The following is a 56,857-nucleotide window of genomic DNA, read 5'->3' as shown; positions in this document are numbered from 1 at the left end:
AAAGTCGATTATCAATTCTCCCCCAACGCTTCGCACCCGAGGAGGATCGTAGCGGTCCGCACCGTCACATGAAGGGCGATTGGCGCGTTCAGCGGCTGCGTATGGGACTCGAACCCGCGGTGACGGCGATGCTGCCCGATCTGCCCTTGAGATGCCCCTGTTCCCCGCAGCTCCCCGCCTGATCGGGCACGGCTGGCGGCACGCGGGGCACACCCGCCGGCGGCCCGAACCGAAACCTCACGCAGGTCACGACCTCCTGGGAACGCGTGGTGTTCCGCATGTTGCGGTTGGCAGTACCGTGCCCACGCGGGCGGGGCGGGCGCGCGCCCTTGCCTTGGTGGAGCTGAGGCAGTGTGACCGAGCCAGGCATGCGGGACCGCGGCGCCTGCCATCAGGAGTGGTTGCCATTCGAGCTGCCTCGCGGGGGAGGCAACAACAGGTCACGCTCCGGGTGGCTTTCGCCGGTGACGTTGCCCTGGACGCCGAGATCCTGGCGGGCGGCGTCGTGGAACTCATTGATAGCGCCGAAGACGGCGCGGTTGCGGGCGCGCCACTCGTCAAGGGTGCCGTGTACCTTGCCGCCGGCCTGCCAGTCGACTTCGAGGGCTGCCGCGTTGAGCCGGTGGGCAGCCTCTACGACCTCGTCGCCGCCGAGGAGCATGATGCGCTCGAAGGCACGGCCGCGCTGCCAGTTGGCCTCCGCCAGCTCCGCGGTGAGCTCGTGCTCGCCCTTGGCGCTCGCGTGGATGCCTTCCTTGTGCTCGTAGAGGTGGACGGCGAGGAAGACGCACGACCTGATCTTGTCGATGTAGCCCTCGTACGCGTGGAGCTTCTTCTCGTCCCACCGGGTCAGCAGCTCGTGTTGCTTCCGGCGCCGCTCCATCGCATGGTTAGTAAGGTGCGTCGTCAGCGCACCCACGAGGACGGCTGCGATCGTCACAATCTGTTCGGCCGCGGCCAAGTCTCCCCCAAGACATGAAGTTCTCTTGATGTCTTGAGGATTCTAGGAGTTGGGCGGGTGCTCGGCCCTGCCAACGGCTGATTTGCTGCATGTCCCGTTGGTGCGCTCTACGCGTGAGCAGGCTGAAACATCAGGGGGGCTGTACCCAGGCGCATTTGGGAGCGTCTGCCGCCGGGTTGGTACGTGACACTGTGACAGCTGTGACGCCTGCTCCTCCGTGTTTCAGCTGGTCCCCTTGGTAGATGTGGTACCGCTGCGTACGGAAGTCCACCGTTTGGCCAGTTGCGAGGGCGGCTGTCAGTCTGCGGCGAGAGCACCTGGGTCTTCGCGATTTTGATGTCGCTGGTATACGAGAGCGCTCAGATCAGATGATTGCTTTGGATCTCTGGCCCGTGCCAGGCGAGTAATGACCATGCAGATCACATGAGCCCGTCTGTACGAGGGCTGCGGCGCTGGCTCAGTCATGTGTTGTGCCGTCAGGCCTTTGACGTCGGTAGAGCGCGATGTCGTTTTGGAAGCCGACGACGAGGTCGCCGGTGGTGGTGAGGGCCGCGCAGCGAGGGGCACTGAGTGCGACCACTGCCGTAGTCGTGCCCGTGCGCAGATCCCACACCCGCACCGTCCCGTCGTCGCCAGCAGTGACAGCGGTGGGAACACCGTCGAGCATGGTGCACGCCACCGCGGAGACCACGCTGGTATGACCGGTGAGGGGGTTGCCGATCGCCTGGCCGGTGTGCAGATCCCACACCCGCACCGTCCTATCCCAGCTGGCAGTGACGGCGACGGGGACGCCGTCGAGCATGGTGCACGCCACCGCGGAGACCACGCTGGTGTGGCCGGTGAGGGGGTTGCCGATCGCCTGGCCGGTGTGCAGATCCCACACCCGCACCGTCCTATCCGCGCTGCCGGTGACGGCGACGGGGTCGCCGTCGAGCATGGTGCACGCCACCGCGGTCACAGCGATGGTGTGGCCGGTCAGGGGGTTGCCGATCGCCTGGCCGGTGCGCAGATCCCACACCCGCACCGTCCTATCCACGCTACCGGTGACGGCAACGGGGACGCCGTCGAGCATGGTGCACGCCACCGCGGTCACGGTTTCGGTGTGGCCGGTCAGGGGGTTGTCGATCGCCTGGCCGGTGCGCAGATCCCACACCCGCACCGTCCTATCCTCGCTGCCGGTGACGGCGACGGGGACGCCGTCGAGCATGGTGCACGCCACCGCGGTCACGGTCCCGGTGTGGCCGGTGAGAGGGTGGCCGATCGCCTGACCGGTGCGCAGATCCCACACCCGCACCGTCGTATCCCAGCTGACGGTGACGGCGGCGGGGATGCCGTCGAGCGTGGTGTACGCCACTGCGTTCAGCTCGCTGGTGTGGCCGGTGAGGGGGTTGCCGATCGCCTGACCGGTGCACAGATCCCACACCCGCGCTGTCTTGTCGTCGCTGCCGGTGACGGCGACGGGGACGCCGTCGAGCATGGTGTACGCCACTGCGTTCAGCTCGCTGGTGTGGCCGGTGAGGGGGTTGCCGATCGCCTGGCCTGTGCGCAGATCCCACACCCGCGCTGTCTTGTCGTCGCTGCCGGTGACGGCGACGGGGACGCCGTCGAGCATGGTGCACGCCACCGCAGTCATGGGGCCGGTGTGGCCAGTGAGAGGGCGGCCGATCGCCCGGCCGGTGCGCAGATCCCACAGCCGAGCCGTGTCGTCGTTGCCGACGGTGACGGCAACGGGGACATTGTCGAGCGTGGTGCACGCCACCGCGATTACCCGGCTGGTGTGGCCGGTGAGGGGGTTGCCGATCATCTGGCCTGTGCGCAGATCCCACACCCGCACCGTGTCGTCGTCCCCGCCAGCGGTGACGGCGGCGGGGATGCCGTCGAGCGTGGTGCACGCCACCGCGGTCACCGTGCTGGTGTGGCCGGTGAGGGGGTTGCCGATCACCTGGCCTGTGCGCAGATCCCACACCCGCACCGTCTCATCCGCGCTGCCGGTGACGGCGGCGGGGATGCCGTCGAGCGTGGTGCACGCCACCGCGGTCACGGTTTCGGTGTGGCCGGTGAGGGGGTTGCCGATCACCTGGCCTGTGCGCAGATCCCACACCCGCACCGTCTCATCCGCGCTGCCGGTGACGGCGGCGGGGATGCCGTCGAGCGTGGTGCACGCCACCGCGGTCACGGTTTCGGTGTGGCCGGTGAGGGGGTTGCCGATCACCTGGCCTGTGCGCAGATCCCACACCCGCACCGTCTCATCCGCGCTGCCGGTGACGGCGATGGGGATGCCGTCGAGCGTGGTGCACGCCACCGCGTTCACCTTGCCGGTGTGGCCGGTGAGGGTGTCGTGCAGGGCGGGGTTGAAGGTGCTGTTGGTGGCCCAGACCGGTGTCCAGTGGTCGGGCGGGATGTGTCGGGTGAGGCCCCGGTGGAGGTCGGGGTGGGTGGCGCGGGCGGCGTCGAGGGCGAGGATCTGGCGTCGTTGTGCCGGGGCCGCCGTGTCGTGGAGATACAGGCTGGTGCGGTAGACGGCGGCGGTCAGCCGTGCGGACTGGCTGTGTGCATGGTGGAGGTCGGGAGTGAGGCCGCGCGGTGCGGCATGGACGAGGTATTCGCTGTGGGTGAGGGCGTGGTCGAGGAGTCCGGCCTGGGCGGCGTGGTGGGCGAGGTGGTTCAGGGCGTAGGGGTGGGCGCGGGCCCAGTCGCGAGTGGCGTCGGCGCTGTAGGGGACGTGGTCGGTGAGAACGCGGGTGTAGGCGGCGTGCACGGTCTTGGGGGCAATGCCGTCGCGCAGGAACTCGGCCATCGCCTCGTGGTAAAGCCGGTAGGCGGAGCGGCCGTTCTCGGTGGCCTCCACGACGTAGGACCCGGCCTTGTCGCGCAGCCACAGGATGTCGTCGTCGGTGTAGGGGTGTCCGGCGATCTCGGCGGCGAGGGGGGCCCAGATGTCTTCCCAGGGAAGGCCCTGTCCCTGGGAGTGCGCAAGGGGACGCAGGAGGTCGGTAGCGCGTCGGGCGTCGGTGCCGAGGCGTCGCTCAAGGTCGTGGCGCATGGCGTCGCTGGCGTGCCGGGGCAGTCCGGCGCGCCAGGCGGGGTCGTATGGGTCGGCGACGGTGCTGGCGGCGGCGAGGGTGCCGGCGGTGATGCGGGCGATGAGGAAGGAGCGGCCTGCGGCGTGGGCGACCGCCTGGGCGACGGGTTGCACGGCATAGGGGTGGTCGCGGTACGGCGAGGCGCGGTGGGCCTGAAGGAGTGTGCGGGCTGCGTAGGCGGTGATGGCCTGGGGGTCGGCGTAGCGGTCGCTGTCGAGGTCGATGACGTGGCTGGCGTCGGCGCCGAGGCGGGGCAGGAGGTACGGGCGGGTGCCGAGCAACAGGCGGATGCGGCCTTGGGCGTGTTCGATGAGCGGGCGCAGGATGGTGATGCACAGGGTGTCGGGGGTGGCGGCCTCGTCGAGGGCGTCGATCAGGATGGTCAGCGGGCGCGGGCGTCGTTGCCGGTCGAGGGCGTCGAGGAGTTCGCCGACCGTGCTGGCCTGGACGCGGGCGGCTGCCGCCAGCGCCTGGAGGACATCGGTGTCGGTGAGGCGCTGGGCGTAGATGGCCACATCGACCGCGTCGGGGTCGAGCAGATCCGGGGGCAGTCCGAGGGCGTGGAGGGGGACAGTCCGGCGGCGTTCGGGATGGGTAAGGGTGGCGATCAGGCCGAGGACTGCAGTCTTACCCGAGCCCGGAGCGGCCGTGACCACCCGGCAGGTCGTCCTGTCGCCTCCGGCCGGGGTGTTCAGCCAGGCGACGAGGTCGCGGAGGACGGTGTGGCGCCCGCTGAACCACCACGCCGGAGCGGGGGCCTGGTCCTCGTGGCCCTGGTAGCTCTGGAACGCCATAGCGCGCATCAGCAGCCGGGTGGTGAACTCGGTCTCCCGCTTTCGGTCCTGTTCGTCGAAGGCAGAGGCCTGCTGCAGGGCCAGGTCGACCTCGTTGAGCCCGGTGTCGTGTCGGGGGTTGGGAAAGAACGCCGGCGGCTCGCCGTCGAGGCCGACCATGGACAGGCCGATGCGCTGGTAGGTAGGCCGGTCGGGGGAGTTGTTGATGTGCCGTACCACGGCGTCCAGGGAGAGTGTGTCCGGGCCGTGCCCGGCAACCGGCAGGCCGGTGACCGCGTCCTCCAGGAGTTGCGGGAACAGGCCACCTACGGCCTGCTGGTGCGGCTGCGCGGAGGAGACGATCACCAGCCCCGACCCGGAGCTCCTGCCCCAGGTCGTGCCCAGGCGTTTCAAGGCTGCCGCGGCCAGCTGGTTGCCACCCTGGCCGGCGTAACAGGCGTCCAGGAGAAGAAGGACACGGCGGATCCGGGTGCCTCGCAGCATCGCCCGCGTCAGCTCCGCCGTCGGCAGCGCGGTGTACGTCAGGTCTGCCGGATCGGTGTCGGAGGTGAGCAGGACGTGTTCGCCACTGTCGTCGAGGACCTCGCCGTGACAGGACAGGTACACCGTCAGCAGGTCGTCCTCACGGCGTTCCGGTGAAGAGCAGAAGGCGCGCAGGGCGTCGGTGAGTTGCTGCTTGGTGGGGTTCAGGGCGACCGGGTCGTGGAGCCGGTAGCCGAGCGGGCCGGTGAACACCTCGACGACCCGCTCGCGCGCCTCCTGAAGGCCGGGCCGGTTCCAGTCATGGTTCTTGGGGTAATCGGCCACTGCTGCGGCGATCAGGAACCGCCGCGGCCCCTCCCCGCCGGTCTGCGGAACGCTCACGCGAGGCCCTCGGCGATCGCCCGCCCACACATGGCATCGGTCAGATACGAGGTCGCGTCGTGCGCGTGAACGCCGTTGTCCACTACCCCTGAGCGCAGCCGCGCACCGAAGACCGGACGCAGGTCCTTCACCAGGGCCACCACGTCTCCCGTACCGGCCAGGTTTGTCCAGACCAGCTCCTCGCCGCCCGGCCAGTGCCCGCGCGCGTCCCTGCCCGACCCGGTCGGGGCGGGCTGGAGCCGGTCGAAGACCAGATTGCGGACGCCCAGGGGCGAGCCGATCGTCACCAGCGCCCGCACACCGTGCCCGGGAAGCGCGCACAGCGCCTCGTACGCCACCACCGACCCCAGCGAGTGCGCCACCACCACCCGCGTCTCCGGACCGATCACCCCCGCCACCCGGCCACGCAACCGCTCACGCATCTCCTGATCCGTCAGATAGGCACGCACCTGCTTCAGGTCCGCGACCATCAACCGCAGCGCCACGTCGGCGAAGAAGCGCGACCCCGACAAGGCCCGCAAACCTGCCTGGACCGACCGCGGAGTCGACACCAGAGTGTCCTGCGCGTCCGGCGGCACCACGTCTGGATCGGTCTCGGCCGCCGCCCGCCACCATGCGGCCAGCAACTCCCGCTCGAAGCCCTCCTCGACGTCCTCCGCCGTGTACGGCAGATCCCCGACCGCGAGCATCTGCCCGGCGGGCCGGAACAGGTCGCCGTAGAACGCCATCGCCAGATCCGCCTCCGGGACCAGGCCTTCGGCGCCTGCCCGACGCAGCCCGTCGCTCAGCGCCGGCCACCAGGCGGCCCGCAGCCTGTTCTCCCCCAGTACCTGCTGCCCCATCCCGTGTACGCACACCACCGGCGCCACAGATTCCACCCCATTCCAGCCAGGAAACAGCCCCAGTGGTCCCCACACCTACCAGCGCCCGCCCTCCTACGGCAGCCGAATCTCTACATCGGTCACCCGCCGCCCCCAGGAGACGCCCGCCGCCCCACGTCGGCACGCCGACAGGTACTGCAATTTCTGACCAACACCGTGCGTGCCCGTAGCCGACTACTGCTGCTGGCTCCCGCCAACAAATGCTCTCCGCCACCACCTACACAGCCAACCGTTAGCTCAAGGATTGATCGGCACCTCGTAGACCAGTTCGCAGAGGGCTGCGGGAAGCACGATGTCAGCCGTCTCGACCGCGCGGCCGTCGTCGGCGAAGTATGTGCGGCGGACATGGGTGACGAGCGAGCCGCGCTGCACGCCGAGGAGCGAGGCTTCCTCGTCGGTCACGTGCCGGGGCTCGGGCTGTTCGGTGAAGTGGCTGACCGTGATGCCGATTTCCGCCATGCGGATCACGACGCCGCGGCCGGCAAGCGGCCCGCCCTCGGGCAGGACGATGATCGTGCCTGCGGTGAGGGCGTAGGGCTCCCAACTGGTAGACAGCTGGATCGGCTTGCCGTCGGCGAAGTACTCGTAGGACGTGCGGACGCAGAGGTCGCCCTCGGTGATGCCGAGGCGAGCTGCGATGTCCGCCGGTGCCGGGACCTTGGCGTCGGTGCGGCTCTCCCAGGTGCCCCGCCGCCCAAGGCTGGTCATGTCGGCCTGGAAGGGTGAACCTCCGCGGTCTTCGCGTGCTCGGGAGCGGACCAGTCGAAGTCGCTGGCGCGGCTCGGCGACGAACGTGCCTGAGCCCGCGCGGCCTTCCAAGGCTCCCTGAAGGATGAGGAGTTCCTGCGCGCGGCGCACGACGTTGTCGCCTACGCCGAGCTCGCGCGCGAGCTGAGCGCGCGAGGGCAGACGGTCGCCCGGTGCCCATTCCCCGCTGGCGATGCGCTCTTGCAGCGCGTCCGCGATGCGCAGGTACGGAGGTTGCTCACCCATATGGAAAATCTAGTCCACTAGGTCTAATCTAGTTAACTAGCTTCGCTCTGAGTGGCCAAGAAGCTACGGAGGGGTGTCCTGTGTTCTCGTGCGATCGGGCACGTGCTGACGGCATCACTGCTGGTCTCTTGGCCCTCGGGCTCGATCCGCAGATGAAGGATCACGGCAATCACGCCTGTATAGAGACGGAGGTGCCGGACTCGACAACGGCCGAGTCGTGGGGAGTTCTCCTGGCGTTGCTGGAGACAGCCGACCAGTTCGGACTTGTCAGCAGCGCCAGCCGCGGCCTGATCGCATGGGCCGCCGTCCGCATGGATGCGCCCGCGACGGACGATGCAGTCGCCGTCGCGGGGCAGTGCCGTCAGCTGTATGGGAGCTGATCAGCGTGTTCGACCTTATCCGCCCTGCCCCGACGTGGACCAGGCGTCAGCTCGTTGCGTGTTCGAGCCGTCGTGCCCCGGCCCCGCCGCCGTACCGCGGCTCCACCGATGACAACCGGAGGTGGTGAGCGCGCCATGGCCGTCCGATACACACGCGTGGCCGAGGACCTCCGGCGCCGAATCGGCTCCGGGGCTCTTGCGGCCGGCAGCAAGCTGCCCTCGGAAAGTGAGCTCGCCGCGACCTACGAAGTCGGCTTGCCGACCCTGCGTCGGGCTCTGGACGAGCTCCAGTCCGAGGGGCTGATCGAGAAGTTTCATGGCAACGGGAACTTCGTTCGCCGTCCGGTCCAGCCCATCACTTACGCCGGCGGGCGCCACCCGCAGGACCCACCAGCAGCTCACTCTCCTGCGCTGCGGATCGAGGTCACCGTGACCGAGGTCAAGGCAGCGGGCGAGCTCCAGTCGTTGCTCCGGGTTCGCGCCAAGACTCCGGTGGTCGAGCGTGTCTACCTCAGCGAGCAGGCTGGTCGCCCGTGCAGTCTGGCGCGCGTTTACGTGCCGCGTGCGCTGGACGCTCCTCTCCCGGAAGCTCCGTGGTCGCCCTGGGGCGACGACGTTCGCGCGCATCTGCTCGCGCGCGGCATCCCGTGCGCGGAGACTGCCGAGCGCGTCACTGCGCGCTTCCCGAGCGCCGAAGAGGCCGACGCGCTTCGCATCGTCGCCCGGATTCCTGTCCTGGCGATCAAGCGCACGTCGATTGATGGCGCCGGTCGGGTGGTGATGGGCGTGTTGCTGGTGCTCCCCAGCGACCGAGCCGAGGCGGTCTTCTCGACCGGCGGGCCAGAGCTGACGGGGGGCGGGAAGTGACGAGGCTCATCGGAACGTCTCAGGCGTGGCTGTCTCGTCACCGGAAGTCCGTTGGCGCCGCCCGGAGTCTGCTTCGGGAGTTTCTGGCCGACGTCGATGACGGCCAACGGTTCATGGGCATCGGAGAGTTGGTCCTATCCGAGCTGGTCACCAATGCCGTGCAACACGCGCGGGTGCCAGGCCGGTTGATCTTCGTCCGATTCGGCATGGAGCCCGGGCTGCTGTGCATCGAGGTTCACGACGCCAGTCGGCGGATCCCGACGATGCGCGCGGCGGGCAATGAGGACGAGTCCGGCCGCGGGCTGCGGTTGGTTGACCAGCTCGCGAAGGAGTGGGGCGTGAGCCCCCGCGAGGGTGGTGTGGGCAAGGCGGTGTGGGCGTTGGTTGCCCCGACGGACGGGGGTGCGCTGTGAGCACTGACCAGAGCGCGCAGCATCAGCGAGAGGCCGAGGAAGGTACGCGGTGATCAGCATGAAAGACGGAGGGGCCAAGACATTCGGCCCGGTCATGGCCTCGATCGACGGCATCATGCCCGAGGCGGAGTTCTTCAGGCTCCCCGACGCGCTTGCGGCGCTGCTCAGGGAGATCGAGCAGCTGACGGTGTGGGCATGGCACCGGGACTTCATTGAGTGCGGTCTCGGTCGGCCGGGTGCGGCGGAGTTCATCGCGGGTCAGGTGCGGCGCAGGGGCAGCTGGACGCTGGCGCTCTACGTCGGCGACCTGTTGGAGCCTGCCGAGCCCCACATGATCAGGATCCGCCCGGCCTATACGGCGGCGCCGAAGTGAACGCGCAGGCCTCTGTCCGGCTCAGCGTACGCGGCTGACGGATTTCGAGCAGGGAGGGGAAGTGCAGCCGCTCCGGGCCGATCGTGCTCGAAGGCCGGCCAGGCCACCCCATCCCTGAGGCGCTGACTACGGCTGAGCCCGGACATCTCCAGGACGGAGAGGTGTCCGGGCTCTTGCCGTTCCGGCCGAGGGACGAAATGCTCAGGCCCCGGCGGGGTACTGCCACGCCAGCCCCGCAAGCAACTCCGCCCTGGCTTCGATGACCGCCATCCGGGCCTCGCGCTCGGCGCTGTCGACGTGGGCGGCCTGGCTGGTCACCTGGCCGGGCCACTTGCGGTAGTGCAGGCCGACCTCCGCCGTGAACCAGCCGCGGCTCACCGCGCTGAGCGCGAGGAGGAGCCCGGTGTCCTCGGAAGCGGGGAGGGCCATCCAGCCGCCGAGGGCAATCAGCAGATCGCGCCGGATGCAGAGGGTCGCTGGGTGGACCTGGGCGCGGTAGTCGTGGGCCTTCCAGTGATCCAGGACGGCGCCGCGTTCGATGGGGCCGGCGGGCGGGTCCTGGTCGAAGCCGACGAACGAGCCGTCTGGGAGCAGGTCAAGGACGCGGGAGGTCGTCCAGCCGATCTCGGGGTTCGAGGTGAGCGCGGCGATATCGCGGGCGAGGGCGCCGGGGGCCAGCATGTCGTCGGCGTCCAGCACCTTCACGTACTCGCCCTCGGCCCGCGCCAGCGCCATGGTCCGGGCCATGCCCGCACCGCCCTGTCGGCCCTGGCGGAAGCTGATCCGGACGTCGTCGGGGACGTAGGGGGCGACCTGGTCGCTCTTGCCGTCTTCCTGGATCAGCCAGAGCCAGTCCCAGCCCTCCGGCAGTTCCTGTTCGCAGAGTGACTTGTAGGCGTCCGGCAGGAACAGCGCGGCCGGCGGGTGGACAGCAGTGACGATGATGATGCGCCGCTGCACGGCCCTCACCACCTTTCCAGTTGAGTGGTGAAGGTCAGCTCCGTACGGTCGCCCGGGAGGGTGACGTCAGCGATGTCCACGACGCGGCCCTCGACGTCGAAGGATGTCTTTCGCAGGACGAGGACGGCGGTGCCGGGCGGCAACTCCAGTTCCTCGGCCTCCTCGGCCGTCGGCGGCCGCGCGGTGACGCGCTCGACGATCCGGTCGACCTCGATGCCGACCGTGTGGAGCTGGTTCTGCGTCCCGCCGGGCCAGGGCTCCTTCGTGGCGTCCAGAAGGTCGGGGTTGCCCGCGATCATGTCGTGGACCAGGTACGAACGGGTGAGATTGAAGGGAGCCGTTTCCGTGCGGTAGCGCGTATGGAAGACGCGCTCCAGCAGAGTCGTTCCTTCTGTCACTCCGAAGGCGGCCGCCCACTCGGCGTCTGCGGGGATCTGCCGGTACTCGGCAGTGAAGACCAGGTCGTCCAGCTCCAGACCTGTGTCGCGCTCGGTCGCGCCGGTCTGCTGACGCTCTGCCAGTGAGCCGCGCGCGCGGTTCTTCTCCCACTGGTGCCGGTCGTTGCTGCGCTGTACAAGCTTGCGTGCCTTGCGGACGAAGGTGCCGCGACCGTGCTGTTTCTCGATCAGCCCTTCGGCCTGGAGGAGGGCCAGGGCCTGGCGGACGGTCGGGAGGCTCTTGCCGTACTGCCCGACGAGGCTCGTCTCCGCCGGCAGCCGGTCCCCGGGCTTCAGTTCGCCTGCCCGGATGAGCTGGCGGAGGTCGTCCGCGATGCGCTCGTACGCCTTCGCCATGGTGATCACCGTCCTGGTCGTCTAGCGGAAACCAGCATACGAGTCCTCAAGAGGACTTGACGAGTTGGGGTGGCGTAGCTCATAGTCATGGGCAACTCCTAAAGAGGACCTGAGGACAGGATCTCTTGAAGAGTTGCGGGCGGCTGGGCACGGCCGGATCCGCTTCCGATCCCGAGGGGGGCCAAATGCAACTCGCAATCGGTGACGTCGTCCGCGACCGGAGCGACATGGCGCTGGGCACGGTGGCCGGTGCCGCCGAACAGGCGGACGGCAGCGTTGTGGTGATCCAGCTCTCCGGCGGGGAACTGCGCCAGGTCCGGCGGTACGACCTGGAGCTGGTGGGCCGCCGACCCGAGTCGGAGTCGGATGGCGGGAGTGTGGCGTCGTGGGGCGTCCGCGGTGTTGCCTTCGCCGTGGCGACGGTCGGCGGCGGAGCCGAGCTGGCCTCTGGCGGCGGCTGGCTGCTGGCCTTTCTGGTTGGCCTCGGCTCCTCCTCTGCCGTCATGACGGCCTTTCAGGCCGTGCAGCGGATGGCCGTCCCACGGCGCATCCACGTCTGAGAAATCCGTCGCCAGCGGTAGCGGTCGACGGATCAAGGAAGCCCGCTGCCCTGGCTCTCTCCATCCCTTCCAGGAGCAGGAGAAGCATGCGCACTTCGTTACACGGTCGACAGGCCGACAGGGTCGAGGAGTTCGAAGAGCAGGCCGACCAGGTGCCGGAAGACGAGCAACTGCCCGAGTTTCTTCATGAGTTGTTCGTCGGTCGGACGGGCGAGTCCGACGCTGAGCGCGCTGTTCGCGTGGACGCTGCTCAGGGCATCCTGGCGGACCTCCGCGAGGACGCGCCTGAGCTGGTCGCGTACGTCGCAGAGCTGCTGCTGGATGCCGCCACGTTCGTGCCACGCAGCGCCGGCTGCCGGTCTTTCCGACCGGGGACGGCCGCATGAGCCGGCCGACCGTCTACAGTTCGCGGGCCGCACGGCAGTTGGACACGGTAGCCGTGGAGCTCGCACGGGCACAGGCCGGGCGGGAGCGGGCCGAGGCCGATGCCGTGGCGCAGAGCGCGCGCATGGCCGCCGAGCGGGAGCGCCAGGCGGCGTTGGCCGAGTTGCGGGCGATCGCGGAGTCCGAGCGCGAGCGGCGCAGGGCGCGGCGGCGCTCCGAGCGGGCACGAAGGTGGGCAGACCGCCGCGAAGCTCTGACCGGCCGTGCGGCGCTGCTGGCCACTCTGGCGGTGATCGTGCTGTTCGTGGTGGTGGCGCTGCCGGCACAGATCAGCTTTCTCGCTCAGCGCTGGTCGCTGCCGATGGCGCTGGCCGGCGGCAGCGCGCTGGAGTCCCTGACGTGGGTCTTCGCACTGCAAGGCCGGGTGCGGGACGCGCGCGGCCTGTCCGCGGCGGTGCACCATGCGGGCGTCTGGGTCGCGGCCCTGGTCGCCGCAGGTGTCAATCTCACCCACGGCGCGCAGATGTGGGGGATCGGCTTCGCGGTCGTGGCCGCGTGCGGTTCGCTCGCCGCGCCGATCACCTGGCACATGTACTTGCACTCGCAGCGGGAGGGCGTCAGCGACCCGCGCCAGGCACGGCGCGACCGCCGGCGACGGCGCCATCACCGCAAGGTGGCGCAGACTGCGAGGTGGCTGGCCAGCGCGCTGCCTTCGGAGCTGGCGTCGGACGAGTTGTGGGCGCTGGCCTGGCGGGCGGTGCACGGTGCCGAGCCGGGGGTTACCGCGGACCTGCTCGGCGCGCACGCCAAGGCGTCAGCGGCGGTGGCGAAGTACCTGTGCCCGGGGGACCGGGCCGACGTGGACCTGCTCGCCAAGCCTGCCGCCGGTCGGCCTGCGCTGTGGACGACCGATGCGCGGGCCGCCGTGGAAGCCGGCTTCGCCGCTGCCCGCCCGGTCGCCGCACTCCTGCGGGTCGACGCCAACGGCTCTGCATCGGCAGTGCCGCCAGCGGGGCGTACAACCCCGTACAGCCAGCTCAGGGGCCGTACAAACGCAAAGCGCGCACCCCGTACAACCTCCGTACCGGCCGCACCGGACGACGCCGCGATGGAAGCGAAGCGCCATGCGGCACGGGCAGCGATCCGGCACACGCTCGCCGACGGCCGCGTTCCCTCGCCGACCGAGATCGGGCGGACACACGGCATGTCTCCCGAGTGGGGTGCCAAGCAGATCCGGACCGTCCGGACGGAACGGCAGCCCGCCCCCGTCGGCGCGACCGACAAGTGACCGAGTCATCCCCAACCTGAATGGACTATGCGATGAGCCTCATCGTGACGTACGTGCACGCCACTCCCGAGAGCACTGTCACCGGGAAGCGACAGGCCGACGGTTGCCCCGTTCTGACACTGGCGACTGCGATGGGCGAGGTCGACATCTTCGGCCCGAGCCCGAAGTTCGACGGTCCCGCCGCGCACCTCGCATTCGCGGAGGCGCTGGCCAGCGCGGCGCAAACGTTCCTGGAGCTGGCCCGGGGTTACGCCGCCGGGGCACAGCCGTGGCAGCTGGACAGGCCGGGCGGCGCCGAGCCGGAGAACGTCCCGGACGTCGTCGCCGAAGCCGACACGACGCGCTCGCTCTGAGACGCCGACGAACTCCCGGGACGCGCCCCGCCTGGCAGCACAGTGCGTCCCGGGTCCCCTTCGCCACCGACGTGAGGAAGGATCCACAGTGAACCATGACGACGAGGACGACGACGCGCGCGAGCTGTTCGCGCGCCTGGAAGCCGAGTTGAACGCCGACCGCGACGGCAGCCCGGTTGGCCTCGGCCAGGGCGGGCCCCAGCGTGAGCGGCACGGCACCGAACCTGCCCCGGCCGTCATCCAGGGCAGCCCGGAGACGGACTCGGTGTACGAGGACGCACCCGCCTCGCCGGTCGACAAGCCGGCGCCCGCCGGTCCGGGATGGCTGGAGCGCGTCCAGTCGGAGAAGCGCCGACCGGTGGTCCCGGCCTGGCTCCGGAGCAAGGCCGAGTTCCAGGCAGCGGCTCGCTGGACGGCGGGCCACTATGCCCACACGCTCGCCTTCCACGCGGCCCGTCTGCCGGCCTACGCGGGCAAGCTCGCGGTGCGCTCGCCCCGCGGTGTGTCCCGCGCGATGCGGGAGTTCCGCCGGTGGACGCGCGACCTCGAAGGCGAGCCGATCCGCGCGTACGCCGTCGCCACCGAGGACGCCGAGCTGTACCTGAAGCTGACCCGTCAACGCGACCGACGGGTTGCCGCGCGCGGCTGGCTCACCGTCCTGTACGCCCTGACCGCCGCTGCGTTCGTCCCGCTGCTGGCGCTGAGCACTCCCGGTTGGATCCAACTGGCACTTGTGGCCGCCGTTGTGCTCGGCCTCGGCGCAGCAGGGGCACCGGCCGATCAACCGCTGATCTCCCGCGCGGTGATTGCGGCGACGGTGCAGCGACTGACCTCTGAGATGGTGGAACAGGCGCTGTCCGTGCTGGCCATCAGCGGTATGACCCAGTACCTCTCCAAGGGTGGCCGCGTGGAGTTCACGGCCCCGATCACCCGCGACGGACCTGGTTGGCGCGCCGACGTCCAGCTCCCTCCCGGAGTCACGGTCGGCGAGGTGATGGAGAAGCGCGACAAGCTGGCCTCCGGTCTGCGCCGGCCGCTGGGCTGCGTGTGGCCGGAGCCGATGGCGGGCGAGCACCCGGGCATGATGGCGCTCTGGGTCGGCGACCAGGACATGAACAAGACGCGCCAGCCGGAGTGGCCGCTGCTCAAGGCCGGGACCGTGGACCTATTCAAGGCGGTTGGCTTCGCCACCGACCAACGCGGGCGCTGGGTCGACGTCACCCTGATGTACGTCGCGGGCGTCATCGGCGCCATCCCGCGCATGGGCAAGACCTTCCTGCTGCGCCTGCTCCTGCTGATCGCGGCCCTGGACCCGCGCGCCGAACTGCACACCTACGACCTCAAAGGCACCGGCGACCTGGACCCGGTCGGGGAGAAGGTCTCGCACCGCCACCGAGCCGGCGAGGACGACGAGGACATCAAATACGCCCTGGAGGACATGCGCGCGATCCGCGAGGAACTGCGCCGCCGCGCCAAGGTGATCCGCTCCCTTCCACGAGACATCTGCCCCGAGTCCAAGGTCACCAGCGAACTGGCCGACAAGAAGTCGCTGGGGCTGCACCCGATCGTCATCGGCGTCGACGAGTGCCAGAAGTGGTTTGAACACCAGCTCTACGGGCGCGAGTTGGAGGAGATCTGCACAGACCTCGTCAAACGCGGTCCGGCGACCGGCATCGTTCTCCTGCTCGCCACGCAACGCCCGGACGCCAAGTCGCTGCCGACCGGCATCAGCGCCAACGCCTCCGTCCGGCTGTGCCTCAAGGTCATGGGCCAGCTGGAGAACGACATGGTCCTGGGCACCAGCTCCTACCGCAACGGCATCCGGGCCACCACGTTCGCGTGGGCCGACAAGGGCATCGCCTACTTCGTCGGCGAAGGCGCGGACGCCCGGATCGTGCGAGCCGTCAACATCGACGCCCCTACGGCCGAAGCCATCGCCACCCGCGCCCGAGCGGTGCGCGAGCGGGCCGGCCTCCTCACCGGATACGCCGCCGGCAAGGACAGCGCGCCGGCCGACGGGCCGTCCTACGACCTGCTGGCGGACATCCTCGCTGTCGTCCCGGCAGCCGAGGCGAAGGTGTGGTCGGAGACCGTCGTCGCCCGGCTCGCGGAGCTCCGCTCGGAGGTCTACGCCGGGTGGGCGCCCGACCAGCTGACCGCCGCGCTCAAACCGCACGGCATCAGCACCGGCCAGGTCTGGGGCACCGCCGAGGACGGTAAGGGCGCCAACCGGCGCGGCATCACCCGCGCTCACATCGTCGCCGCTGCTACGAAGCGTGATCAGAAGCGCGATGCGGCCTGACCTCCGCCGGCGCTAGGTCTAGCACCGGCACCCGCTAGACCTAGCACCTCCGCTAGCACGCCCAAACCGCCCTGAACAGGGATCTATCGCCTAGCGCCACGCATCTCAGGGCGCCCGTAAACACCAGGGAGGATGCATGTCCAGCGCCCTGCTGGCCGCTAGCCCCGTCCTGCTGCTCATCACGCTGGGTTACGCGCTGCTCTGCGCGGCCAGCCCGTTCGGTGACTGCCGCAAGTGCCGCGGCTTCGGCTTTCACCTCAAGTACGACCGCCGCGGCCGGCCCTGCCGCGGGAAGCACTGCCGCCGCTGCGACGGCATCGGCAAGCGCATCCGCGTCGGACGCCACCTCTACAACCTCGCGCGCCGCCTGTGGGCCGGCGCCCGCTGACGTCCTCACGAAGGGAGTCCGGCCATGGCCGTCACCATCTCCACCGCTCTGATCTTCTTCGTCATCACCGTGGTTCTTGTCTGGGCCAAGCGAGTCAGCACCCTCGCCGCCGCTGCGGTCTGGCTCTCGGGCTTCACCGCCGCCGCGACTGTGGTGGCAAGCCCCATCCACGCCCTGCTCACCGCGCTCACCACGGCCGGCCGCTGAGCCACCACCCGACTCGGCGAGCCGACGCCCGGCTGACCGGCAGCAAGGCCGGTTGTTGATGCGTCAGCCATACCCGGGGCAGCGGACGACGGATCAGGAAGCCCACTGCCCCGGCCTCCATCCCATCCAGGAATAAGAGGTGCTCCAAGCATGCACCACCCCACCCCCTGCCCGCTGCTGCGGGCCGCATTCAAGGCCATCGGACGGCGGCCGGCGGTCTGGATCCGCGAGTTCCTCGTGCCGACGGCCCGTACCCCGCCCCGCCCCGGGTGCAGGCCGCCCCGCTCTGCCCGAAAGGAGCCCCGTTGAGCACCGAGTACGCCCCGAACGTGATCCCGTTCCGGCCCGAGCCCGCCGAGGTCAAGGGCGCTGAGCAGGCCGTCATCGGCTCCGCCCTGCTCGACCCTGCGCAGATCCCGGCGCTGGCCGCCCAGCTCGGCGACCCGAGCGCGTTCTACCACCCCGTGCACGAGACGATCTGGCGCACCATCACCCGCATGGCCAGCGGAGAGCGGCCGGTCGACCCGCTGCTGCTGACCGGCGTCCTGCGCGCCCAGGGCGACCTGGGCCGCATCGGCGGGCCCGGCTACCTGCACACCTGCATCGAGGCCACCCCTACCGCCGCCAACGGCGACTACTACGCCGAGATCGTGCGCATCGCCGCCGAACGCCGCCGGATCGGCACCAACACCAGCCGCCTGGCCCACATGGCCGGCGACGACCAGGCCGACCTGGAGACCGTCCGCACCGCCGCCCTGTCCGTACTCGCGGACCTCGCCGCAGGTGACACCTGGCTCGACCCCGTCCCGCTCGGCTCCCACGGCGCCCTGCCGACATTCCCCGTGAAGGCCCTGCCCAGGTGGGTCGGCGCCTACGTCGAGGCGGTCGCCGAGTTCACCCAGACCCCGCCCGACGCCGCCGCCACCATGGCTCTCGCCGCGCTGTCGACCGCCGCCGGCGGGCGGGTGAACGTGGAGATCCGGCCCGGCTGGCGCGAGCAGTCCAACCTCTACCTGACCTGCGCGATGCCCCCGGCCAGCCGCAAGTCCGACGTGTTCGCCTTCACGATGGGCCCCGTCTACAAGGTCGAGGCGGAACTTCAGGCCAACGCGAAGGCGGCGATCATCGAGGCCGAGACCGCCAGGGACACCGCGCTGGCCGAGGTCGAGGCCCTGATGGCCAAGGCTCGCAAGAACCCCGACCTCGACCGCACCCAGCTTGTCGCGGAGATCTCCGCCGCGAAGATGCTCGCCGAGGAGATCACCGTCCCGCCGAGCCCGCGCCTGACATTGTCGGGGGACATCACTCCGGAGGCCGTCAACAGCCAGCTCGCCGTGCACCGCTGCCTGGCCGCGCTTTCCCCCGAGGGCGACCTGTTCGACAGCATCGTCGGCCGCTACTCCAGCAAGCCGAACCTGGGCGTGTTCCTCCAGGCCCACAAGGGCGAGCGCCTCCAGGCCGAGCGCACCACCCGCGCACAGCCCACCGTCGACAAGCCCGCCCTGACCATCGGCGTCACCCCACAGCCCGCCGTCCTCCAGGAACTCGGCGCCGCCCCCGGCGCCCGTGACCGGGGCCTGCTCGCCCGCTTCCTCTACTCCCTCCCGCCCTCCAACCTCGGCTACCGAAAGATCCGCACCACCCCCATCCCCGACCCGGTCGCGGGTGCCTACGACCGCAACCTCACCCGCCTGCTCCGCGCCATGACCGACCTCACCGAGCCCGTGACCGTGCTCATGGACCAGGCCGCCGACCTCGCCATCGAGAAGCTCCAAGAGCGCGTCGAGGTCCAGCTCCGCCCTGACCAGCCGCTCGCCCACATCAAGGACTGGGCCGGCAAGCTCGTCGGCCACATCGCCCGCATCGCCGTCCTGCTCCACCTCGCCGACCACATCACCCCCGACCAGGAGCCCTGCACTTGGCGCGCCAACCTGGAGGCCGCCACCGTCGAACGCGCCGCCCAGATCGCCGACTACTACACCGCCCACACCCTCGCCGTCTTCGACCTCATCGCCGCCGACCCCGCCACCGAGGACGCCCATGCCCTCCTCCAGTGGCTCCAGCGCCCCAAGCAGGACGGCACCCACCGCACCCACATCAAGGCCCACGACGCCGTCGCCAGCAGCCGCCGCTTCAAAAAGGTCGCCGACGTCGAACCCGCGCTCACCCTCCTCGAACAGCACGGCTACCTCCGCACCGACCAGCCCCCCGCGGACGGCCGTCGGGGCCGCCAGCCCGCCGTCACGTTCCGTGTCCACCCCACCCTCGCCTCCCCCGTGGACGCGACGGAAGCCCCGTAACTGTCAGGGATGTCAGGGAAAATCCCTGACCAGCCAAAATGGGCCCTGACCACCTGCCAGGGAACGTCAGGGATGTCAGGGAAAGGGCGAATTCCCCTGACATCCCTGACAATCCCTGACGCCCCGCCAGGAGCCAAAGTCGCAGGTCAGTGATTTTCCCTGACATCCCTGACACTTTCCGGCCCCCAGGCCCACCCACACAGGGGCGCCATAACGCTCCGCAGTCACGACCGTGCTCCTTCGCGTTCCCGTCCTGCCGACGTCGCACCAGGAGAGAACCCATGGCCATCGCCATCCCCGAAGTCCTGACCGTCCCGGAAGTCATGGCCGCCCTCCGCATGAGCCGCAGCAAGGTCTACGACCTCATCCGTTCCAAGACGCTCGTCAGCTTCACCGAAGGCCGCTGCCGGCGCGTCGCCGTCGACAGCCTGGCCGACTACATCCACAACAAGACCGAGGAGAACCGTCCCTGATGGCCCGAAAGAACCCGAACGGCGCCGGCAGCATCTGGCAGCGCAAAGACGGCCGATACGAAGGGCGCGTGTACGTCCCGCAGCCCGACGGCACCCGCAAGCGCAAGACCGTGTACGGCGACACCTGGGAGGAGTGCGACGCCAAGCGCCAGGACTTGGTGAAGCGCGCCCGGGACGGTGTCCCCACCCCGACCCGCTCGCAGAAGCTCTCGGAGTGGCTCCCCTACTGGTTGGAGGAGTTCATCCGGCCGCAGCGCAAGAAGACCACGTACGCCAAGTACGAGACCCACGTGAGGCGTTACTTGGTCCCGCACATCGGGACCAAGCCCCTGGAGTCACTGAGCGTCCCCGACGTGCGCCGTCTCGTCGGCGCCGTGACGCGAGAGGCTTCCGCCGCCACGGCGAAGGAGTCGCACCGCGTGCTCCGTACCGCCCTCACGGCGGCCTGCCGTGAGGAACTGATCAGCCGGAACGTGGCCACCCTGGTCCCGGCCCCGCGTGTGGAGGTGCGCGAGATGAAGACGTGGACGTTGGACGAGACGGTCACCTTCCTGGAGGCGGCCCGTCCGGACCCGCTGTACACCGCATTCGTGCTGGCCATCACGCTCGGCCTCCGGCGGGGCGAGATCCTGGGCCTGCGCTGGAGCGACATCGACCTGGACGGCCGCAAGCTCACCGTTCGGAACCAGCTCCAACGCGTGCAGAAGGAGCTGTACGCGGACAGCACGAAGAACCGCCGGACGCGAGCGATCCCGCTGCCGTCGATGTGCATCGCTCCGCTGCGCTGGCGGAGGTTCCAGCAGACGAAGCAGCGGGAGGACGCCGGCCAGGCGTGGGAGGACACCGGGTACGTGTTCACCACCCGGACCGGCCGCCCGATCGAGCCCCGGAACCTCAGCCGCTCCTTCGAGCGGATCGGCGCCGACGCCGGTCTGCCGCGCATCCGCCTCCACGACACGCGGCACGGCTGCGCGACCATCCTGTTCGCCGCCGGCGTCGCCCCGCGGGTGGTGATGGAGATCCTCGGGCACTCACAGATCGCCGTGACCATGAACGTCTACACGCACGTCTCGGAGGAGACCCGGCGCGAGGCGCTCGGGCACATGGACCGCCTCCTCAAGAGGCGCCGTAAGGCGGGCTGACACAGCCGTTGCCGTCAATCACTGCAGTCAAAAGCCCCGCAGCGTGATCGCTGCGGGGCATTTGTCCTGGTGGGCGCGGACGGTTTCGAACCGCCGACATCTGCTTTGTAAGAGCAGCGCTCTACCACTGAGCTACGCGCCCCCGATCGTGGCCCGATGGGCGCACGACGAGAGCCTAGGGTACCTGGTCCTGAGGGGTGGTGTGCTGCGGGGCGGGGCCCGGGGTGCCGGCGGGTGGGGCGGATCGGGGAGAATGGGCGCGGATCAGCGGGTCGGAGCAGGGAGCGCGCAGTGGCGGTGGCCGGCGGGAGCGGGCGGCGGGGGCGGCGTCGGGCGGGGAGTGCGCTGGGCGAGGCGCTGGTGTTGCCGGTGGTGCTGGCGGGTGCGTTGGGGGCGGTCGGGCTGGCGTCGGCGGGCAGTGGTGGTTGGTGGGGGCGGCGCGGTGCCGGGGAGGGCGTGCGGGCGGACGCCAGGGAGGCCCGGGCGGCGGCGCAGGAGGCGTTCTACGAGCTGGACGAGACGCAGCGCGAGGTGCGGCTCGCGGTGGAGACCGTCCGGGCCGCCGAGGAGGGCACGGTGGCGGAGCGTGCGCTGGCCGAGCTGCCGGCGATCTCCGGCCGGGTGGAGCAGGTCACGGTGAACTACCTGGCCGCCCTGGACGCCCACGACCTGGACGACGAGGCCCTGGACGCCGGCTCCGCCGCCCGGGCGCGGCGTCTGCTGGAGGACGTGAAGGGTCAGCTGCACTCCGCCCGGGCCGAGCTGACCGACTTCCTGCGCCGCCTCCAGCCCACCCTCCAGCACGCCGAGCAGCAGCTGATGCGGGTCACCCCGGCCGTCGAGCAGGCCAAGCGCGCGCTGCTGCGGGCCACCACCACGCTGGACGAGGTGCGCGGCGCCGGGCTGCGGGCCGATGACCTGGCGGCCCGACTGGCCGAGCTGGCGCCGGAGTTGGGGCGGCTGAACGAGGGCGCGGCACGGCACGGCGTGGCGGCCACGCTGCGGCGGGCCGACGAGGTGCAGCGGCGCGCGGAGGCGATCTCCGCGGACGCCGCCCAGCTGCCCGAGCGGGCCCGCGAGCTCGACCGGCGGGTGTCCAGCCTGCGGACCAGGATCCAGGCGCTGGAGACCAAGGCGGCGACGGTCGAGCCGGCGCTGAGCGAGCTGCGCCGCCGGTTCAGCACCGCCTGCTGGCAGGACCTCCAGCGGGTGCCCGAGCAGGTCGCCGAGACCGGCCGGGCCGCCGAGCGCAAGCTCGCCGAGGCCGCCCGGGCGCGGGACGAGCAGCGCTGGGCGGACGCCACGGCCGCGATCGGTACGGTCCGCGCGCTGCTGGACACCGCGGACGGCTCGGTGCAGGCGGTGAACGACCGGCTGCGGCAGCTGAACGAGGTGCAGCACGATCCGAACCGGGAGGTGGAGCGGGCCCGGTTCGCGGTGCGGGACGCCCAGCGCCTGGCGATGGCGGGCCGCAGCGCGCCGGACCCGCGGCACGCCGCGCCGCTGGACGAGGCGGTGGCCCGGCTGGACCGGGCGGTGGCGACCCTCCAGGCGGCCGGGCGGCACCCGGACTACTGGTACTTCCTGACCGAGCTGGCGGCGGTGCGGGAGACGGCGGCGCAGGTGATCGGCCTGATTCGCGGCGACCTGGGCCACCGGTAGCGAGGCCTCGGTACCCTGCCGGTATGCCACGCTACGACTTCCGCTGCCGCTCCTGCGGCGCCACCTTCGAGCTCCGCCGCCCGATGGCGCAGGCCAACGACCCCGCCGTCTGCCCGCAGGGCCACCAGGACACCGTGAAGCTGCTCTCCACCGTCGCCGTCACCGGTGCGTCGTCCGGCGGCGCGCCGCAGCAGGCCCCGAGCGGGGGCGGCTGCTGCGGCGGGGGGTGCTGCGGCTAGCCGACAGCAGCAGAGAGGAACCGACGGACGATCTCCTCCCCCGCCGCCACCCCCACCTCCGCGAGGGCGGTGACGCCGGGGGCCGTCCACCCGCTGTCGGCCAGTTCGCCGTGGCCGGGCCGCCACCCGGCGTCGGCGGCGAGCAGCAGGTCGGCGTCCAGCAGCGAGTCCCCGGCCGCCAGCACGGTGCCCGCGCCGCTGCGCCGGACGACCTCGGCCAACGCCGCGCTCTTGCCCAGCGGTTGCGGCACGGCGTACACCTTGCGGCCCTGCAGCGAGACCCGCCAGCCGCGTTCGGCGCACCAGCCGGTCAGCTCGGTCAGCCAGCCGGCGGGCAGCCGGTCGCGCTCGACGACCAGGTAGGCGAACAGCTCGTCGGCGACCCGCCGCTTGCGGGTCCACTCCGGGTCGGCGCACAGCGCGAGCTGCCGGACCACCTCCGCCAGCGGCGCCGAGCCGGCCGCGATCCGGGCGGTGATCTCGCGGCGCCAGTCCCGGTCCGGCTCGCCGTCCACCAACAGCTGCCCGCCGTTCCCGCAGATCGCGTAAGTCGGCTGCGGGCCGGGCAGGTTGACCCGCCGGTACTGCTCGACGGTCCTGGTGGTGGCGGGCACGAAGCCGGCCTTCCGGCCCAGCTCGGCCAGCAGCACGGCCGCCCGCTCGGTCAGGTAGGACAGCGGCCGTCCGTCCAGCACCTCGACGCAGAGCAGCCGGGGCGCGTCCCGGTCGGGACCGTCCAGCGCCAGGGCCCGCTCGGAGTAGATGAGCGTACGGTCGAGATCGCTCGCCACCAGCACACCACCCGCCGAGCAGCTCATCGGCACTCCCTCCCCCGCACGGCCCGCCCGCTGGCCCCCGTCGCGCCCCGACTGTAGCGGGGGTGGATGAGGCCCACGCAGCTGTACGGCAGCCCGTCCACCTCCTCGACCGGGACGCCGCGCTGCGCGGCGAGCAGCCGCACGTGGTCGAGGTCGGCGCCGGCGCCGCGCCGGGCCAGCACCCGCCAGGGGACGCGGCGCAGCAACACCCGGGTGGTCTCGCCGACTCCGGGCTTGACCAGGTTGACGTCGTCGATCCCGTACTCGGCGCTGATCCGCTCGACGGCGGCCCAGCCGGCCCAGTCGGGGGTGCGGTCCGGGTCGGCGGCGAGCCGCCCGGCGCCCTCGACCGCCTCCGCGCGGACGTCGCCGAAGCGGGCGGCCACCGCGGCCAGGAAGGCCTCCGACACGTCGCCACCGGCCAGTTCGGCGTAGTGCTTGGCCCCGTGGAAGTCCCCCGGCCCGATCAGCCCGGCGCGCAGCACGGTACGCGAAACCAGGCCGGACACCGTGGAGTTGAGGCAGGCGGACGGGATCAGGAAGTCGTCCCGGGTGCCGTACGTGCGCACGCAGCGGCCCGGGTCGGCGAGCACCGCGAGGTCCGGGTCGAAACCGGTGCCGACCAGCGCTTCGGCGAGTTCGCGGGTGATCGCGCCCTTGCCGGTCCAGCCGTCCACGAACACCACGTCCGCGGCCCGGTGGTGGGCCGCCAGGTAGCGCAGCGCGACCCGGTCGATGCCCCGGCCGCGGACGATCGACACCGCGTAGTGCGGCACGTCCAGGCCGTGGGCGAAGGCCAGCCAGCGGCGGACCAGGATGCCGACCGGCGTCCCGGCCCGGGCCAGCGAGGCCAGTACCAGGCGGGGCCCGCGCTCGCGCAGCAGCGTCTCGGCGACGGTGCCGACGGCGAGCGCGATCCGGCCCGCGGAGCCGCGCAGCGCCTGGTGGAACAGCTCCTGGTACTCGGGGCTGGGCCGGTACTCGACCGGCAGCGACTCGGCGTAGTGCGCGCCGCCGTTCTGGACGGCCTCCTCGCGTTCCTCGGTGGGGGCCTCCAGTCGGACGCCGGAGAGGTCCTTGAGCAGCCAGGCCACCTCCTCCGGGCGGTACGAGGAGAACGTCGGCCCGTACAGCGGGGCGGGCAGGGGCCCGAACGGCGGGGCGGGCGGCAGCGGGGCGGGCGGCGGGCTGGGCAGCGCGGGCCGGTGCGAGGGCAGCACCGCCAGCACCACCCGGCCGGTGACCTGCCGCAGCTGGCGTAGCAGCGCGTACTCCCCCTGGTGCAGGGCAGCGGTGTCGGCTACGTCGTCCACCACCAGCACCACGGCGTCGAAGCGGCGGGTCCCGTCGACGCCGGGGGCGACGTTGTAGACGTAGCGTTCGCGCGAAGCGCCGTCCTGCGGGTCGTCGTGGGCCGGGAAGGCCAGCCGGGTGCGGATGGCGTAGCCGGGATCGTCCACGGCGAGGACGGGCGAGCGGGTGGTGGTGGAGTAGCGGACGCGGTCGCCGCCGAGCCGCTGGGCGAGCGCCTCGGCCAGCCGCAGCGGCGCGTACATCAGCTCCTCGAAGCCGAGCACCAGCACCCGCTGCGGCCCGCTCCCCTCCGGCCGGCTCCCCTCCGGCCCGCTCCCCTCCGGCCGGCTCCCCGCCAGCGCCGAGGCCAACTGCCCGGCCAGCGCGGGCAGTACGGCGTCGAGCCGCTCGCGGTCACGGGCGGTGAAGCCGTGCCGGCCGCCGTCCGGCAGCCCGGCGGGCCAGTCCAGCTCGACCCGGACCAGCGGGGCGGGGTCGACCGCCGGGGGCGGGGCGGCCGGGGGCACCGCGGCGATCAGCCGTTCGGCCCGCGCCACGATGTCCTCGGGCAGGTCGACGCGGCCGCTCGCGGTGGCCACCACGTCCAGCCGGACGCCGAGTTCGGCGGCGGCCGCGGCGAGTCGGTGCCGGTCGTCGGCCGGGCGCAGATCGACCAGGGCGGCCACCACGTAGTGGCTGCGCGGGTGGCGGCCGTGCAGTTCGCGGATGGTGTTGAGGACCGTCCGGCCGGTCGAGAGCTCGTCGTCCACCAGCACCAACGGACCGCCGCCACCCAGGAGTTCGGGATCGACGGGGAGCAGCAGGTGCCCGGTGGCGTGCGAGTGCTCCTCCTCGAACCCGCCGACCGGTGGGATCCCCGGGACGGCGCGGCGGGTGGAGTGCAGGTAGGGCGCGTCGAGGCCGTCGGCGACGCTGTGGCCGAGGCCGGTGGCCGTCTCCGCGTAGCCGAGCACGACGGCTCGCGCGGCCGCCTCGACACCGAGCAACCCGCGGACCCGGCGGCCGAGTTCGAGGCCTGCGCCGTGCACCACGGCGGGCCGCTGCGGCACGTGCTTGCCGAGCACGCTGGAGACCAGCAGATGGGCGCGCCTGGGGTTGCCGGAGCGCAGGGCCAGGCCGACGAGTTCGGGCAGGCGCTCCGATCCGATCAGCGCTATCCCGGCCCGCTCGGCGACCCAGCGCCCGTTCCACTCACCACGCCGCGCACCGCTCCGCGCGCCACTCCCCGTACTGCTCCCCGTGCCGCTCCGCACGCCCTGCTGCGCGCCGGTCCGCTTCTGTTCCGCTGTGGTCACTACAGATCCGCTTTCGATGGTGCCGGTCAAATCACGAGTCAGGGGTCAGCCGCACAGGCAGGCCGAGAGCAGCTCCGCGAAGCTCACGTCCTCCCGGGCCACCCCGAAGACCTCCGCCCGCAGCAGCACCCGCTCCGCCCAGGCCCGGTGCGGCCGGGCCTCGTTCATCTTGTTCGTGTACGCCGAGCGCAGTACCCCGCCGCCGCCCTGCTCCTGCCGGAGGATGTCGCGGGCGTCGCAGTACTCCTCGTGCGTGACCACGGACAGCGCGTGCACCGCGGGGACGTGGCTGGGGTGGATGCAGGTCTTGCCCAACAGGCCGTTGGCACGGTCGAGTTCGATCTCCCGGATGAGCCCGTCCAGGTCGTGCTCGATGATCCGGCGGCGGACCTCCTCGCCGGAGGCCCGGGCGGTGCCGGCGGTCGCCGCGAACGGGGTGCGGCGCAGCTGCGGCTTGAACATCCGCTCCTGCACCGGGAAGTACTCCCAGACCGGCCCTGTCACGGTGTACCCGGTGCCGTCCGCCCGGCCGAGCAGGTTGACCACGTCCCCGATCACCGCCGCGACCAGCGCCACGTCGTACGCGGTGAGGTCGGGCGAGCGCCGCAGTCCGTAGGCGGAGCACAGGTCGGTGACGCCGAGCCGGACGGCGAGCACCCGTTCCCGGTGGGTGGCGAGCAGCTCGGCGATGCCGAAGAGCTGCTCGCGCCTGGTCTCCAGGTGGGCGAGTTCGGGCGATTCCAGGACGGGCATGGCGAACAGCCGCCGCCCGGTGGCGGCCTCGGCGGCGGCGAGGGCGGCCAGGTAGGCAGCGCCGGCCCCGGCCGTGAACTTGGGCAGTACGAAGCCGCTCAGCAGTCCGACCGCCGGTCCGAGCCGTTCGGCCAGGTCGAGGATCTGCTCGGCGGTGCGAACCCTGATGAAGAGAAGTGGATGGTCCTGTGCACAGTCGGTGAAATCATTGACCAGGTCGGCCAGCTGCTCGACCAGGTTCCGCTCGCCCGCGTCCACCTCGTGGTCGGCGATCGCGTCCTCCAGGCAGAGCACCATCGACACCACGCCCCGAGCAGCCTGTTTGCGGATGTCGGCGGCCAGCGCGGGCCTGGTGGCGGGGCTGTAGAGGGTGCCGCCGAGGGCGGTGGCGAGCACCGCGGGCTCGCTGCGCGCGGTGAACGTCCGCGGCTGCTCCAGGAACAGCCGGGCGCGGACGTCGTCAGCGAGGTGGCCGAAATGGCGCAAGGTGCTCTCCTCGGGGATGGACGGCCTCCGGCCCGCGGTTTCACCTGGACGCGCCGCCGGCGGAACTCCCCTCCGCCGGACCTCCGGGGGCCTGTTCGAACGCCCATCGTACGGACGGATTCCGGCCGTTCCCGGCGCCGGGGCACTGAACTCCCGGAACATCCGGCTCCCTCGACGTCCACCCGGACGCTTCCCCGGCCATCGGGGGAGGACGGCGGCAAACGTCGCTCCGGCGCAAGTCTTGGCAAAGTCCGTCCCCACGCCGGCGTTCCCGGTCACGTTGTCCGAAGCGGTGGCGAACAGGCAGGATGGTCCGCTATGACGCACGTGATGGCCAAGGGCGCCAACATCGCACTGCCGGCGGCGGCGGTCCGCGCCGTGCTGCGCTGGAGCGCCACGCCCGGTGCGCCGGACGTGGACGCGTCCGCGCTGCTGCTCGGTGCCAACGGCAAGGTCCGTTCGGACGCCGACTTCGTCTTCTACAACCAGCCGCGGCACCCCTCCGGGCTGGTGCGCCACCTGCCCAAGCAGCACACCTCCGGCGGCGCCGAGATCATCGACACGGTCGAGGTCGAACTCGCCAAGCTGCCGGTCGAGGTGGACCGGGTGGTGCTGGCCGGCTCCTCCGAGGGTGGCCCGTTCCGCGCCGTCCCCGGGCTGCGGCTGCTGCTGTTCGACGCCGCGACCGGTGAAGGCGCGCTCCCGCTCGCCGAGTTCGCCATCGCCGACGCCGAGAACGTCACCGCCCTCGTCGCGGCCGAGCTCTACCGGCGCAACGGCGCCTGGAAGCTCCGGGCGATCGGCCAGGGCTACACCTCCGGACTGATCGGCCTGGCCACCGACTTCGGCATCACCGTCGAGGACGAGGCGGACGAGCCCGCAGCGCCCCCGGCCCCGACGCCGACCCCGGTCCCGGCGCCCGCCTCCGCCGCCACCCCCACCGGCGCGGTCGACCCCCGCGCCACCCCGCTGCCCGACCCGCGCTCCGAGGCCCGGCCCGAGCCCGGTACCTTCACCCTGAGCCCGGCCGTCCCCCAGCCCGCGGCACAACAGCCCTCGACGCAACAGCCTCCGGCACACCAGCCCCCGGCGCAGCCCACGACCACCCCCGCCCCGGCCGCCGCCGCAACCGGCCCCGCGACCCCGCCGCCCCCCGCTCCGCCGACCCCGCCGCCGGTCGGCCCGCCGCCCGCGACCCCGCCGACCATGACGCCCCCGCCGGTGGCCCCGCCCACCGTGCCCCCGAACGTCCCGCCGGCCCCGCCCGCACCGCCGACCCACCACCCGGGCGGCTACGGCTACCCCCAGCAGCAGCCCGGCACGGGCTACGGCTACCCGCAGCAGCAGCCGCCCGCGACCGGCTACGGCTATCCCCAGCCCACCCAGCCGTACCCGCCGCAACCGCAGCCGGGCACCGGCTACGGCTACCCCCAGCCGCCCCAGACCGTCCCCCCGCAGCAGCACCCCGGCAGCTACGGCTACCCGCACCAGCAGCAGCCCGGCACCGGCCAGCAACCGCCCGTCCCGCCGCAGCCCCCGGCGCCGGCAGCGGCCGGCGAGGAGTTCGCACTCCCCCCGCAGGGCCCACAGTTCCAACCCCACTGAGCCGAGCCCGGCGGGGCCGCCGAAGCAGCGCCAGCGCTGTGGCGGCCCCGCCGGGGACCCTCAGTCCCCGCCCCCCGGCCGCTGCCCCTTGTACCCGCGCTGCCACTGCATCCCGAAGCCGTACAGCCGGTCGATGTCCGCCTGGAACCCGTTGACGTACTTCACTTCACGGCGCACCGTCAGCTGGTTGTCCCCGCCGTTCTCGATCAGCACCACCGCGCAGGAGCGCGCCGCCCGGGCCCGCTCGTCCAGCTTGATCTCGATCCGCGGCCCGGTCTGCGGGACGATCGTTATCACCGCGTGGGTCTGTTCGAAGGCCGGGGTGCCGTCGTAGATGTAGACGAAGATCAGCAGCCGCTTGAACTTGTCCTTCTTCTCCAGGTTGACGTACATCGTCTCGCCGGACGGCGCCCCGTACTGGTCGTCGCCGCTGAGCTTGATGTACGGCGGTTCGCGCAGGTCGCCGAAGAGTTCGCCGAGCGGCTGCACCACGCCCCGGGTGCCGTCGGAGAGTTCGTACATGCAGGCCAGGTCGAGGTCGACGTTCACCTGCTCGTTGCCGCCCGGCGAGTCCGGCTCCAGCGGGCTCAGGATCCGCGGGCTGAAGAAGCGCTTGACCGTCTCCCGGGTGCTCGGCCGGGCCGCGCCCGAGCGCATGGTCCAGTGCAGGTTGACGTAGAGGTAGCCGGTGGTGGCGGCCGAGCCGGTGATCGCGTGCTGCGGCGCCGACTTGGTGAGCGTGACCTTGTGCTGGGCGCCCGGGTCGTCGAAGGTGTAGCTCTTGTCCCCGCGCAGGTACTCCCAGATCGAGACCATCCAGTCCTCTTCCCCTGCCTCCGTCAGGCAACCTGACACCGCGCCGATCGACACCGAGTCGCTCGACGATCCGCCGGTCCATGATCGGGCATCGGCCCGGGCGACGGATACCCGAACCTCCCCTTTCCCTACCCCGCCCGGCCGTTCGCGCCCCCCGATGACGCGAACCGGTGGGTCGATTGGCCCGAGGAAGCCGCCCTCCCGTAACATGCCGCCCCTTCGGACGCGATATCGTCTAGCCGCACAGGTGTCCCGTCCGCCCCTGCGCGGGCGCGGTGGGCACACCGTGCGGCGACGAACGAACCGTCAGGCCGTGCCCGCGCGGCGGGCCCTGACCGCCTGTGTGTCGCTCTGTTGAACCTGTCCCCTGCGGAAACCCGAGGCCCGACCCGCAATGAACCTGACCTCCATACAGCTGGTCTGGACCGTCGTCGGCGGCGCAGCCCTGCTGTTCGTCGCCATCCTGATGGCGACGCTGCGATTCAAGAACTCGAAGAAGGACGAGGCCGCCGACTCCTGGGAGCGCAGCGAGGACCGCCGCCGCCGCAAGGAGATGATCTACGGCATCTCCTCGTACACCCTGCTGTTCTGCTGCGCCGGCGTCGCGGCCGCGCTGTCGTTCCACGGCCTGGTGGGCTTCGGCATCGAGAACCTCGGCCTGTCCAACGGCTGGGAGTACCTCGTCCCGTTCGGCCTGGACGGCGCCGCGATGTTCTGCTCGGTGCTCGCCGTCCGCGAGGCCAGCCACGGTGACGCCGCGCTCGGTTCCCGGCTCCTGGTCTGGGTGTTCGCGATCGCCTCGGCCTGGTTCAACTGGGTGCACGCCCCGCGCGGCCTCGGTCACGCCGGCGCCCCGCAGTTCTTCTCCGGCATGTCGATCTCGGCGGCGATCCTGTTCGACCGGGCGCTGAAGCAGACCCGCAAGGCCGCGCTGCGCGAGCAGGGCCTGGTGCCGCGTCCGCTCCCGCAGATCCGCATCGTCCGCTGGCTGCGCGCCCCGCGCGAGACCTACGCGGCCTGGTCGCTAATGCTGCTGGAGAACGTCCGCAGCCTGGACGAGGCGGTGGAGGAGGTGCGCGAGGAGCGCCAGGCGAAGCTGGACGCCAAGGTGCGCGCCCGTTCCGCCGACCGCCGCGAGCGGGCCGAGCTGAAGGCGATCTCCCGCCAGGGCGGCATGCTCGCCCGGGCCCGCGGCGGGCGTCAGGTGCCCGCGCTCACGGCGGCCGGAGACGGCCCGAGCGCTACGGAGCCTGCCCTAGCCGCCGGGAGCGACCACGCCACCCCGACCGCGCAGGACCCGTTCGCCCCGCTGACCCCGCGCAGCTCGTCCTCCTCGTCGAGCCGGCTGGAGCCGAGCCCGCTGGAGCCGAGCGCCCTGGACGCCGGCCGCCCCCGCGCCGCCGTCGGCTCGTCCTACTCCTTCTCCTCCTCGATCACCGGCTCGACCTCGTCCTCCCGCTCGACCATCGACCTGACGGCCGACGACGACACCCTGTCGATGCCGAAGCTGGACTCGCTGGAGCGCAAGCTGCGCGCGATCGAGCAGCAGCTGGGCTGACCCGGCACCGCAGGAGCAATGCGAAACGGCCGCCCCCGGATCCCCCGGGGGCGGCCGTCGCGTTCGCCCGCAACACGGAACGAACTACTGCCCGCTGCCGACCAGTTCCTTCTCCTCCGCCGAGCCCTCGCGCCGGTTGCGCAGCATCGAGGAGGCCAGGGCCAGCCCGATGAAGGCGACGCCGATCAGGCCGGTGACGATCTCCGGGATGTGGTACTTGATCCCGACCAGCAGGATCACCGCCAGCGCGCCGATCGCGTAGTGCGCGCCGTGCTCCAGGTAGACGTAGTCGTCCAGGGTGCCCTTGCGGACCAGGAAGACGGTCAGCGAGCGGATGTACATCGCGCCGATGCCGAGGCCCAGGGTGATCTGGAAGATGTCGTTGGAGATCGCGAAGGCGCCGACCACGCCGTCGAAGGAGAACGAGGCGTCCAGCACCTCCAGGTAGAGGAACAGGAAGAACGCGGCCTTGCCGGCGACCTGGACGATCGGCTTGCCGGACTTCTCGGCCTCCTCCTCGCGCTCCGCCTCCTCCTCCAGGCCCGATTCGAAGATCGAGGAGAGGCCGCCGACCGCGAGGTAGGTGATCAGGCCGAGCACACCGGCCAGCAGAACGGTTTCGGCGTGCTCCGCCGCGAAGAACCGCGAGGCCAGCACCAGCGCGACCAGGGCGACGACGCTGGAGAGGGCGTCCAGCTTGCCGACCTTCTCCAGCGGACGCTCCAGCCAGCCCAGCCAGTTGTGCTCCTTCTCGTCGAACACGAAGTCCAGGAAGATCATGAGCAGGAAGACGCCGCCGAAGGCCGCGATGGCCGGGTTGGCCGCCGCCAGGTACTGACCGTAGGTGAGGCCGTCGTGGGTCTTGTCGGAGTGCAGCGCGAGGTCGATGACCGTCGCCGGGTTGAGCTTCGCGGTGAGACCGACGACCAGCAGCGGGAAGACCAGCCGCATCCCGAAGACGGCGATCAGCACACCGACCGTCAGGAAGATCTTCTGCCAGTACGGGTTCATCCGCTTCAACACCGTGGCGTTGACCACCGCGTTGTCGAAGGACAGGGAGATCTCCAGGATGGAGAGGATCAGCACGATGCCGAAGCCTTGGGCTCCCCAGAGCAGTCCGGCCGCGGCCAGGCCGATGGCTGTGATCGCGAACGACCAGCCGAATGTGCGGAGGAACACGGGAGTTGGCTACCTTTCGGGTTCTGGCCGTGCCGGGGGCGGCCTGGTCCCGAGACGCCTGACCGGGCCGGGCCCGGTCAGGTCACCCCCGCACTGCCCTCTGTTCTCATGATCGTTGATCGTTGATCGTCAACTGGGTGCGATAAGTCTGATTTGCGCCCTCACTGTACGTTGACGCCGAAGTCGAGCGCGATCCCGCGCAGGCCGGAGGCGTACCCCTGGCCCACCGCACGGAACTTCCACTCGCCCGCGTACCGGTACAGCTCGCCGAAGATCATCGCCGTCTCGCTGGACGCGTCCTCGGACAGGTCGTAGCGCGCGATCTCCTGGCCGTCGACGGAGTTGACGACCCGGATGTAGGCGTTGCGGACCTGGCCGAAGTTCTGCAGCCGGGACTCGGCCTCGTAGATCGAGACCGCGAAGACCACCTTGTCCGCCTGGGCCGGGACCAGCTCCAGGTTGACCAGGATCAGCTCGTCGTCACCCGCGTCGTCGCCGCCCACGAGGTTGTCGCCCTGGTGCTCCACCGAGCCCTCGGGGCTCTTGAGGTTGTTGTAGAAGACGAAGTACTCGTCGCCGAGCACCCGTCCGCCGCCACAGATCAGGGCGCTCGCGTCGAGGTCGAACGGTGCGCCCGTGGTCGAACGGGCGGACCAGCCGAGGCCGATCTGGACCTGCGTCAGGTTCGGCGCGGCCTTGGTGAGCGAGACGTTCCCGCCCTTGGCGAGCGTGACCACCATGGTGTTCTTCCTCCCTTGCTTCTCCCGGGGCGCCTTACAGGTGTATCCCCCGCGGCCCCGGCCGGCCCGCTTCGGCCGGCTGAACTTCCTGAACTCACATCCTCGCAGCGCGGCGGGCCCGGACGAAGCCGGGGCGGCCCCGGACCGCGAAGGTCCGGGGCCGCCCCGGGAATCCGGCGCAGAACCCTTGCGCCGCAGGAGACTCAGACGTTCACGCCGAAGTCCTGGGCGATGCCGCGCAGGCCGGAGGCGTAACCCTGGCCGATGGCACGGAACTTCCACTCGCCGCCGTTGCGGTAGAGCTCGCCGAAGACCATCGCGGTCTCGGTGGAGGCGTCCTCGGAGAGGTCGTAGCGCGCCAGCTCCGCGTTGTTCTCCTGGTTCACCACCCGGATGAACGCGTTGCGGACCTGGCCGAAGTTCTGGCCCCGGCTCTCGGCGTCGTAGATCGACACCGGGAAGACGATCTTCTGCACGTCCGCCGGGACGCCGGCCAGGTTGACCTTGATCGCCTCGTCGTCGCCCTCGCCCTCACCCGTCCGGTTGTCGCCGGTGTGCTCGACCGAGCCGTCCGGGCTCTTCAGGTTGTTGAAGAACACGAAGTTGCCGTCCGAGCCGACCTTGCCCTGCTCGTTGCAGAGCAGCGCGCTGGCGTCCAGGTCGAAGTCCGTCCCGGTGGTGGTCCGGACGTCCCAGCCCAGGCCGACCACGACGGCCTGGAGCCCGGGGGCCTCCTTGGTGAGCGAGACGTTGCCGCCCTTGCTGAGGCTGACTCCCACTTGTCCTCCAAGAATCGGGAGGCACCGGCTGGTGCCCCCGGTGGTGCGGTTCGAGGCGCCGCCCGCCGGAAACGGACGTGCGCCCCACTCCGCCAACGGCCCGAGCGTAGTACCGGGTTCCCGCACGCACGGCCGAACGGGCGAGGCGGACGCGTCGCGCGGGCCTCCGGGGGCGGCCGCACGGGCCCCGCAGGAGCGGCCGCACGGACCCCGCAGGAGTGGCCGCACGGGCCTCAGAGCCCGGCCAGGACCTCCAGGTACTCCTGCTCGTCCCGGGCGTCCGGGAGGCCGTTGACGACGCTCCAGCGGACCGTGCCGGCCTTGTCGATCACGAAGGTGCCGCGCAGCGGGCAGCCCTTCTCCTCGTCCAGGACGCCGTACGCCCGGGCGACCTCGCCGTGCGGCCAGAAGTCGGCCAGCAGCGGGAACTCCAGGCCCTCCCGGTCGGCGAACACCCGCTGGCCGAACTGCGAGTCGCAGGAGACGCCGAGCACCTGGACGTCCTCGTTCTGCAGCCCGGCCAGCTCGCGCTGGATCGCGCCCAGCTCGCCGGTGCACACGCCGGTGAAGGCGAACGGGTAGAAGACCAGGACGACGTGCTTGCGGCCGCGGAAGTCGGCCAGCCGGACCGTCTCCCCGTGCTGGGTGGTGAGCTCGAAGTCCGGAGCCGGGTTGCCGACCTCGATGGCCATGAACGGGACCTTTCTGACGCGACCGGGCCGCGCGGCGGGCACGGCAGCCGCCATCCTCGCATCCGTTCACCCGCGTTCGGCCGAACGGATGACCCGGCCCGCCGACCGGCCCAGCCCTTCCGCCCTGAGCGAACGCGCGAACCGCCGCCGGAAGAGCCCGAGCCGCCCCGGAAGGCACCGTGGAGGGACACCCGGAAAGCCGTGCGGAAATGCGCCGGGCCCCGCCGGAGGAGATCTCCGGCGGGGCCCGGCACGGGCTTCAGGGTCCCGTTCAGCGCTGCTTGGGCTGCTTCGTCGTGGACTTGGTCGCCAGGCGGGTGGCCGCCCAGTCCTTGGCGACCGCGATCGAGCTGGTCTGCGAGAGGCCGGCGGTCTTGGCCGCGTCCGCGATGTCGGAGGCCTCGATGTGGCCGTCCCGGCCGGTCTTGGGCGTCAGCAGCCAGATCAGACCGCCCTCGGCCAGGTATTCCAGGGCGTCGACGAGGGCGTCGGTGAGGTCCCCGTCGTCGTCGCGGTGCCACAGCAGGACGGCGTCCGCGACGTCGTCGTAGTCCTCGTCGACGAGATCCGTCCCGGTGATCTCCTCGATGCCCTCGCGGAGATCCTGGTCAGTGTCGTCGTCGTACCCCAGCTCCTGGACGATCTGGCCCTCTTCGAAGCCGAGACGGGTCGCCGGGTTGGACTTGTCCGCGGGGTCCGCGGTCGCGCTCACGGGAATAACCTCCAGTATTCGGCTCGGCGTCCATGCCGAGGCTGTGGCCGTAGTCCACACGGGCGCGGCGGTTCGCGCAAGTACCCGACCGCCGATCCCCTCCAAAGGTTGACGTGTCACAGCGGGACACGCCGGTCGACGTGTCGGGAATCACACCGATTTGCCCTTCTCTGCATGGGACAAGGATGCTTCGGGTGGTCCCGGCCCACAGGCCGTACGCGTGCCCGAGATGCGAACGGCATTCGGGGTCCGCGTGTGCGCGGGCGTAGAGTCTCCTGTTGGCCCTCACCCCGGCCGCCCGCCATCGGGCGGACGGGACACCAGGTCGGACCACCTCTTTTCGTAACACCCGGGGGTGTTCGGAGCGGACGAAGACGCCCGCGACGCACGCCACCAGACCGCTCCGTCCACCAGGCGGAACGGTTACCGATCGGTAGAGATGACGGATCTCCGAGCGCGGTAGCACGATGGAGGCGGCGCGACACACCTCAGTTTCGACCGACAGTGAAGGAACAGCGTGGCTTCCGGATCCGATCGCAACCCGATCATCATTGGCGGCCTTCCGAGTCAGGTCCCGGACTTCGATCCCGAGGAGACCGCGGAATGGCTGGAGTCGCTCGACGCGGCCATCGACGAGCGGGGGCGTGAGCGTGCCCGCTACCTGATGCTGCGGCTGATCGAGCGCGCCCGCGAGAAGCGTGTCGCCGTGCCCGAGATGCGCAGCACGGACTACGTCAACACCATCGCGACCAAGGACGAGCCGTTCTTCCCCGGCAACGAGGAGATCGAGCGCAAGATCCTCAACGCGACCCGCTGGAACGCGGCCGTGATGGTCTCCCGGGCGCAGCGCCCGGGCATCGGCGTCGGTGGCCACATCGCCACCTTCGCCTCCTCCGCGTCGCTCTACGACGTGGGCTTCAACTACTTCTTCCGCGGCAAGGACGCCGAGGGCGAGTCCGGCGACCAGGTCTTCTTCCAGGGCCACGCCTCCCCCGGCATCTACGCCCGCGCCTTCCTGCTGGACCGACTCACCGAGCAGCAGCTCGACGCGTTCCGCCAGGAGAAGTCGAAGGCCCCGTACGGCCTGTCCAGCTACCCGCACCCGCGGCTGATGCCGGACTTCTGGGAGTTCCCGACCGTCTCGATGGGCCTCGGCCCGCTCGGCGCGATCTACCAGGCGCGGATGAACCGCTACCTGGAGCACCGGGGCATCAAGGACACCTCCGACTCGCACGTGTACGCCTTCCTCGGCGACGGCGAGATGGACGAGCCCGAGTCGCTCGGCCAGCTGTCGCTGGCCGCCCGCGAGGGCCTGGACAACCTGACCTTCGTGGTCAACTGCAACCTGCAGCGCCTGGACGGCCCGGTCCGCGGCAACGGCAAGATCATCCAGGAGCTGGAGTCCCAGTTCCGGGGCGCCGGCTGGAACGTGATCAAGCTCATCTGGGACCGCAGCTGGGACCCGCTGCTCGCGCAGGACCGCGACGGCGTCCTGGTGAACAAGATGAACACCACCCCGGACGGCCAGTTCCAGACCTACGCCACCGAGACCGGCGACTACATCCGCGAGCACTTCTTCGGCGGTGACCTGCGCCTGCGCGCCATGGTCGAGAACATGACCGACCAGCAGATCCAGCACCTGGGTCGCGGCGGCCACGACCACAAGAAGATCTACGCGGCGTTCAAGGCGGCCCGCGAGCACAAGGGCCAGCCGACGGTCATCCTGGCCCAGACGGTCAAGGGCTGGACGCTGGGCCCCAACTTCGAGGGCCGCAACGCCACCCACCAGATGAAGAAGCTGACGGTCGACGACCTGAAGCGCTTCCGCGACCGGCTGCACCTGCCGATCACCGACAAGCAGCTGGACGAGGGCTACCCGCCCTACTACCACCCGGGCCGCGACTCGGAGGAGATCCAGTACATGCACGACCGCCGCCAGGGCCTCGGCGGCTTCGTGCCCACCCGCAAGGTGCGCCCGCGCCCGCTGGTGCTGCCCGGCGACGACGCGTACAAGGCGGTCAAGAAGGGTTCCGGCAACCAGACCATCGCCACCACCATGGCGTTCGTCCGGCTGCTCAAGGACCTGATGCGGGACAAGGGCATCGGCAACCGCTTCGTGCCGATCGCGCCGGACGAGTACCGCACCTTCGGCATGGACTCGCTGTTCCCGTCGGCGAAGATCTACAACCCGATGGGCCAGACCTACGAGTCGGTCGACCGCGACCTGCTGCTGGCCTACAAGGAGTCGCCGACCGGCCAGATGCTGCACGACGGCATCTCCGAGGCCGGCTGCACCGCCTCGCTGATCGCCGCCGGTTCGTCCTACGCAACCCACGGCGAGCCGCTGATCCCGGTGTACGTCTTCTACTCGATGTTCGGGTTCCAGCGCACCGGCGACCAGTTCTGGCAGATGGCCGACCAGCTGGCCCGCGGCTTCGTGCTCGGCGCCACCGCCGGTCGCACCACCCTGACCGGTGAGGGCCTGCAGCACGCCGACGGCCACTCGCACCTGCTGGCCTCGACCAACCCGGGCGTCGTCGCGTACGACCCGGCGTACGGCTTCGAGATCGCGCACATCGTCCAGGACGGTCTGCGCCGGATGTACGGCTCCTCGGCCGAGCACCCGCACGGCGAGGACGTGTTCTACTACCTCACCGTCTACAACGAGCCGATCAAGATGCCGGCCGAGCCCGAGAACGTGGACGTCGAGGGCATCCTCAAGGGTCTGCACAAGTACGCGCCGGGCACCGCCGGCCAGATCCCGGCCCAGATCCTCGCCTCCGGCGTGGCCGTGCCGTGGGCCCTGGAGGCCCAGCGCATCCTCGCCGAGGAGTGGAACGTCAAGGCCGACGTCTGGTCCGCGACCTCCTGGAACGAGCTGCGCCGCGACGCGGTGGAGGCCGAGGAGTTCAACCTGCTGCACCCCGAGGAGCAGCAGCGCGTGCCGTACGTCACCCAGAAGCTGCAGGGCGCCGAGGGCCCGATCGTCGCGGTGTCCGACTGGATGCGCGCGGTGCCGGACCAGATCGCCCGCTGGGTGCCGGGCCAGTACCAGTCGCTGGGCGCCGACGGCTTCGGCTTCGCCGACACCCGTGGCGCGGCCCGTCGCTTCTTCCACATCGACGCCCAGTCGGTCGTGCTGGCGGTGCTCACCGAGCTCGCCAAGCAGGGCAAGGTGGAGCGCTCGGTGCTGAAGGACGCGATCGACCGCTACCAGCTGCTGGACGTGGCCGCGGCCGACCCGGGTGCCGCCGGCGGCGACGCCTGATCACCCGCTAGCGCCTGAAAGGGCCGGACCCCTCGTGGGGTCCGGCCCTCTCGGTTTCCGTTTCCGGTCGATCAGGCGCTGATCAGATGTGCACGGCCGGGCCCGCGTCGGTGCTGCCGCGACGGGTGAGCAGGGCGAGCAGGGCGGCGGCGAAGGCCACCGCGGCGGCCACCACGAAGGCCAGCGACATGCCGCTGACGAAGGACTGGTGCACGGCGCCGGCCATCGCGTCCACCGCCTGCTGAGGCATGCCGGGCTGGGCGGGCGGGGCGATGCCCAGCTGGGCGCCCTGCTTGAGGAGTTCGGCCTGCTGCGGGTCGGCGACCGGCGGCAGGCCGGCCTTCGCCCAGTTGCCGGGCAGCACGTCGCCGACCTTGGCGGCCATCAGGGCGCCCAGCACGGCGGTGCCGAGGCTGCCGCCGACCTGCATGGCGGCCTGCTGGAGGCCACCGGCCACGCCGGACAGCTCCAAGGGGGCGTTGCCGACGATGACCTCGGTGGCGCCGACGATGACCGGGCTGATGCCGAGGCCCATCAGGACGAACCAGAGCGACATCACGCCGGTGCCGGAGCCGGTGCCCAGGGTGGACATGCCGAACATCGCGCCGGTGGTGAGCAGCATCCCGGCCGTGATCGGGATCCGCGGGCCGAGCTTGCCGATCGCCAGGCCGGCCAGCGGCGAGCCGACGATCATCATGCCGGTCATCGGCAGCAGGTGGACGCCGGCGTCGACCGGCTTCATCCCGTGCACGTTCTGCAGGTAGAAGGTCACGAAGAAGATCGCGCCGAAGAACGCGAAGGCCATCAGCACCATCAGCAGCACGCCCGCCGACAGCGGCACCGAACGGAACAGGCTGAGCGGGATCAGCGGCTCCTTCGCCCGGCCCTGCCAGAGCGCGAAGAGCACCATCAGCACCACCGCGCCGCCCAGGAAGAGCAGCGTCCGCCCGTTGCCCCAGCCCCACTCGGGGGCCTTGATGATGCCGAAGACCAGGGCGAACATCCCGACCGAGAGCAGCCCGATGCCCGGCAGGTCGAAGGACCTGGCGGCGTTCTCGGCCCGCACGTCCCGGAGGATCCACAGGCCGAGGGCGAGCGCGATCAGGCCGACCGGGACGTTGATGAAGAACACCGACTCCCAGCCGACGTGCTCGACCAGCAGACCGCCGACGATCGGGCCGGCCGCGGTGGAGGCGCCGATCACCCCGCCCCAGATGCCGATCGCCATGTTGAGCCGTTCGGCCGGGAAGGCCCCGCGCAGCAGGCCGAGCGCGGCCGGCTGGAGCAGCGCGCCGAACAGGCCCTGCAGCACGCGGAAGGCGATCACGGTCTGGATGTTGCCGGCGAAGCCGATCGCGGCCGAGGTGGCGGCGAAGCCGACCGCGCCGACCAGGAAGGTGCTCTTGTGGCCGAAGCGGTCGCCGATCTTGCCGGCGGTGATCAGGAAGACCGCGAGCGCCAGCAGGTAGCCGCTGGTGACCCACTGGATCTCGGAGGGCGCGGCCCCCAGCTTCTCCTGGATCACCGGGTTGGCGATGGCGACGATGGTGCCGTCCAGGGCGACCATCATGACGCCGACCGCGACGGTCAGCAGGGTCAGCCAGGGGTGCCCCTTGAGCCCCCCGGACGGCCGATTCGGTGGCGGCGGTGCGTCCGCCTCGGAGTTCTTGACGACGGACTGACTCATCTGGGCCCTCCGTGGGCGTGCAGAGACCGGGACACGACGGTGGCGCTGCGACGACCCACCCGTCCCCACGAGTGCCCGGCCGACGAGCGCCACTCCGGCAGATTATGTCAGCCGCTGACATTCGGCAAACAATGACTTCTGACCTGCACTGACATTTGTCAGGCAGCTAAGGTTGAGCTCCCACCCCAGCACCAGCGCCCCCGGAAGGCCCCCGCCATGGCCGCTCGCACCCCCCACCCCGCCGGCACCCCGGAGGACCTCGACCGGGCACCCGGCCTGCGCGAGCGCAAGAAGCAGCAGACCCGGGACGCCCTGGTGCAGGCCGCCCACACGCTCTTCCTCAGCCAGGGCTTCGCCCGGACCACCGTCGACGAGATCGCCTCCGCCGTCGACGTCTCCCAGCGCACCTTCTTCCGCTACTTCGCCAACAAGGACGAGGTCGCCCTCGCCGTGATGGCCGACGCCGAGGACTACTTCATCCACTGCCTGCGCCACCGCCCCGCCGAGGAGACCCCGCTCCAGGCCCTGCGCGCCTCGATCGTCAAGTCCTGGCGCGACCTCGGGAACGACCGGACCTCCGGCCCCGGCTCGATCAGCAGCGCCCTCGAACTGCTGCGGATCATCGAGGAGACGCCCGCACTGCTCGCCGCCCACCTGCGCCGGGTCACCGAGCAGGAGCGGCTGGTGGTCCAGGTGCTCGCCGAGCGGGAGGGGCTGGACCCGGCCCAGGACCTGCGCCCGGTCGTGCTCGCCGCCGTCTTCGGCAGCCTGCTGCGCGCCGCCCACCTGTCCTGGACCGCCGAACAGGAACCGGCCGGGCCCGAGGGCATGGTCGCGGTGATCGAGCGCCACTTCGACCAGCTCGGCCCCGCCCTGGCCGGCCACTGGCGACCCTGAGCGCCCACGGCACCGCAACGCCCACGGCACCCGTAGCACCCGCGCGTCATACCCGGGTATCACCCCGTACCCGGGTATCACCCGGAATCTCGCGCTCCAGTCCGACGCCCGGAGCGGGCCCGCCCTCCTAGGCTGGCCCGCGATGAAAACGCTCACGATCGCCGACGCCCGCAGGTTCACCGTCCGCCAACTGCGCACCCTGTGGCAGCACCTGACCGCCCCGAGCGAGGACGGGACCCCGCTGCTCGGCAACTCCCGCCGGCCCTGGGTGCGCCGACTCCCGTACGTCGTCGCGATCATCCTGCAGGCCTCGCTGATCCCCACCGGGATCGCCAACCTGGTCGACTTCTACGGCCTGGTGCTGCCGGTCGCCGCCGCGCTCACCGTCGCCCAGACCACCCCGCTGTTCCTCGCCATCACCCGGCCGCTCGCCGCCTGGTGGATCAGCGCCACCACCCTGGTCACCACCGCCACCATCACCGCCCACCACCACCAGGTGACGGGCAGTTGGCCGTGGACGGCGCCGATGATCCTCTCGTACCTCTTCCTGCTGCTCGCCCTCGGACTGCGCGAGCGCCGGGCCACCGTGATCGCGGTCTGGGTCGCCACCCTCCTGCTCACCGTGCTCACCACCACCCTCGGCCTGCCCCGGGCCGGCGACGGCACCACCGTGCTGCTGATCGCGCTCAGCGGCGCCGTCCTGCTGCTCGGCTGGGCCGTTCGGGACCGCGCGGTCGCCCGCCGGCTGCTCACCGAGCAGGAGCAGATCAGCGAGGTGGAACGCGAGCGCCGCACCCTGCTGGAGGAACGCGCCCGGATCGCCCGGGAGTTGCACGACGTGGTGGCCCACCACATGTCGGTGATCGCGGTGCAGGCCGCCAGCGCGCCGTACCGGGTCGAGGGCGTCCCGGCCGACGCCGCCGAGGAGTTCACCGCGATCGCCGGCACCGCGCGCGAGTCGCTGGCCGAGATGCGCCGGCTGCTCGGCGTGCTGCGCAGCGAGGAGTCCTCCGGGGAGAAGGCCCCGCAGCCGGGGGTCGGCCAACTCGCCCAGCTGGTCGAGACGGTGGGACGGGCCGGGGTGCCCGCCGAGCTGACCGTGGACGAGGGACTGGCCGAGCGGGTGCCGCAGGCCGTCGGCCTCTCCGCCTACCGGATCGTCCAGGAGGCGCTGGCCAACGTGGTCCGGCACGCCCCCGGCGCGCGGACCTGGGTGTCGCTGTCGGCGGACGGCCCGGAGCTGCGGCTCACCGTGGTCAACGCGGCCCCGGCGCAGCGCACCGAGTCGCTGGAGGCCTCGGCCGAAGGCACCGGACACGGTCTGGTCGGAATGCGCGAACGCGTCCGGCTGGTCGATGGCAGGCTGGACACCGGTCCGCTGCCGGACGGCGGCTTCAAGGTGGCCGCCGTCCTGCCGCTCGACCCGCCCGACCGACCAGACACCCCGGGGGAGAAACCCGCATGACCATCCGCGTGATCATCGTCGACGACCAGGCCATGGTGCGGGCCGGCTTCGCCGCCCTGCTCAACGCCCAGAGCGACATCGACGTGGTGGGGGACGCGGCGGACGGCGCCCAGGCCCTGGAGGTCACCGGTCGCACCCACCCGGACGTGGTGCTGATGGACGTCCGGATGCCCGTCATGGACGGCCTGGAGGCCGCCCGGAAGCTGCTCGACCCCGACGTCCCGGGAGCGCACCGGCCCAAGGTGCTGATGCTGACCACCTTCGACGTGGACGACTACGTGTACGAGGCGCTGCGCGCCGGGGCCAGCGGCTTCCTGCTCAAGGACGCCCCGCCGGCCGACCTGATCGCCGCGGTCCGGGTGGTCGCGGCCGGCGAGGCGCTGCTCGCCCCCTCCGTCACCCGGCGGCTGATCGAGGACTTCGCCCGCAACCGGCCCGCCAAGCGCCGCGACCCCAAGCTGCGGCTCAACGGCCTGACCCCGCGCGAGACCGAGGTGCTGGAGCTGATCGCCCGCGGCCTGTCCAACCAGGAGATCGCCGGCCGACTGGTGCTCGCCGAACAGACCGTCAAGACCCACATCGGGCGCATCCTCGGCAAGCTCGACCTGCGCGACCGCGCCCAGGCGGTGGTGCTGGCCTACGAGTCCGGCCTGGTGACCCCGGGTCAGTAGCAGGTGCTACCGGAGTAGTACCCCCGACTTGGCCCCGCGGTGTGACGTCCGCGGGGCCGTGGCGTTCCTACCTTCCTCCCCGTCGGCAACCGACCCCGGTCGCCGGCCCAACGGGCAAGGGAGGGCACGGACATGCGCAGGTTCCGGACCAGGCGGGCGATCGCCGCCACCGCGGTGGCACTGGCCGCCGTGCTCGGCGCGGGCGGCTGGGCCGCCGACACCCAGACCGCCCTCACCGGTCCGCCGCCCGGCAGCGCCGACTGGACCGCCGACACCGCGCTCGGCCTCCACCCGCCCGACCCGGCCACCAGCACGCCCGCCCAGGTCGCCGCCTTCTTCGCCGGGCTGACGCCCGCCCAGCAGGACGCCCTGGCCACCCGGCACCCCTTGGTGGTCGGCAACCTGGACGGCGCCCCGGTCCGCCTGCGCTACCGCGCCAACACCCTGGCCCTCACCGCCGAACGCGCCCGGGAACTCGCCCGGGCCACCGACCCGGCCCGCACCCCGCAGGACCAGCAAACCGCCCGCACCCGCGCCGAGCGCTACCGCACCCTGCTGGACGACGGCCGGCAGATCCTCGCCTTCGACCCGCGCGGCCGCGGCCAGGTCGCCGAGGTGTTCGGAGACCTGGCCACCGCCACCCGCACCGCCGTGATCGTCCCCGGCTCGGACATCGACCTGCAGACCTTCGACCGCGCCACCGACCCGTACGGCACCCCCGCCGGCATGGCCCGCGCCCTGCGACAGGCCACCGACGGACGGACCGCCGTGATCGCCTGGGCCGGCTACACCACCCCGGTCGGCCTCGGCATCGACGCCGCCACCGAGGACCTCGCCCGGGCCGGCGCCACCCGCCTCACCCGACTGCTCGACGGACTCGCCGTCAGCACCCGCCCGCAGGCCCCGCCCACGGTGTTCTGCCACAGCTACGGCTCGGTGGTCTGCGGCCTGGCCCGCCCCACCCCGGCCCTCGCCTCCGCCCTGGTGGTGCTCGGCTCGCCCGGCATGGGCGTCGACTCGGCCGCCGACCTCGACCCGGGCGTCCCGCTCTGGGCCACCACCCGCAACGACTCCGACTGGATCGGCAACGTGCCCGGCGTCCGGCTGTTCGGCCTCGGCCACGGCTCCGACCCGACCGACCCCGACTTCGGCGCCCGCCCGCTGCCCGCCACCGGATCCCACGGCCACACCGGCTACTTCGCCCCCGGCACCGCCTCGCTCACCGACTACGCCGCCATCGCCCTCGGGCGCCTCTGAGGCCCCTCCGAGCCCCGCACTGGAAGGAGCACCGCCATGGCCCACCCGCTCACCACCCTGCGCCGCGCCGCCGAGCAGGCCGACGCGAAGACCCCCGCCACCCGCGACCGCGCCCTGGACGGGCTGCGCGCCCTCGCCCTGCTCTCCGTCCCGATCGGCCACTGGATGCTCGGCGGCCTCACCCGCTCGCCCGACGGCGCCCTGCACAACGCCAGCCCGCTCTCCTCGCTCGGCTCCTTCGCCCCGGCCAGCTGGGTGCTCCAGATGCTCGGGGTGTTCTTCCTGGTCGGCGGCCACTCCTCGGTCCGCTCACTGGAACGGGCCCGGGAGAAGGGCCTGACGTACGGGAGTTGGCTGCGCGCCCGGACCGTCCGGCTGCTGCGGCCGGTGCTCGGGGTGACGGCGGTGTGGGCGCTGCTGATCCCGCTGCTGCCCCGGCTCGGGGTGCCCGCGGACACCCTGCGCACCGGCGCGACGCTGGTGGTGCAGCCGCTCTGGTACATCGGGGTGTACCTGGCGCTGACCGCGCTCACCCCGCTCTGCGCCGCCTTCGGGCGGCGGCTCGGCCTCCGGTCGGCGGGCCTGCTGGTGGCCTCGGTCGCGGTGGTCGACCTGCTGCGGTACGGGCCGTGGGCCACTGCGGTGCCGTCCTGGATCGGGCTGCTGAACCTGCTGCCGGGCTGGATGTTCGGCTACCAGCTGGGCGTGCTGTGGGCGCAGGGCCGGCTCGGCCGCCCGGCGGCCCGGGGGCTGCTGCTCGGCGGCGGAGCGCTGTTCGCCACGCTGCTGGTCGTGTTCCACTACCCGGCCAGCATGGTGGGCGTGCCGGGCGTCGAGCGGACCAACTCGCACCCGCCGTCCCTGCTGGTGCTCGCCCTGGCGGCGGTGCAGTGCGGCGCCGCGGTGCTGCTGCGGGAGCGGCTGGGCCAGCTGCTGAGCCGCCGTCCGCTGCTGTGGCTGCCGGTGGTGGTGGTCAACCTGTCGGCGATGACGATCTTCTGCTGGCACCAGAGCGCGATGCTCGCGGTGGCGGTGCCCGGCGCGGCCGGCCTCGGCGCCGTACCCGGACTGACCACCGCGCCGGACTCGCTCGGCTGGGTGGCCGCCCGGCTGGCCCTGCTTCCGCTGTTCGGGGCCGCCCTGGTGGCGATCGGGTGGTTCACCCGGCGCTTCGACGGGCCCTGGACGGGTTTCTCCCGGGCCGGCAAGGCGCTGGCCGGCGGCGCGGCGGCGCTCTTCGCCGCGTACGCGCTGGGGGTGGTGTGACGCGCGCCGTCGACCACGGCACGAGAGGGGCGCGACCGCCGGGCCGGCCGTCCTGCTGGCGCCGACCACCTCCACCCACTCGGTCGGCCCGGCTCCGCGCCCCCGGTGCGCCGCCACGCGCACCGGGGGCGCGCTGTCGGCCCCCTGTTCTAACCTGCGCCCATGGTGACGTTCGACGAGTTCCGCGCGATGGCCCTGACCCTGCCGGAGGCCGCCCAGGAGCCGACCTGGGGCATCGAGACGCTGCGGGTCCGCGGCAAGGTCTTCGCGATGGGCGCGCCCGAGGGCGACAGCGTCACCGTCAAGGCCTCCCACGAGGACCAGGCCGAGCTGATCGCCGCCGAGCCCGAGGTGTTCTCCTTCGCCCGGTACGTCGGGCGACACGGCTGGGTGAGCGTCCGGCTGGACCTGGTCGACCCGGAGGAACTGCAGGACCTGGTCACCGAGGCCTGGCGGCGGACCGCGCCCAAGCGGCTGGTCGGCGCATTCGACGCCGACCACTCCGCCTAGCACTGTCCGGGGTGCCACACAAGGACGCCGGGAAGACACTCCCGGTTCATGTGATCCATCCCACAGTTTAGGCGGGTCCGTCACCGTCCTGTGACCTCTACGCTTGCGCAAGGAAGTCAGCAGTCCAATCGCACCCTCCGGGCACCGCCCGAGAAACGGTGACGGGCCCCAAGGGAGTTGGTGCGGTGCGCAACCGTCGACGCTGGAAGCGGGTACTGATCGGGGCGTTCGCGGGTTGTGCCGTGCTCGCCGACGCCGGTGCCTCGGCGGCCGCCGCCGCGGTCTCCTCCGAGCAGCTGGCGATCTCCACGCCCCCGGCCGGCAGCGCCGCCTGGGTGCAGGACCACTCCTTCGGCCGCTCCCTGCCCGACCCGGCCACCACCAGCCCGGCCGACGCCGCCGCCTTCTTCGCCTCGCTCGCCCCCACCGAGCTGGACCGGCTGGTCAAGGACTACCCGCTGGTCGTCGGCAACTACGACGGCGCCCCGCTGGACCTGCGCTACCGCGCCAACCGGATCGCCCTGGCCGACGAGCGCGACGCCGCCCGGGCCCGCGCGGCCGATCAGAAGCTGGACTCCGACGCCCGGGCGCTGGCCGTCTCCCGCGCCAACGACGTCGACCACCTGCTCTCCCCCGGCCGGCAGATCCTCGCCTTCGACCCGCGCGGCCGCGGCCTGGTCACCGAGGTCTGGGGCGACCTCGCCGACGCCGAGCGGGTCTCCGTGGTCGTCCCCGGCTCGGACGCCGACCTCGGCCACTTCGACCAGGCCGCCGAGCCGCTGCGCGGCGCGGCCGGCATGGCCCGCGCCCTGTACGCCGAGGAGCAGCGCCAGGCCCCCGGTACCCGCACCGCCGTGATCGCCTGGACCGGGTACGTCACCCCCTCCGGCCTCGGCCCGGACGCGGCCACCTCCCGGCTCGCCGACGTCGCCGCGCCCCGGCTGCAGCGCCTGCTCGCCGGTCTCAAGGAGACCACCCGGCCGGACGCGCCCCCGGCGCTGCTCTGCCACTCCTACGGCTCGGTGGTCTGCGGCACCGCCGCCCCGCACATCCCGCGCGCGGCCGCCTCGCCGTCCGACACCTCGGGCATCACCGACATGATGGTGTTCGGCAGCCCCGGCATGGGCGTCCAGTCCGCCGGCGAGCTCGGCGGCGGCGTGCACGTGTGGGCCACCCGCAACCCCAGCGACTGGATCGGCAACGTCCCGTTCCTGGAGGTCGGCAAGCTCGGCCACGGCGCCGACCCGACCGGCGGCGGCTTCGGTGCCGAGCAGATCTCCTCCGCCCGGGCCTCCGGCCACAACGGCTACTTCACCGACGGCACCGACAGCCTGCACAACTTCGCGGCGATCTCCCTCGGGGACTACGGCGACGTGGTCCGGGCTCAGCCCAACGCCTGAACCTGATCCTGGTAGAGCCGTAGGGCCTCCGCCGCCGCCCGGGCCAGTTCGCGCCGGGCGGCAGGCGGGGCCAGCACCTCGACGTCCGCGCCGAAGGCCAGCATCGAGCGGGCGGCCGCCGCGGACGGGAAGGCCATCGCCAGCTCGACCCACTCCTCGGGCGGCCCGGCACCCGCCTCCGGCGGCGGCGCCGTGACCCGGCCGCCGTGGATGCGCAGGAACATGTCCAGCCGCCCGCGCCGGACCCGCACCCGGACCGGCACGTCCTTCGGCACCCGCTCCACCTGCTCCCGCAGCGCCGCCCACACCTCGCCGAGCGTCACCCCGGCCCGGCGGCGCACCGTCTCCTCGGTGGTCCCGGCGGTCAGCACCCGGTCGGCCCGGAACAGCCGCGGCTCGCCGTGCAGGTCGGCCACCAGGTACCAGACCGCCGCCTTGTTCACCAGGCCGTACGGGTCGACGGTGTACTCCACCGGCGCGGGCGCGCCGCTGTGCCGGTAGCGCAGCCGCAGCCGCCGGTCGGCGAACACGGCGTACTGCAGCTCGCCCAGGTCCGGCCCGCTGCCGGTGCCCGGCTGGGGGCTCTGCATCCAGCGGGCCGGGTCGACCAGGATGCGCTCGCTGACCCGCTCGGCCGCCGGGCGGTGCGGGGCGGGCAGCGCGGCCATCACCTTGCGCAGCGCCGAGCCGAGCGCACCGTCCAGCCCGAGGTCGCTGTGCGCGCCCTGGGCGGAGAGCACGAACAGCGCCCGGGCCTCGTCCGCGGTCAGCCCGGTGACGTCGGTGCGGTAGCCGGGCAGCAGGTTGATGCCGCCGTGCCGGCCGCGCTCGGTGAACACCGGCACGCCGGCGGCGGAGAGCGACTCCACGTCCCGGTAGATGGTGCGGACGGACACCTCCAGCCGTTCGGCCAGTTCGGTGGCGGGCACCCGGCCGCGGGTCTGGAGCAGCAGCAGGATCGAGAGCAGGCGGTCGGCCTTCATGACACCAGGATCCCAACAATCCTGACGGTGGTTGTCAGGTTCTACTGGGAGATTGCGTTCCGGGGCCCGAAGGGCACCACGAACCACCGCACCGCACAAGGGAGCTGAACACCCATGAGCACCGTCCAGGACGCCCGCCCGCAGTACCGGACCGCCCTCGCCCAGCTGGAGCGGCTGTTCGCCGCCGTCAACCCCGCCGACCTCGACCGGCCCACGCCCTGCGACGAGTACACGCTGCGTCAGCTGCTGAACCACGTGGTCGGCGGCATCCACCGGTTCGCGTTCATCGGCGAGGGCGGTCGGGCCGCGGACATCCTGCCCGGCATCGAGGACCCCTCGGACGACGGCTGGCCGGCCGCGCTCGCCCGGGCCGCCGCCCGCGCCACCGCCGCCTGGGCGGACGACGCCAAGCTGGGCCGCCCGACCTTCGCCCCCTGGGGCGAGGTGCCCGGTGCGATGGCGGTCGGCGGCTACGTGATGGAGGCGGTGGTCCACTCCTGGGACATCGCCGTCGCCCTGGACGGCGGCTTCGCACTGGACGACGAACTGGCGCACACGGCGCTGGCCGTCGCCGAGCTGGTCCTGCCGCCGGAGAGCCGGGTCGACGGCGTCCCGTTCGGCGCGGTGCTGCCGGCCGCCGAGGACGCCGACGTCCACGCCCGGCTGGCCGCCTGGATGGGCCGCAAGGCCTGAGGGGCCCGGGCTCCGGGGCCGCAGCAGCCCCCGACTCCGAAGCGGGGCCCGGGAAGTCGCCGACTCCCCGGGCCCCCGGGGGCACTACTCCCGTCCGACCGAGGTGTTGCGCATGTCCGCGTATCGGTCCCCCGCCACCCGGTCCGCCAGCGGCTCCAGCAGCGCCAGCTCCTCCGCGCTCAGCCGCAGGGCCGCCGCGCCGGTGTTCTCGGCCAGCCGGCTGCGCTTGCGGGTGCCCGGGATCGGCACGACGGTCAGCCCGTGCACCTCGGCCCGCTGGTGCACCCAGGCCAGCGCGACCTGGGCGAGCGTCGCGTCGTGGGCCGCGGCGATCTCCCGCAGCGGGGCGAGCAGTTCGCCGTTGGCGACGGCGTTCTCACCGGTGTAGCGCGGGTGGGTGCGCCGGAAGTCATCCGTCGCGAGCGCCGCGGCGTCCTGGAACGCACCGGTCAGGAAACCGCGTCCGAGCGGCGAGTACGGCACGAAGGCGACGCCGAGCTCGGCCGCGGCCGGCACCGCCGAGCGCTCGACGTCGCGGGCGAACACCGACCACTCGGACTGCACGGCCGCGATCGGGTGGACGGCGTGCGCCTCGCGCAGCTCGGCCCCGGTCACCTCGGACAGGCCCAGGTGGCGCACCTTGCCCGCCTTGACCAACTCGGCCATGGCACCGACCGATTCGGCCAGCGGCACGGCCGGGTCGCGGCGGTGCATGTAGTACAGGTCGATGGTGTCCACGCCGAGGCGGCGCAGCGAGCCCTCCACGGCGGAGCGGATGTACGCCGGGTCGTTGCGGATGGCGCGCTTGGTCGGGTCGTCCGCGTCGCGCTCGATGGCGAACTTGGTGGCGAGCACCACCTTGTCGCGGTTGGCCCGGACGAAGGGGCCGATGAACTCCTCGTTGCGGCCGGAGCCGTACATGTCCGCGGTGTCGAACAGCGTGACGCCGGCCTCCAGCGCGGCGTCCAGCGTGGCGAGCGCCTCGTCGGAGTCGGTCGGGCCGTAGAACTCGCTCATGCCCATGCAGCCGAGGCCCTGGACGCCCACCAGCGGGCCGTCGGTGCCGAGGGGAACGGTGGGAAGGAGGGGGTGAGTCATGCGCTCTGCTCTTCCTCTGCTCGGTAGTACTGGCATTGGACCGGGGCACCGGTGGCGTCGGTGATCTTCCCGGCGTAGAGATCGATCTTGTGGTCGAGGACGGCCAGGGTGGACCGGAGGTCGGCGATCTTCTGCCGGACCTCCTCGCGCTGCGCCTCCAGCAGCCGGCGGCGCTCCTCGTAGGTCTGTTCGCCGCGGCGGGCCATGTCGACGTACTTGAGCATGTCCGCCACCGACATCCCGGTCAGCCGCAGCCGGCCCAGGAAGGCCAGCCGGTGCAGGTCGCCGTCGCAGTAGCGGCGCTGGCCGCCGACCGCGCGGTCGACCGGGTCGAGCAGGCCGATCCGCTCGTACCAGCGCAGCGTGTGGGCGGTCAGCCCGCTCGCCGCGGCGACCTCGCTGATGGTGTGCCGCGGGGTCCGGTCCGGCTCGCCGACCGGGCGGTTGAACACCTCGGCACAGCTGCGCAGATCGGCCTGGGCACGCACGGGTGTGGCCATGATCGCTTCCCCCTGTCCTGTGACGACGACGCTACCGAGTTGGAGTGCACTCCAAGCAAGCCACCCCGCCAGGTGCTCTCGCCACCCGGATCACGGCCCCGGTTAGAGTCGACCACATGGAGAGCTTGCGGATGATCGAGAACTGGCCCGTGCCCCACGCCGCCGCGGCGGTGGTCCGGGGATCGGACGGCGCGGTGCTGGGCGCGCACGGGCCGCAGCAGCACCTCTTCCCGCTGGCCTCGGTGACCAAGCTGCTCACCTCCTACGCGGCGCTGGTCGCCCTGGAGGAGGGCGTGTTCGAGCTGGACGACCCGGCCGGCCCGCCCGGCTCGACCGTCCGCCACCTGCTGGCCCACACCTCCGGCCTCGGCTTCGACGAGGACCGGGTGTTCGCCGAGCCCGGCAAGCGGCGGCTCTACTCCAACGCCGGCTTCGACGTGCTCGCGCGCACCCTCTCCGAGGCCGCCGGGATCGCGTTCCACCAGTACGCCGCCGAGGCCGTGTTCGAGCCGCTGGGGATGCACGACACCCTGATCAACACCGCGAGCAAGTCCCCGGCCGGCGCCGGCGGCCTGTCCACGGTGGCCGACCTCACCCGGTTCGCCGCCGAGCTCCAGTCCCCCAAGCTGCTGGACCCGTCCACCGTCCGCCGGGCCACCCGCGAGGTCGCCTTCCCGGGCACCAGCGGCGTGCTGCCCGGCTACGGCCACCGCCGCCCGAACGACTGGGGCCTCGGTTTCGAGATCCGCGACGGCAAGAGCCCGCACTGGACCGGCGCCACCAACTCCCCCGAGACCTTCGGCCACTTCGGCCAGTCCGGCACCTTCCTCTGGGTCGACCCCCAGGCCGGCGTGGCCTGCGTCGCGCTCACCGACCGGGACTTCGGCCCCTGGTCGGTCGACGCCTGGCCGCCGCTGTCCGACGCCGTCCTGGCCGAACTGGAGAAGTAGCGACCCACTAGCCGTACGAGACCGGCGAGTGCATCTCCCAGAGCAGGAGTTCGGCGCCGGTCTCGCCCGCGGTCGGGTCGGCGAAGGCCTCCCCGGTGATCCGCACGCTGTCCCCCGGCACCATCGAGCGGCCGCCGCCCTTGGGCCCGGGGACCGTCCGGTAGCCCAGCGAGCCGGCCGTCAGGTGCGCGTACCGCCAGGGCGCCGCGGGCAGTTGCGGCAGCGGCTGCCACGGGCCGGCGGTGGCCAGCCAGAGCGCGGCGTCGCTCCGGCGCAGCCGCAGGGCGTCCGTCCCGGCGTCCCGCTCCAGCCCGGAGGCCAGCAGCGTCAATCCGCCGTCCGCCGGTTCCACCTTGCGCAGCCCGTACCCGGGGGCGGCGTCGAACTCGTCCGGCTGCAGCCACATCTGGACGAAGCGCACCGGCCCGGTGGCGCCGCCGAGGTTGCGCTCGGTGTGGGTGACCCCGGAGCCCGCGCTGAGGTGCTGGATCATGCCCGGGCGCACCACCCCGCTGTGGCCGTGCGAGTCCCGGTGGGCCAGCGCGCCCTCCAGCACCCAGGTGAGGATCTCGGTGTCCCGGTGCCTGTGCTCCTCGAACCCGGCGCCGGGGGCGAGGAGTTCCTCGTTGCACGCGAGCAGCGCGCCGAAGTGGGTGTTCTTCGGGTCGTAGTGGCCGGAGAAGGAGAACGCGTGTCGGGTCTCGATGCCCTCGGCGGGGGTGGAGCGGTAGCGCTCGGCGGTGCGGCGCAGGTCGGCGCGGGGGCGTTCAGGAGCGTCGGTCACGCTCCTCACCGTAGCCCCTCCGGTCGGCTCGCTCCGGGCGCTCCGGACGCTCCGGACCCGGTGCCGACGCTCCTCGGCTCTCGGTCGTGACCGGGACCACCGGGCCGCTGGACCGGGGGTTGTGCACGAGCAGTCACTCGCGTGAGGCAGTCTTGTTCTTGTGCCAGCCGCTTCCGCGAACTCCAAGAGCGAACCCAGTCCCGCAACCGAACCCACCGGGAAGAGCCCCGCTCCCCGGCCCGGCCGCGACCGCCCCGGCCGCCCCGCGCCCCGCCTGACGGCGCAGGAGCGCAGAAACGCCGCCGAGCGGGCCGAGCGCCGGGCGGCGACCCTCAAGCGCTTGGAGAAGTCCTCGGGCAAGCTGGCCACCGCCGCGATCGCGCGGATGGACGACCAGCTCGGCTGGTACCGGCGGATGCCGCCGGAGCACCGCTCCTGGATCGGTCTGGTCGCCCAGGCCGGCATCGCCGCCTTCACCGAGTGGTACCGCCACCCCGAGGCCGCCCGGGCGATCTCCACCGACGTCTTCGGCACCGCCCCGCGCGAGCTGACCAGGGCGATCACGCTGCGCCAGACCGTCGAGCTGATCCGCACCACGATCGAGGTGATGGAGGAGGCCATCGAGGAGGTGGCCGCCCCCGGCGACGAGGCGGACATGCGCGAGTCCGTCCTGGTCTACGCCCGGGAGATCGCCTTCGCCACCGCCCAGGTGTACGCCCAGGCGGCCGAGGCGCGCGGCGCCTGGGACGCCCGGCTCGAGGCGCTGGTGGTCAACTCCCTGCTGTCCGGCGACGCCGACGAGGGTGTGCTGTCCCGCGCCGCCGCGCTCGGCTGGGGGCAACCCAGCCAGGTCCGGGTGGTGATGGGCAGCGCCCCGGACGGTGACAGCGAGCTGGTGGTCGAGGCGATCCGCCGGGCCGCCCGGTACGCCAAGCTGAACGTGCTGACCGGGGTGCTGGGCAAGCGCCTGGTGGTCGTGGTCGGCGGTGACAAGGAGCCGGTGCACGCAGCCCGGGCGCTGATCGGCCAGTTCGCGCCGGGCCCGGTGGTGATCGGCCCGACCGTGTCCGACCTGCTCTCGGCGACCCGCTCCGCGCACGCCGCCGCGGCCGGTCTGCGGGCCTGCGCCGCCTGGCCGGACGCCCCGCGCCCGGTGCTCGCCGACGACCTGCTGCCCGAGCGGGCGCTGGCCGGCGACCCCGCCGCCCGCCACCAGTTGGTGGAGGAGATCTACACACCGCTGGACGAGGCCGGCTCCGCCCTGCTGGAGACGCTGAGCGTCTACCTGGAGCAGGCCTCCTCCCTGGAGGGCGCGGCCCGGATGCTCTTCGTGCACCCCAATACGGTGCGCTACCGGCTACGACGTGTGACCGACGTCACGGGGTACGCCCCCTCCGACGTACGTTCGGCGTTCACTCTGCGGATCGCACTGGCCCTCGGCCGGCTGACCGCCGCCGGAGAACCCGGCCGAGCCGGGGTGTAGGGACCATACAATCCCGGATGGTTTTCTTCGTTACCGTCGCCTACCCGCCCCTGGGCGCCTGGCGAGAGAGGGTTGAACCGTGCTCGTAATCGTCGCCCCTGGACAGGGTGCCCAGTCCCCCGGTTTCCTCAGCTCCTGGCTGGAGCTCGACGGTGTCGCCGACCGCCTGCGCGGCTGGTCGGAGGTCGCCGGGCTCGACCTGGTTCACGCCGGCACCGAGGCGTCCGCCGAGGAGATCAAGGACACCGCCGTCGCCCAGCCGCTGCTGGTCGCGGCCGGTCTGGTGACCGCCCGTGAGCTGTTCCCGGACGAGGCGGACGCCCGCAAGCTGGTCGGCGCCGTCGCCGGCCACAGCGTCGGTGAGATCACCGCCGCGGCCGGCGCCGGGGTGCTCAGCGCCCACGACGCGCTGACCTTCGTCCGCGAGCGCGGCCGGGCCATGGCCGAGGCCGCCGCCGTCACCGAGACCGGCATGACCGCCGTGCTCGGCGGCGACCCGGAGGTCGTCGCGGCGAAGCTGTCCCAGCACGGCCTGACCGCCGCCAACAACAACGGCGGCGGCCAGATCGTCGCGGCCGGCACGCTGGCCCGGCTGGAGGCGCTGAAGGCGGACCCGCCGGCCGGCGCCAAGCTGGTCGCGCTCAAGGTGGCCGGCGCCTTCCACACCGAGCACATGGCCCCCGGCGTGGAGCGGCTGGCCGCGCTGGCCCCGAGCCTGACCGTGGCCGACCCGCAGGTCCGTTACGTCTCCAACAAGGACGGCGCAGTCGTCGACTCCGGCGCCGAGGTGCTGGCGCGTCTGGTGTCGCAGGTCTCCAACCCGGTCCGCTGGGACCTCTGCATGGAGACCCTCGGCCGGCTGGGCGCGACCGCCGTGATCGAACTGTCCCCCGCGGGCACGCTGACCGCGCTGCTCAAGCGCAACCTCAAGGGTGTCGCCACGCTCGCCCTGAAGACCCCCGCCGACCTGGACAAGGCCCGCGAGCTCGTCGCGGAGCACGGCGGTCAGGACCAGGAGGACCAGGCATGACCAAGCCGCAGATCCGTCCCGCCACCGGCGCGCAGTACTCCCGCATCCACGGGGTCGGCGGCTACCGCCCGGTCCGGGTCATCCCCAACTCCGAGGTCCTGGAGTGGATCGACTCCTCGGACGAGTGGATCCGCACCCGCAGCGGGATCGCCGAGCGCCGCTGGGCGGGCCCGGAGGAGAGCGTCGCCGAGATGTCGGTGCAGGCCGCCGGCAAGGCCATCGCGCAGGCCGGCATCGCCCCCGAGCAGATCGGCGGCGTGATCGTCTCGACCGTCTCGCACCTCAAGCAGACCCCGGCCATCGCCACCGAGATCGCCCAGCGGCTCGGCTGCGGCACCGCCCCGGCCTTCGACATCTCGGCCGCCTGCGCCGGCTTCGGCTACGGCCTGGGCCTGGCCGACGGCATGATCCGCGGCGGCAACGCCGACTACGTGCTGGTGATCGGTGTCGAGCGGCTCAGCGACCTGACCGACAAGTCGGACCGTTCGACCGCCTTCATCTTCGGCGACGGCGCCGGCGCCGCGATCGTCGGCCCGTCCGACACGCCGGGCATCGGCAAGCTGATCTGGGGCTCGGACGGCTCGCAGGCCGACGTCATCAGCCAGACCCAGGCCTGGGACACCGCCTTCGCCAAGCCCGATGCCATCAACGGCCCGGGCGAGGAGCAGAAGTGGCCGGCCCTGCGGATGGACGGTCAGCCGGTCTTCCGCTGGGCGGTCTGGGAGATGGCCAAGGTGGCCCAGCAGGCGCTGGACGCCGCCGGGATCACCGCCGACCAGCTCGGCGCCTTCATCCCGCACCAGGCCAACATGCGGATCACCGACGCCATGATCAAGGCGCTCAAGCTGCCGGCGTCGGTGCCGGTCGCCCGTGACATCGCCGAGACCGGCAACACCTCCGCCGCCTCCATCCCGCTGGCGATGGAACGCATGCTGGAGTCCGGCGAGGCCCACAGCGGCGACCTCGCGTTGATCATCGGGTTCGGGGCGGGTCTCGTCTACGCCGCGGCAGTCGTTACGCTCCCCTAGGCGCGTTTCGCCCCATCCATCCACAAGCCCGTGTCCGTCCGACGGTCGGACACGTTCAACACCGAAGAGGAGCAGCCAGTATGGCTACCAAGGACGAGGTCCTGGAAGGTCTCGCCGAGATCGTCAACGAGATCGCCGGCATCCCGGCGGAGGACGTCCAGGAGGACAAGTCCTTCACCGACGACCTGGACGTCGACTCGCTGTCCATGGTCGAGGTCGTCGTGGCCGCCGAGGAGCGCTTCGACGTCAAGATCCCGGACGACGAGGTCAAGAACCTGAAGACCGTCGGCGACGCGGTGAACTACATCCTCACCAACGCCTGAGCGATCGACTCGTTCGAGTCGCCCAGTCCGTCCGGCGTGAGCCACGCCTCGGACGGCTGACCCGTCGGCCCGGCTCCCCGACGAATTCATGACCGCCGTCGAGAACGGCACCGAATTCGGCCTGCGCGCCCGGATGACCGGCGAGGTCATCGAGAC

At 71.9% G+C, this 56,857-nt stretch carries 53 protein-coding genes and 1 tRNA gene (1 of these 54 cut by a window edge); 32 read left to right on the top strand and 22 right to left on the bottom strand.

Translation table 11 applies throughout. From position 1 onward, the window contains the following. The 5 genes from ACWCYO_RS06550 to ACWCYO_RS06530 all read right to left on the bottom strand — a co-directional run. Positions 1–36: the 5' end (the start) of a hypothetical protein gene (locus ACWCYO_RS06550; RefSeq protein WP_449783591.1), read on the bottom strand. It extends 1,011 nt beyond the left edge of the window; 36 of the gene's 1,047 nt are visible here — the first part of the coding sequence; the start codon lies at positions 34–36; its stop codon lies off the left edge, out of view. A 355-nt stretch (positions 37–391) separates the two neighbouring features. Further along, the gene (locus ACWCYO_RS06545; protein ID WP_449783590.1) at positions 392–961 is read right to left on the bottom strand and encodes a hypothetical protein; all 570 of its coding nucleotides are present in this window, start codon (positions 959–961) and stop codon (positions 392–394) included. Between the two features lie 457 nt (positions 962–1,418). Beyond that, on the bottom strand, positions 1,419–5,702 hold the full coding sequence (locus ACWCYO_RS06540; protein ID WP_449783589.1) for a caspase family protein: 4,284 nt from the start codon (positions 5,700–5,702) through the stop codon (positions 1,419–1,421). Beyond that, on the bottom strand, positions 5,699–6,544 hold the full coding sequence (locus ACWCYO_RS06535) for a hypothetical protein (RefSeq protein ID WP_449783588.1): 846 nt from the start codon (positions 6,542–6,544) through the stop codon (positions 5,699–5,701). Before ACWCYO_RS06535 ends, ACWCYO_RS06540 begins: the two co-directional genes overlap by 4 nt. A 276-nt stretch (positions 6,545–6,820) precedes the next feature. Next, complete coding sequence (locus ACWCYO_RS06530) at positions 6,821–7,576, bottom strand: GntR family transcriptional regulator (protein WP_449783587.1); 756 nt, start codon at positions 7,574–7,576, stop codon at positions 6,821–6,823. 128 nt (positions 7,577–7,704) lie between these two features. Here ACWCYO_RS06530 and ACWCYO_RS06525 point away from each other — a divergent pair, with 128 nt between their 5' ends. From ACWCYO_RS06525 to ACWCYO_RS06510, 4 genes are all read left to right on the top strand, one after another. Beyond that, positions 7,705–7,956, top strand: a complete 252-nt coding sequence (locus tag ACWCYO_RS06525) for a hypothetical protein (protein WP_449783586.1) — start codon at positions 7,705–7,707, stop codon at positions 7,954–7,956. Between the two features lie 156 nt (positions 7,957–8,112). After that, positions 8,113–8,823 (top strand): GntR family transcriptional regulator, encoded by a 711-nt coding sequence (locus ACWCYO_RS06520; RefSeq protein WP_449783585.1) that lies wholly within the window; start codon positions 8,113–8,115, stop codon positions 8,821–8,823. Further along, the gene (locus tag ACWCYO_RS06515) at positions 8,820–9,236 is read left to right on the top strand and encodes an ATP-binding protein (RefSeq protein WP_387621295.1); all 417 of its coding nucleotides are present in this window, start codon (positions 8,820–8,822) and stop codon (positions 9,234–9,236) included. The genes ACWCYO_RS06520 and ACWCYO_RS06515 overlap by 4 nt, the downstream gene beginning before the upstream one ends. 49 nt (positions 9,237–9,285) lie before the next feature. Beyond that, entirely contained in the window at positions 9,286–9,609 is a 324-nt protein-coding gene (locus tag ACWCYO_RS06510) for a hypothetical protein (protein ID WP_387621298.1), read from the top strand. A 201-nt stretch (positions 9,610–9,810) separates the two neighbouring features. Here the strand turns inward: ACWCYO_RS06510 and ACWCYO_RS06505 are convergent, their stop codons facing one another. After that, positions 9,811–10,569: a glycosyltransferase family 2 protein gene (locus ACWCYO_RS06505; protein ID WP_449783584.1), complete on the bottom strand. Its 759-nt coding sequence runs from the start codon at positions 10,567–10,569 to the stop codon at positions 9,811–9,813. 5 nt (positions 10,570–10,574) lie between these two features. Then, positions 10,575–11,363: a GntR family transcriptional regulator gene (locus ACWCYO_RS06500; protein WP_449783583.1), complete on the bottom strand. Its 789-nt coding sequence runs from the start codon at positions 11,361–11,363 to the stop codon at positions 10,575–10,577. Positions 11,364–11,548: 185 nt separating this feature from the next. Between ACWCYO_RS06500 and ACWCYO_RS06495 the strand changes: the two genes are divergently transcribed. The 10 genes from ACWCYO_RS06495 to ACWCYO_RS06450 all read left to right on the top strand — a co-directional run bounded on the left by ACWCYO_RS06495 (position 11,549) and on the right by ACWCYO_RS06450 (position 20,760). Then, positions 11,549–11,923: a hypothetical protein gene (locus ACWCYO_RS06495; RefSeq protein ID WP_449783582.1), complete on the top strand. Its 375-nt coding sequence runs from the start codon at positions 11,549–11,551 to the stop codon at positions 11,921–11,923. Positions 11,924–12,009: 86 nt separating this feature from the next. Beyond that, positions 12,010–12,309 carry a hypothetical protein gene (locus ACWCYO_RS06490; protein ID WP_449783581.1) on the top strand — a complete coding sequence of 100 codons (300 nt, stop codon included), beginning with the start codon at positions 12,010–12,012 and terminating at the stop codon, positions 12,307–12,309. Next, a complete protein-coding gene (locus ACWCYO_RS06485) occupies positions 12,306–13,595 on the top strand; it encodes a hypothetical protein (RefSeq protein WP_449783580.1) in 1,290 nt (429 codons plus the stop codon). The genes ACWCYO_RS06490 and ACWCYO_RS06485 overlap by 4 nt, the downstream gene beginning before the upstream one ends. Positions 13,596–13,615: 20 nt before the next feature. Continuing rightward, positions 13,616–13,948, top strand: a complete 333-nt coding sequence (locus ACWCYO_RS06480) for a hypothetical protein (RefSeq protein ID WP_449783579.1) — start codon at positions 13,616–13,618, stop codon at positions 13,946–13,948. Positions 13,949–14,036: 88 nt separating this feature from the next. Further along, positions 14,037–16,250 carry a cell division protein FtsK gene (locus ACWCYO_RS06475; RefSeq protein WP_449783578.1) on the top strand — a complete coding sequence of 738 codons (2,214 nt, stop codon included), beginning with the start codon at positions 14,037–14,039 and terminating at the stop codon, positions 16,248–16,250. Between the two features lie 136 nt (positions 16,251–16,386). Further along, positions 16,387–16,638: a hypothetical protein gene (locus ACWCYO_RS06470; protein ID WP_449783577.1), complete on the top strand. Its 252-nt coding sequence runs from the start codon at positions 16,387–16,389 to the stop codon at positions 16,636–16,638. A 24-nt stretch (positions 16,639–16,662) separates the two neighbouring features. Continuing rightward, positions 16,663–16,845: a hypothetical protein gene (locus ACWCYO_RS06465; protein WP_387621322.1), complete on the top strand. Its 183-nt coding sequence runs from the start codon at positions 16,663–16,665 to the stop codon at positions 16,843–16,845. A gap of 305 nt (positions 16,846–17,150) precedes the next feature. Further along, positions 17,151–19,145 carry a DUF3987 domain-containing protein gene (locus ACWCYO_RS06460; RefSeq protein ID WP_449783576.1) on the top strand — a complete coding sequence of 665 codons (1,995 nt, stop codon included), beginning with the start codon at positions 17,151–17,153 and terminating at the stop codon, positions 19,143–19,145. Positions 19,146–19,426: 281 nt separating this feature from the next. After that, complete coding sequence (locus ACWCYO_RS06455; RefSeq protein ID WP_393032441.1) at positions 19,427–19,618, top strand: helix-turn-helix domain-containing protein; 192 nt, start codon at positions 19,427–19,429, stop codon at positions 19,616–19,618. Further along, positions 19,618–20,760 carry a site-specific integrase gene (locus ACWCYO_RS06450; RefSeq protein ID WP_449783575.1) on the top strand — a complete coding sequence of 381 codons (1,143 nt, stop codon included), beginning with the start codon at positions 19,618–19,620 and terminating at the stop codon, positions 20,758–20,760. Before ACWCYO_RS06455 ends, ACWCYO_RS06450 begins: the two co-directional genes overlap by 1 nt. A 67-nt stretch (positions 20,761–20,827) precedes the next feature. On the opposite strand, the gene ACWCYO_RS06445 is transcribed toward ACWCYO_RS06450, so the two are convergent. Next, positions 20,828–20,902: transfer RNA gene (locus ACWCYO_RS06445), tRNA-Val, on the bottom strand. A 149-nt stretch (positions 20,903–21,051) separates the two neighbouring features. On the opposite strand from ACWCYO_RS06445, the gene ACWCYO_RS06440 reads away from it, so the two are divergent. Then, a complete protein-coding gene (locus tag ACWCYO_RS06440; RefSeq protein ID WP_270147122.1) occupies positions 21,052–22,422 on the top strand; it encodes a coiled-coil domain-containing protein in 1,371 nt (456 codons plus the stop codon). A gap of 23 nt (positions 22,423–22,445) precedes the next feature. Beyond that, complete coding sequence (locus ACWCYO_RS06435) at positions 22,446–22,661, top strand: FmdB family zinc ribbon protein (RefSeq protein ID WP_270147121.1); 216 nt, start codon at positions 22,446–22,448, stop codon at positions 22,659–22,661. On the opposite strand, the gene ACWCYO_RS06430 is transcribed toward ACWCYO_RS06435, so the two are convergent. From ACWCYO_RS06430 to ACWCYO_RS06420, 3 genes are all read right to left on the bottom strand, one after another. Next, entirely contained in the window at positions 22,658–23,479 is an 822-nt protein-coding gene (locus tag ACWCYO_RS06430) for an HAD family hydrolase (RefSeq protein ID WP_270147120.1), read from the bottom strand. The two genes, ACWCYO_RS06435 and ACWCYO_RS06430, sit on opposite strands and share 4 nt — an antisense overlap. Further along, the gene (locus tag ACWCYO_RS06425) at positions 23,476–25,950 is read right to left on the bottom strand and encodes a phosphoribosyltransferase (protein WP_449783633.1); all 2,475 of its coding nucleotides are present in this window, start codon (positions 25,948–25,950) and stop codon (positions 23,476–23,478) included. The genes ACWCYO_RS06430 and ACWCYO_RS06425 overlap by 4 nt, the downstream gene beginning before the upstream one ends. Positions 25,951–26,133: 183 nt before the next feature. After that, positions 26,134–27,327: an HpcH/HpaI aldolase/citrate lyase family protein gene (locus tag ACWCYO_RS06420; RefSeq protein WP_449783574.1), complete on the bottom strand. Its 1,194-nt coding sequence runs from the start codon at positions 27,325–27,327 to the stop codon at positions 26,134–26,136. Between the two features lie 318 nt (positions 27,328–27,645). On the opposite strand from ACWCYO_RS06420, the gene ACWCYO_RS06415 reads away from it, so the two are divergent. Beyond that, a complete protein-coding gene (locus ACWCYO_RS06415) occupies positions 27,646–28,932 on the top strand; it encodes a TerD family protein (protein WP_449783573.1) in 1,287 nt (428 codons plus the stop codon). Positions 28,933–28,992: 60 nt separating this feature from the next. Here the strand turns inward: ACWCYO_RS06415 and ACWCYO_RS06410 are convergent, their stop codons facing one another. Then, positions 28,993–29,748 (bottom strand): Tellurium resistance, encoded by a 756-nt coding sequence (locus ACWCYO_RS06410; protein ID WP_449783572.1) that lies wholly within the window; start codon positions 29,746–29,748, stop codon positions 28,993–28,995. A 394-nt stretch (positions 29,749–30,142) separates the two neighbouring features. On the opposite strand from ACWCYO_RS06410, the gene ACWCYO_RS06405 reads away from it, so the two are divergent. Continuing rightward, complete coding sequence (locus ACWCYO_RS06405; RefSeq protein WP_270147116.1) at positions 30,143–31,306, top strand: DUF2637 domain-containing protein; 1,164 nt, start codon at positions 30,143–30,145, stop codon at positions 31,304–31,306. A gap of 84 nt (positions 31,307–31,390) precedes the next feature. Here the strand turns inward: ACWCYO_RS06405 and ACWCYO_RS06400 are convergent, their stop codons facing one another. From ACWCYO_RS06400 to ACWCYO_RS06380, 5 genes are all read right to left on the bottom strand, one after another. Continuing rightward, positions 31,391–32,485, bottom strand: a complete 1,095-nt coding sequence (locus tag ACWCYO_RS06400; RefSeq protein ID WP_270147115.1) for a DUF475 domain-containing protein — start codon at positions 32,483–32,485, stop codon at positions 31,391–31,393. A 161-nt stretch (positions 32,486–32,646) separates the two neighbouring features. Next, positions 32,647–33,225 (bottom strand): TerD family protein, encoded by a 579-nt coding sequence (locus tag ACWCYO_RS06395; RefSeq protein ID WP_270147114.1) that lies wholly within the window; start codon positions 33,223–33,225, stop codon positions 32,647–32,649. Positions 33,226–33,428: 203 nt separating this feature from the next. After that, complete coding sequence (locus ACWCYO_RS06390) at positions 33,429–34,004, bottom strand: TerD family protein (protein WP_270147113.1); 576 nt, start codon at positions 34,002–34,004, stop codon at positions 33,429–33,431. Between the two features lie 233 nt (positions 34,005–34,237). Next, positions 34,238–34,696 (bottom strand): peroxiredoxin, encoded by a 459-nt coding sequence (locus tag ACWCYO_RS06385; protein WP_270147112.1) that lies wholly within the window; start codon positions 34,694–34,696, stop codon positions 34,238–34,240. Between the two features lie 271 nt (positions 34,697–34,967). Further along, a complete protein-coding gene (locus ACWCYO_RS06380; protein WP_270147111.1) occupies positions 34,968–35,408 on the bottom strand; it encodes a DUF3052 domain-containing protein in 441 nt (146 codons plus the stop codon). A gap of 517 nt (positions 35,409–35,925) precedes the next feature. Here ACWCYO_RS06380 and aceE point away from each other — a divergent pair. After that, the gene (gene aceE / locus ACWCYO_RS06375; RefSeq protein ID WP_270147110.1) at positions 35,926–38,676 is read left to right on the top strand and encodes a pyruvate dehydrogenase (acetyl-transferring), homodimeric type; all 2,751 of its coding nucleotides are present in this window, start codon (positions 35,926–35,928) and stop codon (positions 38,674–38,676) included. An 82-nt stretch (positions 38,677–38,758) separates the two neighbouring features. On the opposite strand, the gene ACWCYO_RS06370 is transcribed toward aceE, so the two are convergent. Continuing rightward, entirely contained in the window at positions 38,759–40,363 is a 1,605-nt protein-coding gene (locus tag ACWCYO_RS06370) for an MFS transporter (RefSeq protein ID WP_270147108.1), read from the bottom strand. 216 nt (positions 40,364–40,579) lie between these two features. Here ACWCYO_RS06370 and ACWCYO_RS06365 point away from each other — a divergent pair, with 216 nt between their 5' ends. From ACWCYO_RS06365 to ACWCYO_RS06335, 7 genes are all read left to right on the top strand, one after another. Continuing rightward, the gene (locus ACWCYO_RS06365) at positions 40,580–41,260 is read left to right on the top strand and encodes a TetR/AcrR family transcriptional regulator (protein ID WP_270147107.1); all 681 of its coding nucleotides are present in this window, start codon (positions 40,580–40,582) and stop codon (positions 41,258–41,260) included. Positions 41,261–41,402: 142 nt separating this feature from the next. Continuing rightward, positions 41,403–42,725: a sensor histidine kinase gene (locus tag ACWCYO_RS06360; protein ID WP_270147106.1), complete on the top strand. Its 1,323-nt coding sequence runs from the start codon at positions 41,403–41,405 to the stop codon at positions 42,723–42,725. After that, positions 42,722–43,396, top strand: coding sequence for a response regulator (locus ACWCYO_RS06355; RefSeq protein WP_270147105.1), 675 nt, complete (start codon positions 42,722–42,724; stop codon positions 43,394–43,396). Before ACWCYO_RS06360 ends, ACWCYO_RS06355 begins: the two co-directional genes overlap by 4 nt. Before the next feature lie 132 nt (positions 43,397–43,528). Further along, positions 43,529–44,653, top strand: coding sequence for an alpha/beta hydrolase (locus ACWCYO_RS06350; protein WP_449783571.1), 1,125 nt, complete (start codon positions 43,529–43,531; stop codon positions 44,651–44,653). A gap of 36 nt (positions 44,654–44,689) precedes the next feature. Beyond that, a complete protein-coding gene (locus tag ACWCYO_RS06345) occupies positions 44,690–45,919 on the top strand; it encodes an acyltransferase family protein (protein ID WP_449783570.1) in 1,230 nt (409 codons plus the stop codon). Positions 45,920–46,081: 162 nt separating this feature from the next. After that, positions 46,082–46,429, top strand: a complete 348-nt coding sequence (locus ACWCYO_RS06340) for an MmcQ/YjbR family DNA-binding protein (RefSeq protein WP_270147102.1) — start codon at positions 46,082–46,084, stop codon at positions 46,427–46,429. A 185-nt stretch (positions 46,430–46,614) separates the two neighbouring features. Next, on the top strand, positions 46,615–47,829 hold the full coding sequence (locus tag ACWCYO_RS06335; protein ID WP_449783569.1) for an alpha/beta hydrolase: 1,215 nt from the start codon (positions 46,615–46,617) through the stop codon (positions 47,827–47,829). Here the strand turns inward: ACWCYO_RS06335 and ACWCYO_RS06330 are convergent. Next, a complete protein-coding gene (locus tag ACWCYO_RS06330) occupies positions 47,814–48,812 on the bottom strand; it encodes a helix-turn-helix transcriptional regulator (protein ID WP_270147100.1) in 999 nt (332 codons plus the stop codon). The two genes, ACWCYO_RS06335 and ACWCYO_RS06330, sit on opposite strands and share 16 nt — an antisense overlap. 114 nt (positions 48,813–48,926) lie before the next feature. Here ACWCYO_RS06330 and ACWCYO_RS06325 point away from each other — a divergent pair, with 114 nt between their 5' ends. Then, positions 48,927–49,505 carry a TIGR03086 family metal-binding protein gene (locus tag ACWCYO_RS06325; RefSeq protein ID WP_270147099.1) on the top strand — a complete coding sequence of 193 codons (579 nt, stop codon included), beginning with the start codon at positions 48,927–48,929 and terminating at the stop codon, positions 49,503–49,505. Between the two features lie 84 nt (positions 49,506–49,589). Here ACWCYO_RS06325 and ACWCYO_RS06320 read toward each other — a convergent pair whose 3' ends face one another. Together ACWCYO_RS06320 and ACWCYO_RS06315 are read right to left on the bottom strand one after the other, a co-directional pair. Continuing rightward, positions 49,590–50,603, bottom strand: coding sequence for an aldo/keto reductase (locus ACWCYO_RS06320; protein WP_449783568.1), 1,014 nt, complete (start codon positions 50,601–50,603; stop codon positions 49,590–49,592). After that, a complete protein-coding gene (locus tag ACWCYO_RS06315) occupies positions 50,600–51,103 on the bottom strand; it encodes a MerR family transcriptional regulator (RefSeq protein ID WP_270147097.1) in 504 nt (167 codons plus the stop codon). The genes ACWCYO_RS06320 and ACWCYO_RS06315 overlap by 4 nt, the downstream gene beginning before the upstream one ends. A gap of 116 nt (positions 51,104–51,219) precedes the next feature. On the opposite strand from ACWCYO_RS06315, the gene ACWCYO_RS06310 reads away from it, so the two are divergent. Then, positions 51,220–52,053 (top strand): serine hydrolase domain-containing protein, encoded by an 834-nt coding sequence (locus ACWCYO_RS06310; RefSeq protein ID WP_270147096.1) that lies wholly within the window; start codon positions 51,220–51,222, stop codon positions 52,051–52,053. 7 nt (positions 52,054–52,060) lie between these two features. Here the strand turns inward: ACWCYO_RS06310 and ACWCYO_RS06305 are convergent, their stop codons facing one another. After that, a complete protein-coding gene (locus ACWCYO_RS06305) occupies positions 52,061–52,837 on the bottom strand; it encodes a pirin family protein (RefSeq protein WP_449783567.1) in 777 nt (258 codons plus the stop codon). Between the two features lie 274 nt (positions 52,838–53,111). Between ACWCYO_RS06305 and ACWCYO_RS06300 the strand changes: the two genes are divergently transcribed. The 4 genes from ACWCYO_RS06300 (at position 53,112) to ACWCYO_RS06285 (ending at position 56,701) form a co-directional block, all read left to right on the top strand. Next, a complete protein-coding gene (locus tag ACWCYO_RS06300; RefSeq protein ID WP_449783632.1) occupies positions 53,112–54,320 on the top strand; it encodes a PucR family transcriptional regulator in 1,209 nt (402 codons plus the stop codon). 79 nt (positions 54,321–54,399) lie between these two features. Then, positions 54,400–55,350 (top strand): ACP S-malonyltransferase, encoded by a 951-nt coding sequence (locus ACWCYO_RS06295; protein WP_270147094.1) that lies wholly within the window; start codon positions 54,400–54,402, stop codon positions 55,348–55,350. Continuing rightward, a complete protein-coding gene (locus tag ACWCYO_RS06290; protein WP_270147093.1) occupies positions 55,347–56,378 on the top strand; it encodes a beta-ketoacyl-ACP synthase III in 1,032 nt (343 codons plus the stop codon). The genes ACWCYO_RS06295 and ACWCYO_RS06290 overlap by 4 nt, the downstream gene beginning before the upstream one ends. Before the next feature lie 80 nt (positions 56,379–56,458). Then, positions 56,459–56,701: an acyl carrier protein gene (locus ACWCYO_RS06285; protein WP_270147092.1), complete on the top strand. Its 243-nt coding sequence runs from the start codon at positions 56,459–56,461 to the stop codon at positions 56,699–56,701. Positions 56,702–56,857 lie beyond the last annotated feature (156 nt).

This window comes from Kitasatospora sp. NPDC001683 (genome assembly GCF_053596495.1).
Note: the sequence above shows the minus strand (reverse complement) of the source record. Positions and strands in the feature narration are given on the sequence as shown.

Coding starts and splice junctions, on each gene's coding strand:
- ACWCYO_RS06535 (WP_449783588.1), bottom strand. CDS start 6,544: ATGGGGCAGCAGGTACTGGGGGAGAACAGGCTGCGGGCCGCCTGGTGG.
- ACWCYO_RS06530 (WP_449783587.1), bottom strand. CDS start 7,576: ATGGGTGAGCAACCTCCGTACCTGCGCATCGCGGACGCGCTGCAAGAG.
- ACWCYO_RS06500 (WP_449783583.1), bottom strand. CDS start 11,363: ATGGCGAAGGCGTACGAGCGCATCGCGGACGACCTCCGCCAGCTCATC.
- ACWCYO_RS06495 (WP_449783582.1), top strand. CDS start 11,549: ATGCAACTCGCAATCGGTGACGTCGTCCGCGACCGGAGCGACATGGCG.
- ACWCYO_RS06490 (WP_449783581.1), top strand. CDS start 12,010: ATGCGCACTTCGTTACACGGTCGACAGGCCGACAGGGTCGAGGAGTTC.
- ACWCYO_RS06485 (WP_449783580.1), top strand. CDS start 12,306: ATGAGCCGGCCGACCGTCTACAGTTCGCGGGCCGCACGGCAGTTGGAC.
- ACWCYO_RS06480 (WP_449783579.1), top strand. CDS start 13,616: ATGGACTATGCGATGAGCCTCATCGTGACGTACGTGCACGCCACTCCC.
- ACWCYO_RS06470 (WP_449783577.1), top strand. CDS start 16,387: ATGTCCAGCGCCCTGCTGGCCGCTAGCCCCGTCCTGCTGCTCATCACG.
- ACWCYO_RS06465 (WP_387621322.1), top strand. CDS start 16,663: ATGGCCGTCACCATCTCCACCGCTCTGATCTTCTTCGTCATCACCGTG.
- ACWCYO_RS06455 (WP_393032441.1), top strand. CDS start 19,427: ATGGCCATCGCCATCCCCGAAGTCCTGACCGTCCCGGAAGTCATGGCC.
- ACWCYO_RS06450 (WP_449783575.1), top strand. CDS start 19,618: ATGGCCCGAAAGAACCCGAACGGCGCCGGCAGCATCTGGCAGCGCAAA.
- ACWCYO_RS06435 (WP_270147121.1), top strand. CDS start 22,446: ATGCCACGCTACGACTTCCGCTGCCGCTCCTGCGGCGCCACCTTCGAG.
- ACWCYO_RS06430 (WP_270147120.1), bottom strand. CDS start 23,479: ATGAGCTGCTCGGCGGGTGGTGTGCTGGTGGCGAGCGATCTCGACCGT.
- ACWCYO_RS06415 (WP_449783573.1), top strand. CDS start 27,646: ATGACGCACGTGATGGCCAAGGGCGCCAACATCGCACTGCCGGCGGCG.
- ACWCYO_RS06410 (WP_449783572.1), bottom strand. CDS start 29,748: ATGGTCTCGATCTGGGAGTACCTGCGCGGGGACAAGAGCTACACCTTC.
- ACWCYO_RS06405 (WP_270147116.1), top strand. CDS start 30,143: ATGAACCTGACCTCCATACAGCTGGTCTGGACCGTCGTCGGCGGCGCA.
- ACWCYO_RS06395 (WP_270147114.1), bottom strand. CDS start 33,225: ATGGTGGTCACGCTCGCCAAGGGCGGGAACGTCTCGCTCACCAAGGCC.
- ACWCYO_RS06385 (WP_270147112.1), bottom strand. CDS start 34,696: ATGGCCATCGAGGTCGGCAACCCGGCTCCGGACTTCGAGCTCACCACC.
- ACWCYO_RS06370 (WP_270147108.1), bottom strand. CDS start 40,363: ATGAGTCAGTCCGTCGTCAAGAACTCCGAGGCGGACGCACCGCCGCCA.
- ACWCYO_RS06365 (WP_270147107.1), top strand. CDS start 40,580: ATGGCCGCTCGCACCCCCCACCCCGCCGGCACCCCGGAGGACCTCGAC.
- ACWCYO_RS06360 (WP_270147106.1), top strand. CDS start 41,403: ATGAAAACGCTCACGATCGCCGACGCCCGCAGGTTCACCGTCCGCCAA.
- ACWCYO_RS06355 (WP_270147105.1), top strand. CDS start 42,722: ATGACCATCCGCGTGATCATCGTCGACGACCAGGCCATGGTGCGGGCC.
- ACWCYO_RS06350 (WP_449783571.1), top strand. CDS start 43,529: ATGCGCAGGTTCCGGACCAGGCGGGCGATCGCCGCCACCGCGGTGGCA.
- ACWCYO_RS06345 (WP_449783570.1), top strand. CDS start 44,690: ATGGCCCACCCGCTCACCACCCTGCGCCGCGCCGCCGAGCAGGCCGAC.
- ACWCYO_RS06340 (WP_270147102.1), top strand. CDS start 46,082: ATGGTGACGTTCGACGAGTTCCGCGCGATGGCCCTGACCCTGCCGGAG.
- ACWCYO_RS06330 (WP_270147100.1), bottom strand. CDS start 48,812: ATGAAGGCCGACCGCCTGCTCTCGATCCTGCTGCTGCTCCAGACCCGC.
- ACWCYO_RS06325 (WP_270147099.1), top strand. CDS start 48,927: ATGAGCACCGTCCAGGACGCCCGCCCGCAGTACCGGACCGCCCTCGCC.
- ACWCYO_RS06320 (WP_449783568.1), bottom strand. CDS start 50,603: ATGACTCACCCCCTCCTTCCCACCGTTCCCCTCGGCACCGACGGCCCG.
- ACWCYO_RS06315 (WP_270147097.1), bottom strand. CDS start 51,103: ATGGCCACACCCGTGCGTGCCCAGGCCGATCTGCGCAGCTGTGCCGAG.
- ACWCYO_RS06310 (WP_270147096.1), top strand. CDS start 51,220: ATGGAGAGCTTGCGGATGATCGAGAACTGGCCCGTGCCCCACGCCGCC.
- ACWCYO_RS06290 (WP_270147093.1), top strand. CDS start 55,347: ATGACCAAGCCGCAGATCCGTCCCGCCACCGGCGCGCAGTACTCCCGC.
- ACWCYO_RS06285 (WP_270147092.1), top strand. CDS start 56,459: ATGGCTACCAAGGACGAGGTCCTGGAAGGTCTCGCCGAGATCGTCAAC.